Here is a 55529-nt window from a genome sequence, read left to right as displayed (position 1 = left end):
GACCCGGATGCCGAGAGCGCCGATGCGCGTCGGCCAGCTTCACGAAGTCGGGCACGCGCACGGTGTCGTGACCCGTGTTGAGGTCGGTGTTGGAGTAGCGGCCCTCGTAGAAGAGGGTCTGCCACTGCCGCACCATACCGAGCGAGGAGTTGTTGATCACCGCGGACCTTGATCGGGATGTCGTTGATCGTGCAGGTGGCGAGTTCCTGATTGGTCATCTGGAAGCAGCCGTCGCCGTCGATCGCCCACACGACGCGGTCGGGCTCGCCGACCTTCGCGCCCATGGCGGCCGGGACGGAGTAGCCCATCGTGCCGGCGCCGCCCGAGTTCAGCCACGAGTTCGGGCGCTCGTACTTGATGAACTGCGCGGCCCACATCTGGTGCTGGCCGACTCCGGAGGCGAAGACGCCCTCGGGACCGGTGAGCTCGCCGATCCGCTTGATGACGTACTGCGGCGAGAGCTGGCCGTCGGTCGGCTCCAGTGTAGCCGAGCGGGAACTCCTCCTGGAGGCCCTTGAGGTAGGACCACCACTCGGAGGTGTCGGGCGCGCCGCCGTCGATCGCCTTCGCGAACGCGTCGGTGAGGTCGGGCAGCACGTCCTTGAGGTCGCCCACGATCGGCACGTCGGCGGTGCGGATCTTGGAGATCTCGGCGGGGTCGATGTCGACGTGCACGACCTTGGCGTGCGGGGCGAAGAGCGCCGCCTTGCCGGTCACGCGGTCGTCGAAGCGCGAGCCGAGCGCGAGGATCAGGTCGGCCTCCTGCAACGCCAGCACTGCGGGGACGGTGCCGTGCATGCTCGGCATGCCGAGGTGTTGCTCGTGCGAATCCGGGAAGGCTCCGCGCGGCCATCAGCGTGGTGACCACCGGGGCGCCGGACGCCTCGGCGAACGCGAGGAGCTCGGCGGAGGCGCGGGCGCGATGATGCCGCCGCCGACGTAGAAGCACCGGCTTCTTCGACTCGGCGAGCAGCTGGGCCGCGGCCTGGATCTGCTTGCCGTGCGCCTTGGTGACGGGCCGGTAGCCGGGCAGGTCGATCTTCGGCGGCCAGAGGAACGGAGCCTCGTTCTGCTGCAGCGGCTCTTGGTGATGTCGACCGAGCACGGGGCCGGGGCGCCCGGTCGTCGCGATGAGGGCGGCGGAGGCGAGCGCCTGCGGGATGTCCTCGGGGCGCGTGACCAGGATCGAGTGCTTCGTGATCGGCATGGTGATGCCGACGATGTCCGCCTCCTGGATGGCGTCGGTGCCCATCAGCGTCGAGAAGACCTGGCCGGTGATGGCGAGCATCGGGACGGAGTCCATGTAGGCGTCCGCGATCGCGCGACGAGGTCTTCGTCGCTCCGGGGCCGGACGTCGGCAGATGCAGCACGCCGAGCGAAGCCGGTCACCGCCGAGGCGTAGCCCTCGGCGGCGTGGCCGGCGCCCTGCTCGTGGCGGACCAGGATGTGGCGGATCTTCGACGAGTCCACCAGCGGGTCGTAGACCGGGAGTGACCGCTCCTCCGGGCAGACCGAAGACGTCCTCGATGCCGAGCATCTCGAGCGAGCGGACGACCGCCTGCGCTCCGGTGAGGGTCTCGGCCTCGGGGCCGGGGCCGCAGCGGCGCGGCGGGACGGGGTGGCTTGGGGCGTCGGTGCGGGATGCACGGCGGACGGGTCCGGGGTCATGCGGGTGTCGATTCCTTCGAGAGGGAGGCGGGTGGCGGGAAGTTCCGGACCGACGAGGTCCGGAACCCGGGAGGCGCGCGAGTGCGCGGCCGGCCGGAGCGGGCCGGGGTCACCCGGTGGTGGCGCCCACGGCCGCCGAGCGCACGAGCTTGGCGTACTTGGCGAGGACACCGCGGGTGTAGCGCGGAGGAAGGGGGGCCCAGCCTTCTCGGCGGGCGGCGAGCTCGGAGTCGTCGACAAGCAGGTCGATCGAGCGAGCGGCGATGCCGACCTGAATCGGGTCCATCGACGGACGAACGCGATGGGACCTGCGTCCACCGATTCGGTGCGATGTGGTCCTCGATGCACAACAGCAGGCCGGTTGTGCCGCCCGAGGAATCGTCCGTCGGTCAAGAGTAGTACATCTTTTCCGAGCCCAGCGCCCTTGATGGCGGCGGTGATCGCGAGCATCTCGCGCATCCCCGGGCCGCCCTTGGGGCTCCTCGTAGCGGATGACCACCACGTCGCCCTTCTCGATCTCGCCGTTCGTCATGCGCGTCCATCGCGGCGCGCTCGCGCTCGAACACGCGCGCGGGGCCCTCGAACACGGAGGCGTCGAAGCCGGCGGTCTTGACGACCGCGCCCTCGGGGGCGAGGGAGCCCTTGAGGATCAGTGAGGCCGCCCGTCGCGTGGATCGGGTTGTCGAGCGTGCGGATGACCTCGCCGTCCAGCGGAGCGATGTCCATGGCGGCGAGGTTCTCGGAGGCGACCGTCTTCCCGGGCATGGTACCGACCGTCAGGCAGTCGCCGTGCAGCAGGCCGGCGTCCAGCAGCGCCTTCATGACGGCCGGCACGCCGCCGTGGCGGTCGACGTCGTTCATGACGTACTTGCCGAACGGCTTGAGGTCGCCGATGCGCGGGATCGTGTCGCCGATGCGGTTGAAGTCGTCGATCGCGAGGTCGACCTCGGCTCCTCGTTGGCGATCGCGAGCAGGTGCGTGGATGACGTTGGTCGAGCCGCCGAAGGCCATCGCGACGGCGATCGCGTTCTCGAACGCCTCCGTCGTCGGGATGTCGCGGGCGGTGGTGCCGTTGCGCAGCATCTCGACCACGGCCTCCCCCGAGGACTTCCGGGCGAAGTAGTCGCGGCGGCGGATCGGCAGCAGCGGGCGAGGCGGAGCCGGGCAGGCTCATCCCGAGCGCCTCGGCGACGCTGGCCATGGTGTTCGCGGTGTACGGCTGCCGCCGCACGAGCCCTCGCCCGGGGCGAAGCGCGCACTCGATGCGCTTGGCGTCCTCCTCGGACATGATGCCGGCTTTCACTCTCGCCGACCGCCTCGAAGGAGTCGATGATCGTGATGTCCTTCTCGGTGCCGTCCGAGAGCTTGACCCAGCCCGGGGCGATGGAGCCCGCGTAGACGAAGACGGCGGCGAGGTCCAGGCGCGCCGCGGCCATCAGCATGCCGGGCAGCGACTTGTCGCAGCCGGCGAGCATGACGGTGCCGTCGAGGCGCTCGGCCGCCACGGTCTCGACGAAGCCGGCGATGACCTCGCGCGAGACGAGCGCCGAGAAGGCGCATGCCCTCGTGGCCCATCGAGATGCCGTCGGACACCGAGATGGTGCCGAACTGCAGCCGGGTACCCGCCGCCCGAGTGGACGCCCTCTCCTTGGCGGAGCGCGCCGAGGCGCTCGAGGGAGTAGGTTGCAGGGGGCATCCTCGTTCCAGGAGGACGCGATCCTCCTTGACCTGGGGCTTCTCCCAGCTCGTCGCCGCCCATTCCGACGGCGCGGAGCATCCCGCGCGACGTCGTGGGCCTCGATGCCGTCCGTGACGGTGCGCGAACGAGGCTTCCGATCGATTTCGCGGCATGCGACGAGGCTACCGCCCCGGCGACCCCTGCTCCGGCGCTCACCGGACCCGCGGATCGCCCCGGGCGCTCGTGGCCGGTGCGCCGCGGAACTCAGCCAGCAGCGACAGCACGTGCGCGACTCTGCTCGGGGCCCCGGACGCGGTACGCGGCCGAGGTGGTGCCCGGTCCGCTCTTCACCCCGACGTCACCGGAGCGCATCGCGGCGAAGGCGTCCTCGTCGGTCACGTCGTCGCCGGCGTAGAGCACCGCGGTGGTCGCCCCGGTGTGGACGGCGGAGGTGCTCGACCGCCTCGCCCTTGGTCGTGGACCGCAACGCTTCGAGGACCCGAGCACGCCCTTGCCCTCGCGCACGCGCACGCCCGCGACCTCGGCGCGCGCCTCCGACGGTGGGCGACGACGCGGGCGACCCGGCTGTGCTTGTCGGTGGCGAGACGGGTGTGCAGGGCGAAGCCGGCCGGCTTGTCCTCGATCCACACGTTGTCGATCCCGCGGGCGATGCCCTCGAGCACGCCCTCGAGGCGGTCGACCTTGGCGAGCTCGGACGGGGTCCAGGCGCACGGCGTCCTCGGGGTGTCGGGGTCGAGGCGGACCTCGACGCCGTGCGAGCCGACCAGCAGCGCCTCGTCGGGCAGCTGGGACACCTCCTCCAGGCTCTTCGAGCGCGCGGCCGGACACGAGGGCGACGCGGGTGCCGGGCAGGGCCAGCAGGCGCAGGACCGCCTCGCGGGCCTCGGGCAGGGCACGGGCGCGGGCCGGGTCGTCGACCTCGGGCGCGAGCGTGCCGTCGAAGTCGAGGGCCACCAGCAGCCGTCCCGTCGCCGCCAGCTCGCGCAGGGCGAGGACGAGGCGGTCGGGGACTCCGGGCAGGTGCGGGTCGACGGTGACGGGCAGTCACGGTGCTCATCGCGCCTCCGCCTCCTTGCCGCGCTCGGAGTCCTCGCGGTGCTCGGCCTCCTGGCCGACGGGCGCCTCCTTGGCCGCGCGCCGCGGGGTGCACGTCGAGCTGCTGGCCCTTCGCGTGCTCGGCGAGCGCCGCGAGGAAGCTCTCGGACCAGCGGGAGACGTCGTCTCTCGAGCACGCGGCGCCGCAGCGCCCGCATCCGCCGCGTCTTCTCGGAGCGCGGCATGCGGGCCAGGGCGGCCTCCATCGCGTCCTTCAGCCCCGAGATCGTCGTGGGGATTGATCTGCACGGCCTGCTTGAGCTCGTCGGCGGCGCCGGTGAATCTCGCTCAGCACCAGCACTCCGTCGTTGTCGAAGCGCGAGGCCACGTACTCCTTCGCGACCAGGTTCATCCCGTCGCGCAGCGCCGTGACGAGCATCACGTCGGCGGCGAGGTAGAGCGCCACCATCTCCTCGCGGGGGTAGCCGTGGTGCAGGTAGCTGATCGCCGGGTGCCCGATCTTGCCGTAGTCGCTGCCGTTGATGCGGCCGACCTGCAGCTCGATGTCGTCGCGCAGCTGACGGTAGGTGTCGACGCGCTCACGGCTCGGGCTCGCGACCTGCACGAGCACGGCGTCCTCGGTGCTCAGCCGACCGTCGGCCAGGAGCTCGCCGAAGGCCTTCAGGCGGTGGCCGATGCCCTGCGGTGTAGTCGAGTCGGTCGACGCCGAGCGCGACGACCGCCGGGTCTCCCCAGCTCGTCGCGGACCTCGCGGGCGCGGGCCTGGATCTCCGGGGGTGCGGGCCACGTCGCTCTCGCTCGCTCGCGCGCGCGCTCGATGCGGAGACCGGGAAGTGGCGCGCGACGACGGGGCGGGACGCTCGCCCCGCGGCGCGAGCGGCCGACGCGCCGCGTCCCCTCGACCGCCTCCTCCTCGACCGGCACCTCGACGACGGTGCTGCGGGTGTCGTAGCCGAGCAGCCGGCGGACCGCGCGGAGGAAGCCGCCCGCGTCGCCCTGGCGCTGGAAGCCGATCACGTCGGCGCCCAGCAGGCCCTCGACGATCTGCTTGCGCCACGGCAGCTGGGCGAAGATGCCGTGTACGGCGGGAACGGGATGTGGTTGAAGAAGCCGATGGTGACGTCGGGGCGGAGCTCGCGGAGCATCTTGGGCACGAGCTGCAGCTGGTAGTCCTGCACCCAGACCACGCCGTCCTGCTCGGTCGCGCGGCGGCGGCCTCGGCGAAGCGGCGGTTGACCCGCACGTAGGCGTCCCACCAGTCGCGGTGGTACGCGGGCGGCGCGATGACGTCGTGGTAGAGCGGCCAGAGCGTGTCGTTCGAGAAGCCCTCGTAGTAGTCCTCGAGCTCCTGCGCGCTCAGCGCGACGGGGACGATCAGCACGCCGTCGTTCTCGAACGGGGCGACGACCTCGTCGGCGACGCCGGGCCAGCCGACCCAGGCGCCCTCGCCCGCGCGCACGACCGGCTCGAGCGCCGTGACGAGTCCGCCGGGGACGTCTTCCACGACGCGGTGCCGTCCTTCGGCCGTCACGCGGTCGACGGGGAGCCGGTTGGACACCACCACGAACGCGTTGCGCGGTGCCGGAGCACCGTCCTGAGGATCGGGGACTGAGTGCTCGGAGATGGTGTACCCCTCGTCGAATCGGGTCGCCGTGGACCCCAGGAGGCTACCAGCCGCTCTTCGAACGGGTGCCGGACAGGAGGTGTCCTCCCCGTCGCTCAGCCCCAGGGACAGAGCGAGAGCGAGCGTCGCTCCTCCGACGGTCGGCACGACGGCGACGAGACCGAGCAGCCGCGTACTGCGCCCAGGAGGATCCGCACTCCCATCGCGGTCAGGCGCTGGTGCCAGAGGAGGGTGGCGAGCGAGGCCCACGGAGTGATCAGCGGACCGGCGTTCACGCCGATCAGCAGCGCGACCAGATCAGCGCCGGATCCGCGGCGACCGGCTCCAGGGCGAGGTACGCAAGGGCAGGTTGTCGACCAGGTTCTGCGGCGACGGCGCCCGAGCCGGCGAGACGCAGCAGGTCGACGACTTCCTGGAAGCCCCGCCCCGCGACGACGGCGAGCGCCGCCCCGAGCCCGAGCTGGTGCGCCGCCTCCATCGCGACGAAGAGGCCCGCGGCGAAGACGACGAGCTGCCACGGGAGGAGCGACGGCCGCAGCGCCGCGGGCCGCCGCACCGCGAACAGCACGACCAGCGCGATCGCGGCGACGGAGGCGGGGATCCACACCTCGACTCTCCGACACCAGCGCGGGCAGCAGCAGGAGCACCACCAGACCGGACCCCGTGAGCAGCACCCGGTCCTCCACCGGCGTCCGCTCCCCGGCCCGGTAGCGGGCCCGAGAGCTTCGCGCCGGTACCGGACGGCGAGCACGATCACCGGGACCACCGCCGCGACGAGCGCGGGTGCGGCGGTCAGCGCTGCGAACTCCAGCGGCCCGTCTGACTCCGAGGCGCCGCTCGGCGAGCAGGTTCGTCAGGTTCGAGACGGGCAGCAGCGAGCGACGCAGCTTGGCGCCAGCCACACGGTCGCCATCGCGAAGGGCAGGGGCGGCACTCCCACGGTCGTGCGCCGCGAGCAGCACGACGACCGGGGTCAGCAGCACCGCGGTCGTGTCCAGCGACAGGAAGACGGTGCAGAGGATCGCGAGGACGACGACGAGGAGCCAGAGCACCGCCGTGCGTCCGCGGCCCCACGACGCGGCCCGCTCGGCGACCACGGTGAACACGCCCGCCTCGGACGCCAGCTCGGCGACGACGGTAACCGCCACGACGAAGGCGAGGATCGGACCCGTGCGCTCGACGAGCTCGCCGAGCGCCTCCGGCGGCAGGACTCCCGTGAGCACCGCCACCGCCCCGAGGGCGATGCAGGAGTGCTCTCGATGAGTGCCGTGCGCAGACCCTGCTGCTCCCTCTGCTGGTCCCGCTCGCGGGCAGCCCACCGTAGCTGGCGCCCTCCGTGCGCCCTGTCAACCGCTCCGGGGCGCACCGACGACGCCTGGGTAGCGTCGTCTCGAACACCGGGAGGCAATCGATGCGCAAGTTCGGTCCGCAACTTCTCGAGCGCGTCATCAGCGCGCTGGTCGGCGGCTGGTCGATCCTTCAGACGACCCGCAAGGGACCGCGCGACTGGCGGCTCGCCCCGCAGTGGGTCAGCTGGGCGATCGCCGCGGCCGTCGCCTTCGGCTCCGTCTCGTACGACTCGAGGCCGAGCTCGCCAAGGAGGCGAAGGGCAAGAAGCGCGATCGCTGCATCGCTGATCGCGCCCACCGAGGACGCCCTGGACGCGCCGCCCGCCGACCGGCGCGGCGTGGTCAGGGGGCCTCTCGGCCGTTCCGCGGCGAGACTCGGAGCACGTCGTCAGCCGCACGGGATCGGGGTTCGCCGCGAGGTTTCGTCTGAGGCGCCGCCAGCCGGCCCCCGAAGGGGTCGTCGCGGCTCCCGGGCTCTCACCCAGGACGAGCTGTTCGCCGTGGTCCACGAGCGCCTCGCGGCCGTTCGTGGGCTCCGAGGCCGCCGGGCCGTCACCCGGCGCAGCCACGACGACCGTGACCCGATCTTCCACGGCATGCTCGCCCGCTCCCTCGCGCACGAGCTCGCCGCCGCTATCCAGGCCGAGCAGCTGCGCGCCGGCGCCCCCGGAGAGCGCGAACCCCGTCACCTCGGCCATCCCGGTGATGCGCGCCTCGACCCCGCCGGTCTCGACCGAACCCGCCGCCCTCACCTGCGACCCGGCAGCCGATCGCCGTTCTGGGCCGAGCCCGAGGCCCCGGCCGCCGCCCCGGTCGACGCGACCCGCTAGGCCCGAGCCCCCTCTCCCTGATCGAGCAGCCCTCTCCGGCTCATCGAGCAGCCCGCGCAGCGGGTCCCCGTCTGCCGATCGAGCAGCCCGCGCAGCGGGCGTATCGAGATCACCCCACTCCGGGCGAGGCGGGTCTCGATACGCGCCTCCGGCGCTAGCTCGGACCAGCAAGCACCGCACAGCCCGCGCAGCGGGTCCCTGTCTGCTGATCGAGCAGCCCGCGCAGCGGGCGTATCGAGATCACCCCACTCCGGGCGAGACGGGTCTCGATACGCGCCCTCCGGCGCCACTTGACCAGCAAGCACCGGCAACAGCCCGCGCAGCGGGTCCCCGTCTGCCGATCGAGCAGCCCGCGCAGCGGGCGCATCGAGATCACCCCACTCCGGGCGAGGCGGGTCTCGGACACGGCGTCTGCGCCTCCGGCGCTACCTCGACCGTGCAAGCACCGCACAGCCCGCGCAGCGGGTCCCTGTCTGCGCTGATCGAGTAGCCCGCGCAGCGGGCGTACCGAGATCACCGCACTCCGGGGCGAGACGGATCTCGACACCGGCGCCTCCGGGCGCTGCTCGACCAGCGAGGACCGCGTGCGCCTCGTGACCTGCTTCCAGCCCTCCGGGCCGCCGCCGCCGCGCGGGGTACTCGTCCAGCGGCACCGGGCGCCCGAGCCGCCACGCGTCGAGCGCGGGCTGCACGATGCGCCAGCACCTCCTCCGCCGCGTCGCCGCGCACCGAGAGCGAGGGGTCGCCGTCGAGGATCCCCGACAGCACCTCGCCGTACGCCAGGAGCTCCTCGCCGAAGGTCGCCTCGAGCGACGCGCGCTCCAGCGTGTAGGGGTCTCCGGGACCGTTGATGTTCAGCTCGAGCGCCATCTTGTCCGGTGCGAGGAACAGCCGCAGCACCGAGGGCTCCTCCGCGCCGTGGAAGCCGCTGGGCAGGTGCGGCACCGGCTTGAAGCGGATGACCACCTCGCGGCGCCGCTCCCCCAGCGCCTTCCCGAGCGGAGCGTGAAGGGGACCCCGCCCAGCGCCAGGTGTCGATCTCGACGGTCAGCTCGGCGAGCGCCCCGGTGCCGCGCTCCGGGTCGACGCCCGGCTCCGAGGCGTAGGCCGGGAGCTGCGGCCGCCGCACCGAGCCCAGCCCCGTAGCGCGCGCGACGCGAGCCGTCCTCCTCGCGGATCCGCGTGGCGCGAAGGACGATGCCCTCCGCGTCGCGCAGGTCGGCGGCGTCGAGCGTCGAGGGCGCCTCCATGGCGACGACGGCGAGCACCTGGAGCAGATGGCTCGGGATCATGTCGATGAGGGCGCCGGCGCCGTCGTAGTAGCCGGCCTCGTCCCTCCAGCCCGAGCTTGCTCGTCGTAGACGATCGCGACGCTCTCGATGTGCTCGGCCGACCACAGCGCCTCGAGGATCCGGTTCGCGAAGCGCAGTCCGAGGAGGTTCATGACGGTCGCGCGCCCGAGGAAGCGGTCCACGCGGTGCACGCGCTCCTCCGGGACGAGGGCGGCGAGGCGCTCGTTCAGGGCGCGAGCGCTGGTCCTCGTCGACGCCGAACGGCTTCTCGAGGGCGAGGACGGTCCCCTCGGGCAGGCCGCGCACCGCGAGGGCGTCGCAGGCTTTCGCCGCGATGGCGGGCGGCAGGGCGAAGTAGATCGCCACGGGACCCTCGCAGCTCGCGAGCAGCGCGGCGAGCGCCTCCGGATCGGTCACGTCGATCTGCACGTAGCGCGTGCCGGCGACCATCTCGTCGGCACCGGTGCCGCTCGTGGCGACGGTGCCGAGGGAGGAGGAGCAGCACCCCGTGCCAGTGCTCCTGCGTCCAGTCCTCCCGGGCCCGCCCCGACGAGGTGGCGGCGATCGGGCTCCCGGGTCAGCAGCTGGCCGACGGCCGGGAGGAGGAGGCGGGAGGACAGGTCCCCCGTCGCCCCGAGGATGAGCAGAGTCGAGACCGAGTGCGTCATGCGGCTCACCCTACGGCGCGGCTCGGACCGGATGTTTCGCCTTGACGGGGAGTGCTCGGCTCCTGCTGAGAGGATCCAGGCATGGTCTCCCTGATCGAGGACTACGCGGTCCTCTCCGACTGCCGCACCGCCGCTCTCGTCCTCCCGCGACGGCGGCATCGACTGGCTCTGCCTCCCCCGCTTCGACTCCCCTCCGCCCTCGGCGCCCTGCTCGGGGCGACGACCAGGGCCGGTGGTCGCTGCGGCCGATCGACGCCGGCGCCCGGGTCGAGCGCCGCTACCTGGGCGACACCCTCGCCCTGGTGACGCGCTGGACCACGTCGAGCGGAGTCGTCGAGGTCACCGACGTGATGCCGCTGCGCGACGACCGGGCCGAGCTCGTGCGCCGGGTGCGGGGCGTCCGGGCACCGTCCGGATGCGGCAGGAGCTGCGGCTCCGCTTCGACTACGCCCGGGTCGTGCCGTGGGTGCGCCAGGAGGGGACCGACGAGGCACCGCTGCTGGTCGCCGTCGCCGGTCCGGACGCGGTCGTCGCGCGGCATGCGGCTCACGGCCACCGACCACGTGCACTCCGCCGAGTTCGACGTCGCCGAGGGGTCGAGCATCGACCTCTCCATGGCCTGGTTCCCTCGCACCACCGCTGGCCGAAGGCCCTCGACGTCGATCGCGCCCTCGAGAGCACGCTCGCCTGGTGGTCGGAGTGGGCGGGGACGATCCGCTACGACGGCCCGTACCGCGACGCGGTCGTGCGCTCGCTGCTCACCCTCCGGCGCTGACCGACGACGAGACGGGCGGCATCGTCGCCGCCGCGACCACCTCGCTCCCGGAGGAGTTCGGCGGCAGCCGCAACTGGGACTACCGCTACGTCTGGCTGCGCGACGCCTCCCTGACCCTGCAGGCGCTGCTCGCGCACGGCTTCGAGCAGGAGGCAGCAGAAGCGGCGAGCGTGGGCTTCTCCCGCGCCGTCGCGGGCGACCCGGCCGACGTCCGGTGAGATCATGTACGGCATCGCGGGCGAGCGCGACCTGTCCGAGCGCACGATGCCCAGCCTGCCCGGCTACGACGGCGCCTCCCCCGTCCGCATCGGCAACGGGGCGGTCGATCAGTACCAGGCCGACGTGATAGGCGAGGTGATGGTCGCCCGAGGTCGAGGCGCGGACGGCCGGAGTGGACGAGACCCGCTTCTCGTGGCCGCTGCAGCGCGCGCTGCTGGGGTTCGTCGAGCAGAACTGGCGGCGGCCGGACAACGGCATCTGGGAGATCCGCGGCGAGCCGCGCCACTTCACCCACTCGCGCGTCATGATCTGGGCGGCCCTGGACCGCGGGGTCCGCGGCGTGCGCGAGAACGGCCTCCCCGGGCCGGTCGAGACCTGGGAGGCGCTGCGCGACGAGGTCCGCGCCGAGATCGACGCCCAGGGCTACGACGCGGAGCGCGGCCACTTCGTGCAGTCCTACGGGTCGACCGAGGTCGACGCGTCCCTGCTCGTCCTGCCGATGGTCGGCTACCTCGACGCCGACGACCCGCGGATGACCGGCACCGTCGCCGAGATGGAGCGGACGCTCCTGCACGACGGGCTGCTGCACCGCTACCGCACCGAGTCCCTCGGCCGACGGCCCGCCCGGCGGGGAGCACCCTGCTCCGTTCCTCGCCTGCTCGTTCTGGCTCGTGCGCCAGTACGCGTCCTCCGGCCGCCTGGACGACGCCCGCGCGCTGATGGACCGGCTGGTCGGGCTCGCCAACGACGTGGGCCTGCTCGCGGAGGAGTACGACGTCGAGAACCACCGGCACGCGGGCAACACCCCGCAGGCGCTCTCGCACCTCGCCCTCGTGCAGGCCGCCGACGCGATCGCGGACGCGCGATGAGCGCGCGACGGCGCCGGCCGCTCCGCCTCGTGCTCCTCGTCCTCGGCGCTCTCCTGGCGGTCGCCGTGCTCGGATTCCTCGTGTGGTCCTCGATCGTGAGCGGGGCCTGGACGAGGAGGCCCTCGAACGCGTCCGGGCGGACACCGGCGTGAGCGTCGAGCGCACCGACTCCGCGATCGTGATGACGCCGACCGGCGACTCTCCGGCGAGGGCCTCGGTCTTCGTCCCCGGCGCGAAGCGTCGACGCCGCGTCCTACGAGGCGACGCTCGCTCCGCTCGTCGAGGAGGGCGCGACCGTCGTCATCACCCGGCCGATCCTGAACCTGGCCTTCTTCGACCTGCGCTCGCTCGTGGAGAGCTTCACCGATCAGGCGCGAGGGCGTCGACGAGTGTGTTCGTCGGCGGGCACTCGCTGGGCGGGGTGAAGGCGTGCCAGCGGGCAGAGGGCGACGACGTCGCGGGTCTCGTCCTGCTCGGCAGCTACTGCGCGAACGACCTGTCCGGCTCCGGCACGGCGGTCCTGAGCGTCAGCGGCTCCGAGGACGGGCTGAGCACCCCCGAGAAGGTCGCCGCCGCGCGCGACCTGCTGCCCGACTCCGCCCCCGTGGTCGAGATCGAGGGCGCGAACCACGCCGCCTTCGGCTGGTACGGCGCCCAGGCGGGCGACGGCACGGCGACGATCGGGCACGACGAGTCGACGCGCAGCTTCGCGGGCAGCGCCTCACCGCGTTCCTCGAGTCCCAGCGCTGATCGGGAGCGGCCGCGCGGCACGCGCTTGACCTCGAGCGCGGCTCGAAGTCCTAGGGTGGCGCCATGTCCACCACCCGCACCGCCGAGGCGCCCGCCGCCCCGGCCCTGTCCATCTCCGAGGTCGCCTCGGCGACCGGTCTCACCGTGCACACGCTGCGCTACTACGAGCGCGTCGGGCTGATGCTCGAGCCCGTCGAGCGCGCCTGCTCGCGGCAACCGGCGCTACAGCGCCTCGGACGTCGGGTGGGTCGACTTCCTGACCAAGCTCCGCGCGACGGGGATGCCCATCGCGGCGGCATCCGCGAGTACGCGGGGCTGCTCAGGATCGGTCCCGCGCAGCGCGACGAGCGCCTCGCCCTCCTCCAGGCGCACCGCGCCGAGGTGGAGGAGCAGCCTGCGCGCACCCGCAGGAGTCTCGCCGCGATCGACTACAAGATCGCGGCCGGCCAGGAGAGGACCACCCTCGTGAAGCACACCATCCTCGGCTCCGGGAACCCCGGAACCGCCCTCGACGTCTCCCGCCTCGGCCTCGGCGCCATGGGCATGTCCGCCTTCTACTCGGGTGCCGGGAGCGACGACGCGCGAGTCCGTCCGGACGTCGCACCGCGCCGCCGACCTCGGCGTCGTGTTCATCGACACCGCCGAGATCTACGGCCCGCCTCAACGAGGAGCGCCTTCGTCGGGCGCGCGCTCGCCGACCGCCGCGACGAGGTCGTGATCGCCAGCAAGTTCGGCATGATCCAGCACCGCGCGGCTCCGGCGAGCGCGGTCTCGACGGCTCGCCCGAGAACCTCCGCCTCGCCGTCGAGGGCTCAAGCTGCAGCGACTCGGCAACCGACCGCATCGACCTCTACTACCAGCACCGGATGGATCCGGGCGTGCCGGATCGAGGACACCGCCGGCGCGTTCGCCGAGCTGATCCAGGAGGGCAAGATCCTCGCCTACGGTCTCTCTCGAGGCGGCGCCCGCGACGATCCGCCGCGCCCACGCCGTGCACCCGGTCACCGCCGTGCAGTCCGAGTACTCGCTCTGGACGCGCTGACCCGGAGGCGGAGGTTCCGGTCGCCGCTGCGCGAGCTCGGCATCGGCTTCGAGGCCCTACTCGCCGCTCGGGGCGCGGCTTCCTGGACGGGGGCGATCCGCTCGGTCGACGAGCTGGGCGACGACGACCTCCGCCGCTCGAACCCCCGCTTCGCCGACGGGAACCTCGAGGCGAACATCCGCATCGTGGAGGAGGTCGACCGGGTCGCCGCCGAGGTCGGCGCCACCCTCGGCGCAGCAGTCGCCCTGGCCTGGCTGCTCGCGCAGGGCGGTGAGGGCATCGCGCCGATCCCGGGCACCAAGCGCGTCCCTGCGCATCGAGGAGAACGTGCGGCGGCGATGCTCGCCGAGCTGACCACGGGGCAGCTCGCGGCGCTCTCGGCCATCGAGCCGCCCGTGGGCGACCGCTACGCCGACATGTCGTCGATCGGCCGCTAGGCGCGAAGGCACCGGCCACCGCGAGATGCCACTCCGGTACGTCCGACACCTGCGTGTCGCGTACCCGAGTGGCATCCGGCGGACGGGGCCGGAGCGCTCAGTCCCGCGTCCGCGTCTCGCGCAGGTCGATCAGACCGGTGAACAGCGGCGCCGCGCTCGTTCGACGCCGCGTCTCCCGAGAACAGGTTGTCCGGAGTCGCGTGCTGGCGCGGCACCGGGCGGGCAGCGCCGTTGGCTCCCGGCTCCTGCCGCTCCATCTCGACGCGCTGACGGGGCAGGGCCGACGGGATCGTTCTCGTGCAGCCACTGCACGAGCCGCTCCCGCACGTAGCAGCGGAGATCGAAGAGCGTGGGCGCGTCCCTTCGCGGTGACGAGCACGCGGATCCGCACGAAGCCGCCGACCGCGTCGGTCACCCGCAGCACGCTGACGCGGTGGTCCCAGAGCTCGGTCTCCTCGAGGAATCCGGTGCAGCTCCTTCGCGCGTCTCGCCCGGCCGCACGCGCCAGTCGAGATCGAGCTCGACCGCTCTCGAGCAGCTCCTCGACCCCGTGCGGGTCCGGCCTCCGCAACGGCATCGTGGTGAAGCGGTTCGCGGGCAGCACGAGACGGCGGTCGTCCCAGAGGTGCGGGTCGACGACGTAGGTGAGGGTGATCTCCTCGATGCGGCCCCACTCCCCTCGACGATCACGACGTCGTCCAGTGCGGATCGCGTCGCTGAAGGCGAGCTGCACGCCCGCGAAGATGTACTCGTCAGGCTCGATTGCGCGGCGAGGCCGGCCACGATCGAGAGCACCTCGGCCGACGCGAGGGGGCCGGGCTCCCGCCGTGCGGGCCTGCGCGGCAGGTGAGGAGCGCCGCTCCGATGGCCACGACCACGACCGCCGCGACCGCGACGCGGCGGATGATCGTCACTTGCGTCCGCAGCCGCCGGGCGCGCCGGTTGTCGACGGTGTCGGTGCAGGTAGCGCTCGGCACCCAGGTCTCTCGAGGAACACGATGAGGGCGCCGACCAGCCAGGCCGATGCGCCGATCGTCGCGATCTGGAAGATCTCCGGGTCGACGAGGTCGGGGAGCGAGATCGCCCGGCACGGTGGCGGCGAGGGCCACCCAGACCGCGATCGTGAGCAGGAGCACGCGGAACGGGATGCGGACGCGGCGGATGAGCAGCCGCGCCCAGGTCTTGCGCTTGCCGATGGTGCGGATCACGAGGGCGACCACGGCGGTCACGACCACGGCGATCACCACGGCGATGGCGACGGCGAGGGCGATGCCGCCGATCTCGGGGAGGATCGTTCCTCGGGCACGTCGGTCCTTTCGTCTGGAGGGGGAGGATCGCGCGAGCGGACAGCCTCGCCACGGACGAGCCGGGAGCCGGTGTGCGCCGGAACGACGTCAGGGATGCCCAGCAACGGTGCGGGCCCGCGCACAGCGGACCCGATCGGGTGCGGGCCCACGAGCAACGGAGAGGGCCGGCGGCCGCTCGCGCGTGGGGCGACCGCGCCCCGGAACGGACGAAACGCCCGCCGGAGGGGCGGGCGTCTCGGGTGGTGCACCCCCTCGGACTTGAACCGAGAACCCACTGATTGATTGGGAGGGTACGCCCCTGTCCATAATCGTCCGCCGCTTCGGCGAGATATGCAAACCGAGCACCGATCCGCGACCGCGCGCGAAGGCCCCGTTGCCGTCAGCGTTGCCGTCACCGAGACGTGTTCAAGAGTCATCCGTCCGAATACCGGGCGAGCGCCCGAGCCCCTGGCCCTCTCCACTTCTGTCCCCCTCGATTCGACGGCGTCCGCAGCCGTCCACAGACAGAAGAAGGCACTCCCGTGGACCCTCTCCTCCTCAGCCCCGCCGACGCGGCCCGCATCCTCGGCCTCGGCCGCTCCACGCTATACGAGCTCCTCGCGAGCGGCACGATCCCCTCCGTCAAGATCGGGCCGCCCGCCGCGTCCGCTCCGCCGACCTCCGCGCTTACGTCGCCGGGCTGGCCCACAGTGGCTAGGCGCGCGAACGGCGAAGGGACGGTCTACCGGCGCACCGACGGCCGCTGGGAGGCCTCGTTCAGCTACACGGACGCCGAGACGGGCAAGTCACGTCGAGCGAGCTCATACGGCAAGACGCGCGCCGGAGCCCTCGAGGCTCGCGCGGCGAAGCAAGCACGCCTCGCCGCGGGGCAGCCGATGCGCGACGCTCCGTCACTCCTCGGCACGTACACCGAAGACTGGATCGGCTCCACTCTCCGAGCGTCGAACCGAAAGCTGTCCACGCGCGAGACCTACGCCGCCGTCGCCCGTACCTGGATCGTCCGAGGGCCTCTGGCCCCGATCTCGCTCGCCCGTCTCACCGCGCGGGACGTCGAGCGCTGGCTCGCCCACATGGAGGACAGCGGCTGCTCGGCGTCCTCGATGCGCCAGACCTACTCGATCCTCCGAGCCGTCCTCGAGACCGCCGTCCGAGACGGGCTCTCGCTGTGAACGTCGCCGCGCTCGTGAAGCGCCCAGCCGCGAAGCGCTACGAGGCTCGCGCGCTGACCCCCGAGAGGCCACAGTCCTACTCGACGCCGGCGACTCCGGCCGCTACGGCGATCTCTTCCGCCTCATCGCCTACACGGGGATGCGCCGGGCGAGGCGCTGGCCCTCCGCTGGGAGGACGTCGACGCCCTCGAGGACGTCCTCTTCGTGCGCGGCACGCTCACCCGAGCCGCCGGACAGCTGATTCGGACCGAGCCGAAGACCGCGCGGTCCCGACGCCGCATCCCGCTATCCGCTCCCGCTCGCCGCCCTCCGGTCGCAGCGAGTCCGACAGGCGGGCGACCGCGCCGCCTTCGGTGACGCCTGGCGGGACCACGGCTCGTGTTCGCCGCAGAGCTCGGCGGGCCGGCAGAACCCGGAACGTCTCGCGCGCCTTCCGAACGGCCGCCGCGAAGGCTGGGATCGACGGCTCAGTCGGCCTGCACGCGCTCCGGCACTCCGCCGCGACGCTGATGCTCATCGCGGGGTCCCGCTGACGGAGGTTTCGCGTGCTCGGGCACTCGTCGATCGCGATTACGGCCGATGTGTACGGGCACCCGACCGCCGAGAGCCAGCGCGTGGCGGTCGACGCGCTGGCGGGGCATATGGCGTCGTGAGCAGCACGCCGCCTCCTGGCCCTCTCCTCTCCTGACACCGGAGCTCTGTTCGGTGCGCCGCGCCGACACCGAATGAGCCCAGTGCCCTCTCCCCTCCCGCTGCCCCCGTTCCTCCGCGCGTTCGCCGAGGACGTCCTCGCGCTCTCCTCGCAACTCGGCGCCGCGCAAGACGTCCAGTGGGTCGGCTCGCCGCGTCTGGTCGTCGACAGCGACGGCCGGCGCGCGACCGGCACCTACCGGATCCGGTGCCGGCGACGGTGGCCGACCGGGCCGGCTCCGCGTCCGCGCCGCGGTGGTCGGCGCCGAGACGACGCTCCGCCAGGCGCGGGCAGCGGTCGACGATGCGTCGGCCGCGCTCGAGCTCGCCCTCGCCGAGTGGAGCGCCGGTGTGCGCTAGTGCAAGAACCGCCGACGTGACGGATCCACGTCACTACTAGATACCCCCCTACTGGTTCTCTCTCTCAAGAGGGAGTTGTGAGCTACAAGAACTCCGTCACTCGTCGGCCGTTCTTGCACTCCTCGTCAAGGAGCCCTCCGTGCCCGGCACCTACCTCGGCGCCCTCGCGCGTCTCTCCGACTCCCCGCGCAACCTCCGCCGTGACGGCGCCAACCTGCCGCACCGTCGCCGAGTCCTACGGACCCGTCGTCCCTGACGTTGCCGTCGCCCTCGGCGCCTGGCGCGCGCCCTAGTCCTGCCGACGATCCGCGAGGTCCGCGAGGTCTACAACCGCAGCGGAGTCCTCGTCGGCCGGCGCGACCCCGCTCAGCCGCTCGAGCCCCTCAGCCTCGGCGAGCCCGTCGTCGCCGAGCTCGTACGCCGCCTCGCCGAGCTACCCGACCGGCGCGACGCCCGCGACATGTACCCGGCTCCGCCGCTTCGCCACTCTCGACGCCACGGCCGCGGCCGACCTCGTCCGGCAGGCCATCGCCAGAGCGCACCTCGAAGCGGACGCCGAGCCAGTGGCGAAGGCACCCGCAGCCCCACGTCCACCGGCGGCGACACCCTCGTGCGTGACCGCGCCTACCGCCAGCGTCAGGGACACCACGAGCGCACGTCGAGCGCACATTTCATGCGCCAATACCTCACGGGCTGGGGAGGTGCCGGTGAGCAACCTGTGGTCGGTTCGAAGGTGCCCGCTCCGGATCTCCACGCCTCCGCCCGAGAAGCCATCGCCGAGGCCGTCGAGACGCGCGACGGGCTGCTTCCCGGCGAGGTCTGGGAGGAAGTCGCCACGGAGGAGCACCTCCTGCCAAACCCCCGCCTACCCGGCGTGCGCGTCTTCTACGAGGTCGCCGACGCCGTCCTCGGCGAGCGCCGGCGCACCTCCGCCGGCTACGTCTTCCAGATCCCACCCTCGCGCCCGCCATCGCTCGCGCCGACCGCATCCTCGAAGGAGGCCCCGAAATGGACATCGCCACCGCCGTTCTCGACCGTGTCGTCGCTCGACTCGCTGACGAAGTGCTCGAGGAGCACGGCGGCGACTTCCGCGCGGCGATCTCAACGCTCATGGAGCGCGGCGAGCGCGCAGCGGCGCTGACGCTCCAGGCCACGTCGGTTCGCGCTCCCGTGATCGACCTCGCCTCGCGCCGGAAGGCCTCGTGACAGCCTTCTAGCTGGCAGTGTGCCGAGCGCCACCGCACCCGCCTCGCCAAGATCCGCAGAACGACGCGGGTCTCGGCGGGGCGGCTCTCAGGTTCGCGAGCAGCGTGGCCCTCTCCTCATGTGTAGGGGGAGTCCGACTGGACACGGGCTCCCCGCCCCCTTTTTACCGATCGCCGTTCCGCAACAGGAAGGGAGCAGCCATTGCTCTGCCCCGAATGCTCCGGCCCTCTCCGCGGCCGGCAGAAGCTCTGCTCCCAGCGGTGCCGCTCCGAGCGTCACCGCACCGTCGAACGCCAGCGCCGCGCTGCCGCCCTCGGCTACCTCGACGCTGCCGCCGCCGACCTCCCGTCCGCCGCCGCTCTCGCCCGCCGCGCCGAGCGGCCCTCGCCGCGTGACCGGCGCGAACGACGGTCCCGTCGTGATCAACGGCACTGTCTACCTCCCCAGCATCCGCCAGGACGGCTCCCCGTCCGGCGACTGGGTCCCCATGTTCGACGCCCGCGACCTCCTCGGCGACGACTAACTCTGCCCTCGGGCGACGAAAGGCACCATGCAGATGATCATCATGACCCCCGCGCTCGCGCAGGAGCGCTTCGCCGACTGGGTCGTCGACCTCGTCGACGGCGCTCGCGAGCTCCACGACGCCTACCTCGTGACGCTCCCCGCCGTGGACGACGCGACCGCCGCGCACCGCGAAAGGATCCGCGAGAGCGGAGCGATCCGAGCGACTGCACCTCACTCCCACGAGCCCGAGGACGCGGACCGCCGGACGGCCGAGGCGGCACGCACCCTTGACGCAGCGAAGAAGGTCGCGAGCGCGCGCGCGTCGCCTTCGAGCGCGCCGTCGAGCGAGGTCGCGGCACCGAGGCCGTCCGAGTCGAGGCCGCTCGTCGCGCCCTCGCGTACCACTCCCGCGCGGATGCCGCGCTGACGGAGCTCGAGGACACGGTCGACCGTGTCGACGCCGCCTGGGTCATGGCCGGACAGCCCGGCCGCTCCTGGCGCGCGAACGCCTTCGGCGACACCGGCGATGCGCAGCGAGTGGCACTCCAGGCACTCCGTCAGCGTATTGACGGCTTCGACGTCCAGCGCGTGACCGAGGCCGCCGCCGGCGCCGAAGTGGAGCCCGAGCTTCACGGGAACGCGCTCGTCCGCAAGCTCGCCGCTCAGGTCAAGGGCTCAGGCCCGATCCTCCTCGCCTCCTAGGAGCACCGTGTCCACTACCTCGACGACATCGTCCGCAGCGTCACCGCCGCCGCCCAGCCCCGCTACTCCATCGCCGACCTCTCCCCCACGGAGCAAACCGTCTACACCCGCGCCGCCGAGCGCGCCGGCCTGACGGTCGAGCAGGCCCTGGCCCGCGATCGCGAGCAGCTGGCCGGCGCCCAGGCCGAGATCGAGCGGTCCGAGCAGGCCCGCCAGACCGCCCTCGACGTCATTCGACGGCGCTAGGCCCCATGCACCGCGGGCCGGACGGCGCGCTCTCGCCGGCGATGCCTCGCGCTTCCATCGAGGCGCGGGAGCTCGCCGCGCTTCAAGCCCACGCCGCCAGAATCAACTCCGCCGCCCGTCAGCGCGCTCGTGAGCAGGTTGCCCAACACGCCTAGACCGACGGAGCCGACCGCGGATCCCACGATGGCTATCAATGCCTTCACCCTAGATCGACTTCCCGTTGCGACTATCTCGAAAGCGGGAAGCCATTTCCTTGTGAATCGGACAAGCCAAAATGCGCCGGTCAATGACCACACAAGCACTACAGCGGTCGCCAGGTAACCGATAGGCTCGTCGTACTCCCCACTGGCAGTCGTCAACTTCGCGACGATATCGGCAATGTTGTAGAAGAGCACGCAGCGCTATGTAGTAAAGCACGCCGAGAAAGCCTCTACTTCGCACCCAGCCCAGCTTAGCCTCTCCGCCGCGCGCCTCTTCTAGTAGAGAGGTGAAGGTGGCCGTCGCCCACTGACGATCCGCCGAAGCGACGCTGACCATCAGACCGTCGTCATCGCCAGTCAGCGTAACAGCGTGGCCCGAGATCCGAGCCGCTCGGCGCTGCAGCCACAATTTCAGTGAACTTTGACCTTGAAGCCACTTACCGAGTTCATCGGCAGATGCCGGTCACTGAGCGAGTGTCCCCTACAGCCCTTTTAATTGTGACGTTGATGCGGCCCGCCTGACGAGCATCGTCTTCAGCTTCTTGAAGGTCCTGCTCAGCGCCATCTACTCTCTTCTGCACCTGCGCACGCAAGTCCTCGTAGCGCCCATCCGCGTAGGACTTGATGTCTTCCCGCGCTGACTCCACTCGGCGCCGCTGGATCTCTGTGCTGCTCTGAACAAACGGCTGCACCAAGGGTTCGAATGGGGTTTCCATCAACTGAAGTAGTCGCAGAAACGCAAGCGGTGAGCCCGACCATGTCGGCAATTGCTTCCAGCGGCGGACATGTTCGGGTAGCTGTGGCATGGGACCACGTTAGCGGCACCAATAGCGACCCAGCTTGCTCATTCCCCGCGGGGTGACATGCTCTTTCGCCTCTGACCCTGGCCACCCCCTCCCCCCGGCCCCCTCCCCCGTCCCCGAAGCGGCATAGCGCCTTCGCCACGATGCGGGCATGACCCCTGTTTTTAGAACGCCGCACCTCGCGCACCCCTTTTCTGGAGCCTTCATGACCGACCTCACCGCCTACCCCGAGCACTGGCCCGCCGTCGTCCGGGACGCCTACGACGCCGTGCTCGAGCAGCGGCCCGATCTCGCCGGCGCCGAGTTCGCCGCTCCGAGACGGCCTGCGAGCTCCTGGCCGCGGGCGAGGCACACGCCATCGTCGCGCGCGAGGCGGGCGGCGTCGCTACCGGCTCGACGGGGCAGATCGTCGTCCATCCCTCGAGCGTCGAGTCCCGCCTCACCCGCACCGCGGCCGCCGGGATCCTGGCGCGCCTCGTGCCGCCGCCGACGAGCGGGAAGCTCACCGCCAGCGAGCGAGGCCGACAAGGCGCCGCCGGCCGGTGGCAGGGCAAGACTTGAGGCCGCCCTCCAGTCAGCGCAGCGCCCTCGGTCGCTGACCCTCACCGTCCGGGTCAACGACGACGACGAGCGCTGGAGCCCAGACGCTCCCTCCGACAGCTGGACGCCCGCCGCCGCCTTCGCCCGCGCATGCAGCTTCGCCGCTCGCTCGCCTGGCTCTGACCGTCGCCGTACCGGTGCCGCCTACCAGGCGCTCCTCGGCGCGGTGCCCGCCTCAAGCGCGCCGAGATCCGCGAGCGCCTGACCGGCGAGGACCACTTCCGCGACCACTTCGAGCTTCACGACCACCACGACGGCCGCCCCGCCGTGCTCGAGGATTCTGCCGCCCTTCTGAGTCGCGGACCGCTCCTGGCCCCCTCCTCATTCGTAGCAACTCGCTGCACACCACCGATGACCGAGACCGTTCACTTCCAGGGCGAGACCTTCACCTTCGACGCCGAGCCCGGCTGGCAGGAGCGACTCCGCGAGGCGCTCCTCGGCAACGGCCCAGCCGCCGTCCTGACCGAGCTCCTCGGCGAGGAGCCGTTCAGCCGCTTCGTCGACGTCGCCACGAAGGCGGGCCCGCTCGCCCTCACGCTGCTCATGCTCAAGCTCGTCCCGTCCCCTTCACTCGCAAGTAGCGCCACCGCCCCCACCCAGCCAGCCCCGTTGCCACTCCAGGCAGCGGGCTTTGTCGCCATCGCCGCACCCCAGAGGAAACACCTTGACCAATATCGGATTCGCCACATTGTCCGTGATCCCGAGTGCTGCTGGCTTCGCCAAGCTCCTCGGCGGTGAGATCGACGGCCCACTCGCCAGCGGCGGGCAGGCGGCCGGTGCCAAGTTCGGCGCCACCTGGAAGGGCGCAGCGCTGCCGCTTCTCGCGGCGGGCGCCGTGGCTGCCGGCGTGGGCTTCGGCGTCAATTTCGCGGCGGGTGCGGTCCAGGCGGCCGGGCAACTCGAGCAGTCCGTCGGGGCCATCGACGCGGTCTTCAAGGAGTCGGCCGGGCAGATGCACGACTGGGCGTCGGACGCAGCGACGGCCGTCGGTCTCACCGGCAACGAGTTCAACGAGCTCGGAACCCCTGATCGGCAGTCAGCTTCGCAGCGGCGGCACGGCGATGGACGAGCTCGCCCCGAAGACCAACGAGCTCATCGGCCTAGGCGCTGACCTCCGAGCATGTTCGGCGGCACGACGAAGGACGCGGTCGCCGCGCTCTCGTCCGCCCTCAAGGGCGAGCGCGATCCGATCGAGGCCTACGGCGTCTCGCTGAACGAAGCGAAGGTGCAGGCCAAGGCTGCCGAGCTCGGCTTCGCGGCCGTCGGGGGCACCCTCTCCGACGAGGCCGAAGCAGGCCGCGACGCTCGCGCTCATCATGGAGCAGACGGCCGACGCGCACGGCAACTTCGGCCGCGAGTCCGACACCCTCGCGCATAAGCAGCAGGTCCTCGCGGCGACGATGTCCGACGCGAGCGCCCGCATCGGAGCAGAGCTACTCCCCGCGGTCTCCGCCGGCGCGAGCGTGCTCCTCAGCGTCCTCGGTCCCGCGATCGACAAGACCGTCGCCGGAGTCCACCTCGCCGTCGGCGTCGTCGGCACTCTCTGGGAGGCCTTCAACGGCCGCCCACCCACGATGGACCTCGGCCCGCTGACCGAGCCCGTGACCACCTTCGGCGCCACGCTCCGCCGGGTCTTCGACGCCGTGTCCGGCTTCCTCGCCTCGTCCGGCGCCAGCATCGCCGCGGTCGTCGGCGGCATGGGCGGCACCTCGCTGCGCTGGCGCCCTACCTCGCGCCCATCGGCGCCCTCGTCGCCGGCCTGGCCCTGAACTTCGCGCCGCTCGCGAGCATCGTCCCGACCATCACCGGTGCGCTCGGCGGCCTCGCCGGGATCCTCCCGAAGCTCGGCGGCGGCTTCCTGACCGCCCTCGGCCCGGTCGGGCTCGTGATCGGCCTCTTCGCAGCCGTCGTCGCCGCCTCGCCCGCGCTCCAGGGCGCCCTCATCGGGCTCGTCCGACGATCGGCGCCGCGCTCATGCCGATCTTCCAGGCGCTCGGCCCGATCATCGGCCTCCTCGCGACCACCCTCGGCACGATCCTGACGACCGCCGTCACCGCCCTGACCCCGATCCTCGTCCTCGTTGGCGACGCCCTCGCTCAGGTCGTGACCGCCATCGCCCTGCTCCTCGCAGCCGTGGTCGGTCTGATCGCGCCGCTCCTCGGTCTGATCGCGCCCCTCCTCGACTTGGTCAACGCCGTGATCCCGATCGTCGTCGTCGCGATCGGTCTCTTCGTCGCCGCCCTCGGTCCACTCATCGAGACGATCCTCGGCGTCCTGATCCCCGTGATCCAAGCGCTGATGCCGGTCGTCGAGACCGTCTTCGGCGTCATCGTCGAAGTCGTGTCCGCGGCGATGCAGATCGTCCAGGGCATCATTGACGTCGTCACCGGCATCATCACCGGCAATTGGTCGATGGTCTGGGCCGGCATCCTCTCGATCCTCGCGGGCGTCTGGAATGTGATCGTCTCGCTCGTCACGGGCGCGATCAACATCGTGATGTCGATCATCGCCGCAGTCCTCGCAGCGATCTCCGATCTGGACGAACGCCTGGAACGCGATCGGCTCCTTCGTCTCCTCGGCGTGGAACAACATCACGTCGTCGATCACCGCCGGCATCGGAAACGCCCTGTCCGTCATCGGCAGCCTTCCCGGCCGGGCAACTGTCCGCCCTCGGCGACCTCGGGAGCCTCTTCCTGTCCTCGGGTAAGGCGCTGATCCAAGGCTTCATCGACGGTATCTCGAGCATGATCGGCGCCGTTGGCGACGCGGTCGGCGGCGTGATCGACTTCGCGGCGGGATTCTTCCCCAACTCCCCCGCGAAGCGCGGACCGCTCTCCGGCTCCGGCTGGACGAAGATCCTCCACTCCGGAGGCGCGATCGGCGACGCCTTCGTCGGCGGGCTGACCGGCTCGCTCGGCGGAGTCGAAGACGCCGTCGGCGCACTCACGAACGCTGCCTCGCCCACCGTGCGGCCCTCGTCGAGCCGGCCGTCGGCTTCGCCTCTCAGCCGTCGCCGACGGTGGACTGGCCGGCCGCCCGACAGGCCCCGTCTACGTTCAGAACCCCTGGACCGGCGACTACCTGCTCTCGCAGACCGCCGAGGTCGCGGATGTGCAGGCACATCGCGTCGTCGGCGACTACGACTCGAACGAGAAGCTCGCGGTGAGCAACGGGACGTGGCCGCTCGGGTTCTAGCCGGTCGGGAGCGGCCCCGCTCGCCATGCAACGAGGGGGCCGCTGAGCGCTAGCTCGCCAGCGTGAAATCGAACGCCGGCGTGAACGTGACACCGAGGCGATCGAACCACTCGCCTGCGATTCCGAGGACGCCGACGATCTGCACGAAACCCGACGCGATTCGCGAAAGGATCCTCGGCCGCGACTTCGCCTCTACGGATCCGCGGATCCTACGAATCTCGGCGCCGTCAGCGTTTCGAGTTGCGACTGGCGCCGCACGGTGCCAACCTTGCACTCGTTCGGTGATGGGGGACATTACGAACTCCTGATCTCCACTCCTCAACGGAGTGGTCGTGTACGAGCGAGGTCCTAAGCTCGCTCGTACTCTGTGATTGCTAGTCACACGGTCCGGCCCGTCGCTCGCGCGGCGGGCTGCTCCGTCCGGTCGACGTTGGGACGACCAGAGGTCCGGACGTTCGTCCGTGGCTCCTGTGGACAACGGTAGAGCACCCGACTGTGTTGCGGCGAGCCCACTAGGGCTAGTAGTTACATCCGTGTAGTTATCCACCGGTTACTCACCGATCCGTCCACAGGCCAGCGCCCGCGGATCCGCGGAGGGACGCGGTTAGCCCCAAGTTATCCACCGCTGTGGAGGAGCTTCCGGCGTTCCCTGTGTACAACGCTCGTCGGCGTGTCGTTATACCTCACTCGCCGTCTCGATCGCCAACCCAGCGTCGACGAGCCCGCTCAGATCGACAGTGCCGCCACCGCCGGCGACTCTCGGCGATGCCCGCCCGCGCCCTCCTGGCGTGGTTGACGGCGATCGACACCCCTGACAAACCGCACGCGGTTTGCTGACGCGCCTAGGGCCCGTCCTGGACTCACCGTCCGGGGCGGGCCCTTTCGTCGTTCTCAGGGCCCCCGGGCACCGACGCCCCCGACGCTGCGACGGCGCTTCGCGGATCCACTGCGCAGGTTTCATCCCTGCCTCGTCGCCGCCTCTGAGACGAGCTCGTACTCCCGCTCTGGAACCGCACGCCTCGCACGCGGCTCAACGGATCGTCGGCCTTCGGGCGCCCTCTGGCTGCATGCTCGCTCATGCCGCCACATTAACGGGTTGCGGCCTCGTATTTCTTGGGTAACAATAAATCAGCTGCACCGCCGCAGCATCGCTCGCCCAGGAGGCCTCATGCCGAAAAACCCCGTCGCCCGCGCGACCGCCACCCTCGTCCTCGAGATCGCCGACCACCTGTCCACCGCCGACCTGATCCGCATCGAGCCGTGGCCGGGACGTGACGGCGAGCTCCCGCGCGACGAGCCTCGCCGACGGCTCCTTCTCGGCGTGGATTCCCGCAGGCGCACGAGGCCTTGGATGCGGCCTCGCTCGCGTTGAGCCCGACGGGACCGTCGTCGACTGGCTGCCCGCCGCGGCCTGGCCCACGAGCGAGAGCCTCGGCCGCACGAACTCGATCAGCTGGCCGACCCGCAGCCCCGTCCTGGACGTGAACCGCACACGCTCGACGCGCACCTCGGCTGCGAGCTCGTCACCGCCGACCGCCATCACGGCCTCGGCGTCGTCGGCGAAGTCGCGGTCGAGCGACAGCCAGCGCCGGGGGCCGCTCTCGGTGAGCAGCGGGACGCTCACCCGCCGCCATAGCCGCGGGTACCCGCGAAGCGGCGGAGCCGGAGCACCGGTAGTGCAGGTCGTACTGCAGATCGCTGTCCGCGACCTCGTACGGGACGAAGTCGCCGTCGAGACGCCGGGCTAGCTCGACAGTGGCGATTGCCTCAGGGGACACACGTCCGCGGACCCTGGCGATCGTCTCGACCTCGTCCCTCACAGCGCCGAGGCTACCGTCAAGAATTCGGGCCGCGATCCGATGTCCAGCGCGCCGGATGCGCCCGTTGCCGTCACCGCTGCCGTCAGCCCCGAAACGACGAAGGCCCGACACCCGCGTTTCCGCGTAGTATCGGGCCTGTCCGTGCACCCCCTCGGACTTGAACCGAGAACCCACTGATTAAGAGTCAGTTGCTCTGCCGATTGAGCTAGAGGTGCGTGGCGATGCTGCCTGGCCGGAGAAAAATGCTTTCCGAACCGAGGAATCACATTAGCAGTGGCTCCCCTCCTCGTCAAATCGAGACGCGGCGGATCTCGGCGCACCCCCTCGGCACCGCCGCGCGAGGAAAGCCGCCTGTGGCATCGTGGAGCCGTGACTCCGAGCCTCGACGACGACCTCCGCCTCGCCCTCCGACTCGCCGACGCGGCCGACGCCGTCTCGAGCGAGCGCTTCCTCGCGCGGACCTCGAGGTGACGACCAAGCCCGACCGCACCCCGGTCACCGACGCCGACCGCGCCGTCGAGCGCGCTGCGCGCTCCTCGCCCAGGAGCGTCCCGAGGACTCGATCCTCGGGGAGGAGTTCGGCGACCTCGGGCGACGCGGCGCGGCAGTGGATCCTCGATCCGATCGACGGCACCGCCCACTTCCTGCGCGGAGTCCCGATCTGGGCCACGCTCATCTCGCCTCGCCGTCGACGGCGTCCCGGTCGTGGAGTCGTCTCGGCGCCGGCCCTGGGCAAGCGCTGGTGGGCGGCGAAGGGCTCCGGCGCGCGGACCGACGAGAGCGCCGGCGCCGTCGGGCGCATCGAGCTCCCCGACGAGCTGCGCGGTGCTGGCCGCCCCTGCCGTGCAGCAGCGCGCGGCGCATCCGGGTGTCGGGCATCGCCGACCTCGCCGAGGCGACGTTCAGCTACAACAGCATCCAGCAGTGGGACGCCGAGGCTCGACCAGCTGCTGGAGCTCGCCCGCGGGGTCTGGCGCGACCGCGCCTACGGCGACGCGTGGGGCTACATGCTCGTCGCCGAGGGCCTGCTCGACGGCGCGGGCGAGTTCGACGTCAAGCCGTACGATCTCGCCGCTCGTCCCCATCGTCGAGGAGGCGGGGCTTTCACCTCCGCAGACGGGGAGCCCGGCCCTGGCACGGCAGCTCGCTCGCCACCAACGGACTGTTGCACGACGAGATCCTCGCGATCGCGGCGGAGCGATGAGGCGGGTCCTCCCTCCCTCGCCGTCGCGGCCCTGGCGCTCGCCCTGGCGTCCTGCTCCTCGGTCGTCGGCTCCGAGGCGCCCGATGCCGTCCGCGACGAGGCCGGAGCGATCGTGAGCGCGGGTGTCGTCGACCCGTTCTCCCTCCGCAAGGGGCGACTGCCTCCTCTCCCCCGACGGGGACCGGATCGCCGATGTCGAGCTCGTCCCGTGCGGCGAGGTCCACGACCTCGAGGTCTTCCACGTCTTCGACCAGCCCGGCGAGGAGTACACGAGCCGCAACACGCTCCTCGCGCAGGCGAAGGCGGCGTGCGACATCGAGTTCCCGAACACGATCGGCATCTCGCACGGCGCGTCCGCGCTCGAGTACCGCAGCATCGTGCCCTCCGAGGTGAGCTGAGGCACGGCGACCCGCGCCATCGCCTGCGCGGTCTTCGACCCACGACCGGCCCCGGCACGGGCACCCTCTTCGGCGCAGCCCGCTGAGGCGGACACCGCGGTCGACGACCGTCAATCCCCGACCGGGACCTGCTGGACAGCCGCCACCCGGCGGCGCACTGTGTGAGGACCCGAGATCGGCCCGGGGGTGCCGGACGTAGCGACGAGGAGTCGTCCATGCACCAGGAGCACGCCGCCATCAGCCGGAGCGGCCCGGCACCGCGGAGCGGGAGTTCGCCCCGGCGGACACGCTCTTCGACCGCATCCGGCACGAAGCGGCACTCGTCGCCGCGGCCGAGGCTCTCGAGCCCCTCGGCCACCCGGTCTGGGCCGGCCTGCTGCGCGACTACACGATCGCCTCCGACCGGGTGCTGTCCGTCCACGGGGACGCCGAGGCCGCGACCCTGGGCTGGCTCAAGCCCCGGGGCATCGTCTCGCTGCTCGTCACGGAGGAGTGCAGCGACCGCCACACCGTCGAGCACCTGGCCGCCGCTCTCGCCGCGATGAACGCGGTGACCCTGACCGTCGACGACGAGCGCGCGGAGCGCCTGCGGCCGGTGACCGACGCCGTCGTGGCGGTCCTCCCGGATGCAGTGGCCGAACTGCCCGTCCGAGCGCAGTCCGACTACCCCGCCGGAGTGCCGCCGCCCCGCGGTGCTCACTCCGACCGCTCTGTACCGCTCCTGGGCGCCGCCGACGCGCTTCTGAACGGGCCGGCGCGCGACGAGGCGGACCGGGTCGCGGCGCTCACCCTCTACGGGCGCGTGCGGCAGCTCGACGTCCGACCGGGCTGAGCGCGGCCGAAAGGCGGGGACGAGGGCGGCGCAGACGGCACGAGAGGCCCCGTCTCCCTCTCGGGAGCGGGGCCTCTGCCTCGACGTGTGCGACGACGACCGGTGGCGGAGATGGGGGAATTGAACCCCCGTCCATCGCTGTGATTCTGCGCCTTCTACGGGTGTAGCCAGTGAAAGCGTTCTACTCGGCCCCGACCGTGCACCACTGACGCATCGGTCGACGGGCCCAGCCCGAGTTCGAGTCCCGCGTCGCCCCCAGGCGTAACGACGCCAGCAAGTCCCCCAGATGACGCCAGGACCCGGGGCGAGGACGCACCCTCGGGCTGACGGACTATCGACTCACGCAGGCAGCGAGAGCGAAGTCGGTGCGCTTCTGCCCGGCACCTGTGTTTTTCAAGAGATCGTTAACGAGATAACCCTGAATCCTCGACCCGCTTCTCGCAGTTTCGCAGGCGATGTCGAAACCGATCATCCCCGCGAGCACTCGGCGCGGATGCCGCGAGGCACCGCACAGGGAGTGGGTCGTCGTCGCACACTGTCGAGTTAGGATCCGCTGCTCCCCGAGAGGAGCGGCGGCTGCCGCGAGCGGTGGACCGCAGTGGCAGATGACCATTCTAGCCGCTCCGGCGAGCCCGTGGGGCTCGCAGCCGACGTCCGTCAGGCTCCGTGCGCGCCGTCACCTCGGGCGGCGGCGCAGATCGAGGAGACCGAGCAGGAGCGCCACGGCGATCAGCCCCAGAGTCACGAAGGCGCCGTTGCGGAAGGCGTCGTGATACGCCACGAGCCCCACCGTCATGCCCGCTTCCTGCCGGCGAGCGTCGCGAAGAAGACGGCCGAGGCGCAGGCCGTGCCGACCGCGGTGCCGAGGCGCTGGCCGAGCTGCCCCACGGAGCCCGCCACTCCGCCCTGCTCCGGCGATATCTCGGCCAGCGTCAGCGTCTGATTCGGCGAGACGACGAAACCGCCGCCCGCTCCGGCGACCAGCATGGCCGCGGCCACGTACGCCGCGGTTCCGGCGGGCATCAGCTCGGCCGCCAGAAGCACCAGCGCGAAGCCGACGATCACCAGGACGATGCCCAGCACGACGAGCGAGCGGCCGTACGTCTGCACCAGCTTGCCGCCGTACCACGCGGTCAGTGCCGAGGTGAGGGCGAAGCGGAGCAGCCACCATGCCGCCGGCGAACACCGGCGCGAGCCCGAGGCCCTGCCGCAGGAACAGCGTCGTCAGGAGGAACGGGTTGACCGCGGCGAAGTAGGCGGTCGCCAGGAGGATCCCGCCGCGGTACGAGTCGTGCGATCCGGAAATCGATCACCGGGGTGCGTCCGAGCGACGAGTAGTGCGCCTCCCAGCGCACGAAGACGGCTGCGGCCGCCACCGCGAGCACCAGCCAGAACCAGCGGTACGGCGAACTGGAGGACGCCCCCGGTGGTCAGCAGGAACGGGAGCATGAAGGCGAAGATCGCCACGCCCAGGAGCAGCAGCCCGACGGGATCGAGCGAGGTGTCCCCCGCCGGCTTCCGCTGCACCCGCGGCAGGAGCCGCCAGGCGAGGACCAGCGCGGCCACGCCCAGCGGGATGTTCATCCAGAACAGCAGGCGCCAGCCGTCCTGCTCTCCTCGATCGCGATGGTGAGCAGGCTGCCCAGCGCCCGACCGAACGCCGTCGACAGCCCGATCACCGCACCGAACACCCCGAACGCCTCGGCCTGCTCGCGCCGGTGAAGAGCTGCTGCACGAGACCGAGCACCTGCGGCATCTGGATGCCCGCCGCGATCCCCTGCAGGAAGCGGGCGACGACGAGCAGCTCGACCGACCGGCGCGACGGCGCAGAGCAGGCTCGTCAGCGTGAAGACGGTCAGGCCGATCAGGAAGAGCAGCCGGCGCGAGCGGATGTCGCCCAGGCGTCCGGCCGGCACGAGCGCCAGCCCGAAGGCGAGCGCGTGCCCCGCGGCGATCAGCTGCGGCTGGCTCGCATCCGCCGAGAGCGACTTCTCGATCGAGGGCAGGCCGACGCCGACCTTCGACAGGTCCAGGATCGCGGAAGGCCGCGACCGACACCGCCACGGCGAACGCCCGCCAGCGGGTCTCCTCCTCGGCGGCGGTGCGCGGTGCGTCGGGGAGCTCTCGGAGGCGGTCACGCCCTCCAGGTCTTTCAGCACCCGCGGCCCCTTCGAGCGGCTTGCGCCCGACGGTCCGCAGCGGGGAAGTCGAACGCTTCACCCGCACCTTCGCTACCCAAATGCCCGCCGCGGCGCCCTTCACCAGCAACCAGGACACGAAGGCCGCCCGAGTGCTTTTCTCAGGGTCACTCCGGTGGTGCGCTGTGCGAGTCCCCCCTCTCTCTCACCTCTCTCTCTCGATGCACGGCGGAGTCCCGATAGGGGATCGGCCACGCCACCACTTCGGCGAGCGGGATGCGCCGCGCTGTGACTTTCGGCGTCATGCGGCGGCGTTCTGTTGCTCGCTATCTGGCCGTTCACCTGCCGTTGTCGGCGCTGGCGCAGAACGGTAGTTGGCGTCGTGCGAGCGCGTTGGTCACAGTGCGGCCGGCAGGGCGGTCATGTGAAAACGCCCGGCCGAGGTCCACTCAACCGGGTCGCTCCAGGACCTTGCCGCTTTTCGGCTGGCCCTCCCTCATGGTGTGACAAGTCCTGAGAGCCGCCACAGTGCGGGGGTATCGCTTCATCCACCTCGAACGCGCAACTCAGGATGGAACTCTCTACCGAGGAATCAAGCCTCAAGCTTTTCGATCTTCTCGACGATCTTGTTTCTGCTTCCGACTCACTTTCCACCAACTGACCGGAATGGCGCACGGTGAGCAGACCCACCTCAGCCAAGTCGGGAAGATCCTCCTCGGCCAGCTTCTTGTTCACCAGCTCTTTGTCATCGCTGTCGGTGGACTGGACGATGGCATGGGCACGAGTAACCCGATCCGACGCAAGCGCGCTGGGCGCCACGGCAGCGTTCGCCGAGGCGAGCTTCGCTTGCGGCTTCTTCGAGAGGTCCACGATTGAACATACGTCGGCTTCTTGCTTTCCTCGATGCAGGCGAGAGCGGCTTTCGCCAGAGCCCCGCCGAGGGGACCCCGGTGAGCCGATGCAATGATGTTGGCGATCTGCGGTCCATTCAGCCCGATGCCAACAAAGCAACCTGATCACTGCCGGTGCAAACCACAGCGGGTCGGCAACGACCGGATGCGCGACTTTCTCTGCCGCGGCGTGGTCGACACTCTGCGTCAATGTCGATCCCCTCTACGGCGTAGCTCGTGGGACCGTTGACGCCGTTGGCATCCACGGCCCATGCGTCGCCCACAACCACTGCGGTGCTGCCGTCAGAGTTGAGGATTGCGGCTCCGTCATCCACCAGCGCGAGCGTTTGACCTTCGTCGAGCGTAACCTCGTAGGAGTAATCGATGGGTGCTCCCGCATCGACAATGGTGGTAAGCATCTGCAACACCGGGAGGTCCACCGACCACAATCCGAATTCGCACTCGACTCCCCGGGATACGTCACAGTGCCGACCGTCTGGAAGTATGGCCGGTGCCCCTGCCGCGGACGCATTGGGTAGCTGGATCGTGACCAGATCGCCGTCCACATCGGTCATCGTAACACCATCGGAAAGGGCGGACGGCACAGATACCCCGCCGCCGCCCAGCTTGGCGGTGCCAGTGCCAGTTGCTACGGAATCGTGAAGTAGGGAGGGGCTGGTGTTTCCGACGTTCGCTAGTGATTCGGCAATCACCGTGGACGATGCGTCCAGGCTGGTCGGTGGTGCTTGCTGAAAGCACTCGCGGGTGTCTTTCAGCGTGGCGAAAGCCACTCTGGGCCTGCACGCCAAGTGCTGTCGATCGGAGCGACGTTGAACGACCATAAACCTTCATCTCGTACTCCTACTGTGCGTCCGCAATAAATAATGCGCGTCTGAGAAAGCGTGCATGTTGAACAAGGCGACACTCGGCTGATTCTGTGGGGCGCTTCGCTCTACGACAAGATACGGAGTGGATCGCGTCTCAAACCACCCATGGCGCGTTCTCGACTGAGGCTCAGCACGCTGGCGTCGGTCCACACCTCACGAGACAGCTCTCCGGATCGGCGGCCTCTGCACCTTTCGGGCCCTTGCAACGCAGTGCGTACATCCGAGGAACGCCCCAGCTTGACGTCGAACAGCGCCGCGAACACGTCACGTTGAAGTCTGATACGCCTTGGTCGACACCGCTCTCGTCCGACTCGTCGAGCCCGGGAAGACCAGCCCGAAACGAGCGGCGGTCGTGTTGAGGCTCGGACGCGACTGTGATCAGGTCCCGCGAGACTTGCTCCGAGACCGGTGTTCCTGCGCGCACGATCTCCCGGATCCTGAATCGCCACCACGTGCCACCGCTGGCCTGGCTGGACCCGGATCACCGGCGCGATCATCCGAGCGGCTCGCGCCACGGCGAACCGCTGAGCACGAGCAGCCCGGCGACCTGATCCACATCGACGTGAAGAAACTCGGCCGGATTTCCGACGGCGGCGGCTGGCGCGCCCACGGACGCAGCGAGCAGGTCCGCGGACGAGGCATCGGATTCGACTACGTTCACGCGGCCGTCGACGACCACCCGCGCCTCGCCTACGCCGAGATCCATCCCGACGAGAAGCGCGTCACCGCAGCCCGATTCCTGACCCGCGCGGCCGCCTACTTCGCCGAGCACGGCATCACCCGCATCCGCCGCGTCCTCTCGGACAACGCCTTCGCCTACCGCAACTCGACGGCATTCCACTTCAACTGTCGCGGACTCGACGCCCGCCAGACGTTCATCAAGCCGGCAATCAAGCCCGCACGAACGCTGTTGCACCCCTGGATCCACCACTACAACACTGAACAAAGCCACTCGAGCCACGACCACACACCCGCAGCACGAGCGACACCAACGTGCTGACCCAGTACACCTGGTCGCCTCCCGCCCTACGCTTCGAGCGTGCTGATCTGGCTGAACGGGACCTTCGGGGTGGGCAAGACGCAGACCGCCCACGAGCTGCGACGCCGGATCGCGGGCAGCGTCATCGCCGATCCGGAGCCGCTGGGCTTCGGCATCCAGCGGATGTACCCCGGCGCTGGAGGAGCGACTTCCAGGAGTCGCCGTGGCGGGCGCCGACGACAGCCGCGATCCTGCGCGACCTGACGCGCCGTCACACGGGCGTCGTGATCGTCCCGATGACCCTCGCCGACCCGGAGCGCAGGCGATCTTCGGTGTGCTCCGCGAGGACGGAGTCGACCTCCGTCACGTCGCCCTCTCGGCGGGCGATCGACCGCAGCGGCGTCTGCGGCGGCGGCTCGAGGGTCCGGACGGCTGGGCGATGCGGTCCTTCTCCTCCGTGGACACGGCCCTGCGCGATCTACCCGCGGAGGAGACGTTCGCGACCGACGCCCTCCGACTCCCCGAGGTGGTCATCGGAGTCGGCGCACGGCTTGGACCTGACCTGCGGTACAGCGCGGTCGACCGCTCCTCGCCCTGCCGTGGCGGCAGATGTCCGTGATGCTGCGTCACGTGCGCTGAACGCCCCGGACCTCCGCCGAGGAGGTCGCCCAGGCGGCGGCGCGTCGCCATGGCGCGGTCCGCCTCGCGCAAGGTCCCGGCGCTCGCGGAGCACCTGGCGCTTGTCGTAGTCCTTCTTGCCCTTGGCGACCGCGAGCTCGACCTTCGCCTTGCCGTCGCTGAAGTAGAGCGAGAGCGGGATCAGCGTGTACCCGCCCTCCTTCACCTTGTTGTGGATCTTGAGGATCTGCGCCTTGTGCAGCAGCAGCTTGCGCTTGCGGCGGGGCGGGTGGTTCGTCCAGGTGCCCTGCGCCCACTCGTTGATGTGCACGGCGTCGGCCAGGCCTTCGCCGCCGTCGAAGGCGTAGCCGTCGACGAGCGAGGCGCGTCCGGCGCGCAGCGACTTGACCTCGGTGCCCGTGAGCACGAGGCCGGCCTCGTAGGTGTCCTCGATGAGGTAGTCGTGGCGCGCCTTGCGATTGGTCGCGACGACCTTCTGTCCCTGTTCCCTGGGCACGGCGGCTCCTTGAGTCCGAGAGTGATGATGGGCCGCCCCGTTCGGAGCAGCCCATCAGTATACGCGTCAGGACCCGCAGGTACCGCGCGATCGCGACGTTGGAGGCGATGGCCGCGAGGATCGCTCCGACCGGGACGACCAGGATCGGCACGACGATCAGCGCGTCATCCAGGCCGACGAACGACGTCAGCGGGATCCGGTACGCGAGGAACCCCTGCACGAAGAACTGCACGATCGCCACGACCGCGACGCCCGCGAGGAGCGAGCCGAGCAGGGCCGCGAAGACCCCTTCGAGGATGAACGGGGTCTGGATGAAGCGGTTGGACGCGCTCCACCAGGCGCATGATCCCGAGCCTCCGCCGTGAGAAGGCCGACAGCCGGATCGTCGTGGCGATCAGCAGCACCGCCGCCACCAGCATGAGCACCGCGATGCCGATGGCCGCAGTTCGCCGCGTTCAGGATCGAGAAGATCTGGTCGAGGTACTGCCGTTGGTCGGTGACGCTCTCGACGCCCGAGACGCTCGAGAGGCTCTCGACGAGCACGTCCGACTGCGTCGGGTCCTGCAGGTTGATCCAGAAGGTCTGGTTCAGCAGGTCCGGAGTGACGTACTCGGCGACTGGGTTGCCCGCGAACTGCTGCTGGAAGTTCGCGTACGCCTGGTCGTGGTCCTCGAAGTAGAACTGGTCGATGTAGGGGTCGAGGGTCGCGCCCGTGAGCTGAGCCTCGACCGAGTCGATCTGCTCCTGCGCCGCGTCGGATCCGCGCAGTTCGAGCCGCCGGACGTGGCGGTGCACATGTACACCGCGACCTGGGCCTTGTCGTACCAGAAGTTCTTCATCTGGCCGATCTGCATCTGCAGCAGGATCGCCGTGCCGACGAAGGTGAGGGAGATGAAGGTGACCAGGATCACCGAGACGACCATGGAGACGTTGCTCGGAGGGCCGCTCGAGACCTCCGACCAGATCAGTGCGAATCTCACTTGACGGGTCCTACGTTCTGCTGGCGTCGCCGGTCTCGTCGCCCGCCCGCGTGGGCGCGCAGGCCCAGGCGGGCCGCGAGGACTCCTCGGGCAGCGCGCCGGTGTCGGCGGGCAGGTAGATCGGACCGGTCTGGCTCTGGAGCGGACGATGCAAGCGGGGGCGGCGGGCGCCTCCGGCTCGACGGGCGCGGGGGCGGGGCACCGGGGTCTCACTGGTGCGGGTGAGCTGCCGTGACGTGCGTCTCGGCCGCGGCGGAGCGGCGGCCGTCCGGGATGCGGGGCTGGGACGCGGTCTGCGAGAAGCGCGGGCGCAGGAACGCGCCGGTCCGCGATGCGGCCCGAGGGCCGTCCCGGCCGTGCGGCCGCTCCCCGGGGAGCCGCGGCCGGGTGGCGGCCGTGACGGGCCTGTGCGCGCGGTGCGCTGCGGCGCAGGTCCTGCTCGGGCACCTCGGCCGGAGCCAGCTCGCCCTCGATGAGCACCGGGGCGACGATCGGCTCCGAGACCGGGTGGTCGTCGGCGGCCACCACGACGACGCCGTCGTGCACGACCGTGATGCTCTCGGTCTGGCTGCCGCCGCTGCTCGTCGCGCACGATGCTGCCCGCCGAGAGCTCGATGACGCGGCGCTTCATCTGGTCGACGATGCCGGCCTCGTGGGTCGCCATGATGACGGTCGTGCCGCCGGCGTTGATCCGCTCGAGGAGGGCCATGATGCCGGCACTGGTCGTGGGGTCGAGGTTGCCCGTGGGCTCGTCGGCGAGGAGGACAGCCGGCTTGTTGACGACGGCGCGCGCGATCGCGACGCGCTGCTGCTCGCCGCCGGAGAGCTCGGGGGGCAGTCGCGAGGCCTTGCCCGCGAGCCCGACCATCTTGAGCGTGTCCGGGACGGCCTCCTGGATGAAGCCCGGACTTGCCGATGACCTGCAGGCTGAAGGCGACGTTGTCGAAGACCGACTTGTTCGGCAGGAGCCGGAAGTCCTGGAACACCACGCCCATGTTGCGGCGGAAGCAGGACCTACGGCTCGAGATCTTGCCGAGGTTCTGGCCCAGGACGTGGATCGACCCGGACGAGGGCCGCTCCTCCTTCAGGATCAGCCGGAGGCAGCTCGACTTGCCGGACCCGGAGGCGCCGACGAGGAAGACGAACTCGCCCCGCAGGATCTCGAGGTCGATGGTGTTCAGGGCGGGTCTCGTGCCGCCGCGATACTGCTTGGAGACGTTGTCGAAGCGAATCATGTCGATACGAGGGTAAGCGACGATGCCCTTGGCGCCGCTGCCGTGCTCCCCGGCGCGCCGGGTGGAGTCCGGGAGGGCGCTGTGGAGGGGCTCAGGCGGACTTGCGCCAGCGGATCCCCGCGGCGATGAAGCCGTCGAGATCGCCGTCGAAGACGTGCGCCGGGGTGCCGACCTCGTAGTCCGTCCGGGAGGTCCTTGACCATCTGGTACGGAGCGAGCACGTAGCTGCGCATCTGGTCGCCCCAGCTCGCCGTGATGTTCCCGGCGAGCTCCTTCTTGGTCGCCGCCTCCCGCTCCTTCTGCAGCAGCAGCAGGCGGGACTGCAGCACGCGCATGGCGGCCGCGCGGTTCTGGATCTGGCTCTTCTCGTTCTGCATCGAGACGACCGTGCCGGTGGGGATGTGGGTCAGCCGGACGGCGGAGTCGGTGGTGCTGGACCGACTGGCCGCCGGGGCCGGAGGAGCGGAAGACGTCCACGCGGATGTCGTTGTCCGGGATCTCGATCGCCCCGGCCTCCTCCATCAGCGGGATGACCTCGACCGCCGCGAAGGAGGTCTGGCGCTTGCCCGCCGCACCGAAGGGGCTCATCCGGATACGGTGCGTGCCGGCCTCGACCGAGAGCGTGCCGAACGCGTAGGGGGCGTCGATCTGGAAGGTGGCCGACTTGATGCCGGCCTCCTCGGCGTAGCTGCGTCCATGACGGTCGCGGAGTACTTGTGCTTCTCGGCCCAGCGCAGGTACATGTGCATGAGCATCTCGGCGAAGTCGGAGGCGTCGACGCCGCCCGCACCCGCGCGGATCGTGACGACCGCGGGCGGTCAGTCGTACTCGCCGTCGAGCAGGGTCTGGACCTCGAGCTCGCCCATCACCTTCTGCAGCGACGCGAGCTGGCGATCGCCTCCCGCTCGGAGTCGGCGTCCTCGGCCTCGTTCGCCATCTCGACGAGCACCTCGAGGTCGTCGAGGCGCGCCGATCGAGGTGATGCGGGCGAGCTCCGACTGGCGGTGGTTGAGCGCGCTCGTCACCTTCTGCGCGTTGACGGTGTCGTCCCAGAGGTCGGGGGCGCCGGCCTGCTCGTTCAGCTCGATGCGGGTGTGGAGGCGATCGACGTCGATCACGGCGCGGATGTCGTCGAAGGTGGAGCGAGAGCAGTGATCTGCTCGGTGAAGTCGTTGTCCAGCATGTGCACCCAGACTACCGGGGCGCCTCCGCGGAGCCCTTACGCTCGGGGCGCGAGCGTAGGCTGGGGACGGTGACCGGGACACCGCTGAGCGCCCGTTCAGCGTCTGCCCGTCGACGTTCCTCCCCACCTCCTCTTCTCGATCGGCGAGGGCGCGATCATCCCGCTGCTGCCCGTGCTGCCGGCGGATTCGGCGCGACGCTCGCGATCGCCGGCTCGGTCTCGGGATGATCATGATCGGCGAGCTCGCCGGCGACGCCCAGCGGATGGTGGTCTCGCGCACGGCGAGCGCGGCGGCGACGCTCGCCGCGTCGGCCGGCACGGATTCCGGGGCTCGTGACCGCCTTGCCGTCGACGTCGTGGGTGGGGCTGACGGCGGGCGTCTTCGTGATCGGAGTCGCGACTGCGGTGTTCGCGCTGGCGCGGCACGCCTTCATGACGTCGTTCGTCCCCGTCGGCTACCGGGCGCGCGCGCTGTCGGCGCTCGCGGGAGCGTTCCGCGCCGGCTGGCTCATCGGGCCGTTCGTCTCGGCGGGGGTCGTGCACCTGACCGGCACCGTCGAGTCCGTCTTCTGGATCCACATCGTCTGCTGCGTGCTGGCGGTCGCCGTGCTGCTCCTGGTGCCGGATCCAGCCACGATCCTCCGCCGGTCCGCGCCGCCGTCGAGGAGACGGCGCTGCCCGAGCCGCGCCGGGGCTCGCCCGGACCTCCGCGAGCACCGCGGAGCCTCGCCCGGATGGGCACCGGCGCCGCGCTCATCGGCGTGGCTCCGGGCGAGCCGCACCGTGGTCCTGCCGCTCTGGGCCGTGAGCATCGGGATGGGCGGGACGGACACCGCGATCGTCACCGGCATCGCCGGCGGACTCGACTTCGCCCTCTTCTACCTGGGCGGCCAGCTGATGGACCGCTTCGGCCGGGGCGCCACGGCGATCCCGTCGATGATCGGACTCGGCGCGGGCCACCCGGTGCTGGCCGTCACCCTGCTCGCGGTCGATCCCGTGCCGTGGTTCGTGGCGGTCGCGTGCCTGCTCGCGGTGGCGAACGGAGTCGGCTCGGGCATCCTCATGACGATCGGAGCGGATCTCGCGCCGCAGGACGATCCCGCGCCCTTCCTCGGCGCGTTCCGCTTCACGGGCGACGTCGGCAGCGTCGCTCCACTGGCCGTCGCCGGGATCGCTGCGGTGTCCCTGCCCTTCGCCGCCGGAGCCGTGGGAGTGCTGGGCCTGGTGGGCGCCGGCAAGGCCGCCCGGTGGATCCCGCGCTACCTCCCGCACGGACGGCCGAGCGGCTGAGGCTCCCTCCTACACTGGAGCGGCACCCGCGGGAGTGGTGGAATGGCAGACACGCAGGAGCTCAGGTTCCTGTGCCGCAAGGCGTGAGGGTTCGAGTCCCTCCTTCCGCACCTGTCGCAGACGGCCGCGACCGGGCCGCTGACCGCCCCCGGCACGGCTCGCACGGCGGCGGCCGCACGGTCGCGGAGCCCCGGGAGCGGGTCGCGGATCCACGGCCTGCGCGAGGTCGAGCGCTACGCTGAGCGCTGTCACGCCTTCGCCCCACCGCCCACCGGCCGAACGGCACCGCCGACGACTGAGACCTGTTGAACCACGCCGCCCTCATCCCCTGGCTCGATCCGGAGACGATCCTCACCTCGTTCGGACTCCTGGGCGTCGTCGTGGTCTGCCTGATCGTCTTCGCCGAGACCGGCCTGCTGATCGGCTTCCTCTTCCCGGGCGACACGCTCATCATCACCGGGCGCCCTCGCGCACGAGAACGTCCAACGGCGGACTGGGCGTCCCCATCTGGCTCATCTGCCTGGCGGTCGGGTTCTCGGCCTTCGTCGGCGGCGAGGTCGGCTACCCGATCGGGCACAAGGCGGGTCCGCGCATCTTCGAGCGCAAGGAGTCGGGGTTCTTCAGCGTCGAGAACGTGCGGCGCACCAACGCCTTCTTCGAGCGCTTCGGCGGCCTCGCCGTGATCCTGGCGCGCTTCGTCCCGATCGTGCGCACCTTCGCACCGATCGCCGCGGGCGTCGCCCACATGAACTACAAGAAGTACAGCCTCTACAACCTCATCGGCGCGCTGGTCTGGGGGCAGCGGAGTGACCCTCCTGGGCTGGCTGCTCGCCTCCTTCATCCCGCCGGTGGCCGACTTCGTGTCGCACTGCATCGACGTGATCCTGCTTCGAGCGGTCGCCCTCGCCATCATCCCGACGCCCTTCCACTTCTTCCAGCAGCAGCGCCGGGCGAAGCATGCGGCCGACCCCGAGACCGACGCGGCCGAGGCGAGCGCGCTCGTCCTCGACCCGTCCGTCGTCGACGACGAGCGCCGCGACACCGACCGCTGGCGGGCTCAGGGCAGGCGCGCCGCCAGCCCGGTCAGCTCGGCGCGCAGGGCCGTGAAGGCGCGGGCCCGGTGGCTCGCCGCGTTCTTCTCCTCGGGCGAGAGCTCGGCCGCGGTGCGGTCGGAGCCCTCCGGGACGAAGACCGGGTCGTAGCCGTGGCCGTTCGCGCCCCGGGTGCGGTCGCGATCGCCCGGGCCAGCGGCCCTCGACGATGATCTCCTGCCCGCCGGGCAGCACCGACTCGGGCACCACGAGCGCGATCGCGCAGACGAAGTGCGCACCGCGGTGCCCTCGTGCACGTCGGCGATCTGGGCCAGCAGCAGCTCGAGGTTCGCCACCGCGTCGTGCGGCTTCCCGGACCACCGGGCCGAGAAGATCCCGGGCGATCCGCCCAGGACGTCGACGCGGATCCCGGAGTCGTCCGCGAGCGAGACGAGGCCGGTGTGCGCCGTCGCGGCGCGCGCCTTGATCAGCGCGTTCTCGGCGAAGGTGACCCCGTCCTCGACCGGCTCGGGGCCGTCGTAGGAGCGCAGCACGCCGACACCCGGCAGCGCCTGGGCGAGCATGGCGCGGAACTCCTCGACCTTGCCCGCGTTGTGCGTGGCGAGGACGAGATCCAGGCTCACGCGCTTGCCCGCCTCCGCGGCGAGCGCCTCCGCCTGGATCCGGGCGAGGTCCGACGCGCCGGAGACGGCGAGGTCCAGCAGGGCGTCGAGCTCGCGGCGGTCGGAGCCCTCGGCGGTGCCCTGCACCTCGACGAAGAGGCCCCGGCCGGTGACGACCACGTTCATGTCGGTCTCGGCGCGGACGTCCTCGACGTAGGCGAGGTCGAGCATGGGCACGCCGTCGATGATGCCCACCGAGACGGCCGAGAGGCTGTCGATGAGGGGCACCGCCTTCTGCCCGATGTACTTGCCGCGCGCCCACTCGATCGCGTCGACCATGGCCACGTAGGCGCCGGTGATCGCCGCGGTGCGGGTGCCTCCGTCGGCCTGCAGCACGTCGCGGTCGATGGCCACGGTCTTCGCCACGCCTTCGATGGTCCACGACGAAGCGCGCCGCGTCGGTCAGCGCGAGATCCAGGTGCGTCGCCGATCTTGCCTTGACCGACTCGCGTCCGCGGGAAGCAGGATAGGCGCAGCATCCGCGCATCACCGGCCGTCACCCGCCCTTGCCTTGCCCTGGAGCCAGCGCGGGACGCCGTTGGTGAACGACGCGGTGCAGAGCACCTTCGTGTTCCCGAACGAGACGAGCGCGGACCCCTCGGCCTGCGTGCTCCAGCCGCGCTCGATGGTCACGGTGCGCAGCTCGGGCGCGCGGCCGTCCTTGCGGACGACGGTCTTCTCGAAGTCGGTCACTGGGTCTCCCTCGATGGGGCGCGGCCGCATCCAGCTCGCGCAGATTGATGGTGCCGGTCTCGACGAGGTCGACGCTGGAGACCCGCCGAGGAAGCGGCGGGCGAGGCGGACGAAGTCGCTCGAGCCCGTCTCCTCCCAGCGGTAGGTCGGCGGCGCGGCCTCCGTGCGCTGCAGCCCGTGGGCGACGAGCGTCCGGTACACGTCGAGCGGGTCTCCTCGGCGCTCGAGACGGCGGACGTCCGGGCCCATCACGTACGCGATCGCGCCGCGCAGCAGCGGATAGTGGGTGCAGCCGAGCACGAGGGTGTCGACGCCCGCGGCCTTCATCGGCGCCAGGTACTCCTCGGCGACGGCGAGGAGCTCGTCGCTCCAGGTCACTCCCGCCTCGACGAACTCGACGAAGCGCGGGCAGGCGGCGGTCACGAGCTCGAGGTCGGGAGCCGCGACGAAGGCGTCGTCGTACGCCCGCGAGCGGATCGTGCCGACGGTGCCGATCACCCGGACGCGGCGGTTGCGCGTGTCGCGCACGGCGCTGCGGACAGCGGGCTGGATCACCTCGACGACCGGGATGCCGCGGCCGATGGTGTAGCGCTCGCGCGCATCCCGCATCATCGCCGCCGAGGCCGTGTTGCAGGCGATGACGAGCAGCTTGGCGCCCTGGTCGACGAGCGTGTCGAGCGCGTCGAGCGCGTACGCGCGGACATCGGCGAGCGGCTTGGGCCCGTACGGCGAGTGCGCGGTACCCAAGTAGACGATGGACTCGTTCTGCAGCTGGTCGATGATCGAGCGGGCCACCGTGAGTCCACCGACGCCCGAGTCGAAGATTCCCAGGGGTGCGTCGGTCACGATCGACCAGCCTACCCGCGCCCCTCCCCGGGACGCGAGCCCCCCGGCTGCCGACCCGCGAGCCCTCCGCGAGCCCCGGGCCGTGCGTGGAAGACTGCGGGGATGGACGCGACCGCCTTCCTCACCGACCGGTACGAGCTCACGATGGTGGAGGGCGCCCTGGGCAGCGGCAACCGCCGATCGGCGCTGCATGTTCGAGGCGTGCTCCGCCCGGAGCCTGCCCTCCGGACGCCGGCTACGGCGTCCTCGCCGGGACCGGGCGCCTGCTCGAGCTCGTCTCGTGCTTCCGCTTCGGCGAGCCCGAGCTCGACTGGCTCCGCGAGAACCGCGTGGTCGACTCGCGCACCCTCGACTGGCTCGCCGACTACCGCTTCAGCGGCGACGTGTGGGGCTACCGCGAGGGCGAGGTCTACCCGCCTCGGCTCCCCCGGAGCTGATCGTCGAGGCGCCCTTCGCCGAGGGCGTGCTGCTCGAGACCCTCGTGCTGTCGGTGCTGAACCACGACAGCGCCGTCAGCGAGCGCCGCGGCCCGCATGGTCTCGGCCGCCGGCGACCGCCCGCTCGCCGAGATGGGCTCCCGCCGGGCCGGCGAGCGCTCTGGCCGTCGCCGCGGCACGGGCCGCCTACATCGCGGGATTCGGCTCCACCTCGAACCTCGAGGCGGGACGCAAGCTGGGGCGTGCCGACGATGGGCACGTCGGCGCACGCGTTCACGCTGCTTCACGACTCCGAGGAGGACGCCAGTGCCCTGCGCGCAGGTCGCCGCGCTCGGCCCCGGCACGACGCTCCTCGTGGACACCTACGACGTCACCGCCGCGGTCGACCTGGCCGTGCGCGCCGCCGGCACGGGCCTGGGCGCCGTGCGGGGATCGACTCCGGCGACCTCCCGCAGCAGGTCGCCGCCGTCCGGCGCAGTCAGCTCGACGCCCTCGGGGCGACAGGCACCAGTGATCACCGTGACCAACGACCTCGACGAGTACGGCATCGCGGCCCTCGCCGCCTTCCCCCGTCGACTTCGCTGGACGAGGGCACCTCGGTCGCCACCGGCTCTCGGCCACCCGACCGCCGGCATGGTCTACAAGCTTCGTGGCGCACGAGGACGACGCGGGCGAGCGGGTCGCCGTCAGCGAAGAAGTCGGCCTCGAAGGCGTCGATCGGCGGTCGCAAGGCGGCCGGGCGGCTGCTCGCGGCTCGACGGAGTGGCTCAGGAGGAGGTCGTGCACGTGGGCGCCGGCCCCGAGGGCGGCGTCGGAGAGGGCGAGCGCGCACTGCTCGTCCCGCTCGTGGACGGCGGCGAGATCCTCGGCGACGCCCTGGGCGCGTGCGCCGCGCACGGCCGCGGCGCGCGAGCACCGGGCGTCGGCCGTGGCGGAGTAGCCGCAGGACGCCCTGCGCCTGGGCCGGGGACCCGTCACCCCGACGCGCTACGCCCGACCTCCGAGGACGGCATGACACGCGAGAAGGGAGGGGCGGCCCGGTCGCCGGGCCGCCCCACTCACTTCATCCGGGCGTAGATCTCCTTGCAGGAGGGGCAAGACGGAACTTCTCCGGGTCGCGCCCCGGGAGCCACGTGCCGCAGAGCGCTTTGACGGGCTTGCCCGTCAGTGCGCGCTCTCGAGGATCTTGTCCTTCATGCATGCAGTGGAGAATCTGTCTGCGGATCCCCCGGTTCGATGGTCTCCTGGTTCAGAGCTCCTCGAGCTCGCGGTCGAGGGTGGCGGTTCCGCCGCCTCCCCCGAGAGGGTCGGTGCTGCTGTTCTCGGGGCGGGTCGTCATGCCCCCGATCCTACGCGCGGCCGACCGAGAGGTCAGCGGGAGCGGAGGCAGGTCAGCAGCGGCTCGTGAACGAGACGAGCTCGGCCGCACGCGCGATCGAAGAGCCACTCCTCCGAGCAGCACCCCGAGCGCGAAGACGACCACCGCGCCGCCGAAGCCCGTCAGTGATCGCGGCCTGCGCCGCCTCCGCCGCGACGAACAGCGCCCGGATCGCGAGCACGACGACGGTGGGAGCCGCCAGCAGCAGCCCGAGCCCGAAGGCCAGCGCCTCGCGGGCCGGCTCCACTGGGCCTGGAACCGCGGCGCCTGCGGCTGCACGAACGGGGCTGCCGCCGGGCCGGGGAGGCCGGGTGTACGCCAGCTTTTCTGCGCCGAGACCGCAACTGGCGACCCCGGCGGGCACCAGCAGGAGGCAGGTGCCAGCGGCGAGCAGGACGGGGTAGGGCCCCAATCGAGAACCCGAGGTGTGGCGCTCGAGGCGAGCGGAGCCCAGGAGCACGCGGATCGGCAGTCCGAGCAGGAGCGTCGGGAACGCCCGGCCGAGGCGGTCGGCCCGACTCACCACCGGCGGCGACGTGGAGCCAGGAACGCGGACCCGTCGTAGGCCGTAGCCGCTGTGGCAGGAACCAGCCCAGGAACAGCACCACGAGCGGCACCGGCGGCAGCGACAGGAGCGGGAACGGCACCTCGACCAGAGCCAGCAGGACGAGGACGACGACGGGGAGCAGCGGACGGCCACGAGCGACGCCTGGTACCGCGGATCGCGGATCCAGTAGGTGATGCTGCGGGCGGCCACCGCGCCGGTCGGGATCCGCCGAGCACGTCGAGCCAGCCGAGCCGGAGCCCGCGCGGCGGACGGCGCGTGCGCTCGGGCCGGTCGACGAGCAGGCGCACGAGCAGCCACCAGAGGACCGCGAGGGCGGCCAGCGTCACGAGCGCCACCAGCAGCGGCCCGACGGGATCGCCGGCCACGGCCGCCGGAGCGATCGCCCAGGCCGCGCCGAACGGCGTGACGCCGAGGGTCGCGGCGACGGAGCCGAGCGCGCGCGCCTGCTCCGCCCCAGTCGAGGCCGGTTACGGCGATCATCACCGCGGGCACGGTGAGCAGGAGCACGAGTCCGAGGATCGCGAGGAGCCTCCGGGCGGTGCGCGACGGGACGAGGGCGGAGGAGGCGGCGAGGCCGATCCTCGCGCACAGGAGCGCGGTGGCGACGCCGAGCAGCGGTCCGAGGACGGCGAGCACGCCGGCGTCGGCGAAGAGCGGGACGAGCGCGAGGGCGAGCACGAGAAGCGCGAGGACCGGCACCGAGAGCAGCCCCGCGAGAGCGAGCATCGCCGCGAGGCGCGCACCGGGGATCCCGAAGAGCCGGAAGGCGCGGGTCCATCGGATCCAGCGGCCCCAGGAGGAAGGGCAGCACCAGGAAGCCGGCGGTCACCAGGGCGCCTCTCCACGGTCGTCGGCCGCGAGCCCGGGGGCGCCGCGCAGCGCGCCGAGCGCGGCGAGCAGCCCGCCGTCGCGGCGACGGCGACCAGGACCCCGAGGACGACCCGCTGCGGAGCGGGCGGGACCGGAGCGGAAGGACCCGAGGAGGACGTCGAGCCTAGCCGGAGAAGTCGTGCAGCCACTGCAGCCCCTCGGCGATCTGCTTGCCGCCCGCCAACTCGAGGAAGCGCTCCTCGAGGGTGGCGGTGCCGGCGACGTCCTCGACCGCCCCGAGGCGAGGACCCTGCCGCCCACGATGACGGCCACGTCGTCGCAGAGCGCTCGATGAAGTCCAGGCCGTGGCCCGAGAGCACGACCGTGCCGCCCCCCGCGACGAAGCGGCGGAGCACGGTGATCACGGCCGCGGAGACGGGGTCGACCGACTCGAAGGGCTCGTCGAGCACGAGGACGCGCGGAGCGTGGATCATCGCGCCGGCGAGCGCCACCTTCTTCGCCATGCCGGCGGAGTAGTCCGAGATCAAGCGCTCGAGCGCGTCGGTGAGCCCGAGCGCCTCGGCGAGCTCCTGGGCCCGCTTCTTCGCGGTCGCCCTGTCGATCCGCGCAGCGCCGCGGCGTAGAAGAGGAACTGCGCGCCGGTCAGGCGGTCGAACAGGCGCAGGCGGTCCGGCAGGACGCCGATGAGCCTCTTGGCGGCGGCCGGGTCCTTCCAGACGTCGACGCCGTGGACGAGGACGCGACCGGTGTCCGGGCGGAGCAGGCCGGTCATCGCCGAGAGTGTCGTGGTCTTGCCCGCTCCGTTGGGGCCGATGATGCCGTAGAAGGTGCCCGCGCGGACCGCCAGGTCGAGCCGGTCGACGGCGACGGTGCGTCCGAACGTGCGGGTGACGGCGTGCAGCTCGTAGACGACGGGGCGCGGGTCGGCCGCCGCGTCGGGAGTCTCCCCGGTCGCAGCGGGCCCGGCCGGGACCGCGGGATCGACGGCGTCCTCCGGATCGGCGGGGAGCGGGGTGCGCTCGGACCCCTCGGCGTTCGTCGACGTCATCCGGCAACGGTACCAACTCCGCCCGCCCCGCCCCCTGGGCCCCGCGCCGGACCCCGCGACACGGCCGAGGTCAACCACCCTGGCCCTCGAGAGCGGGGACTGTACACTATCTCTCGACCCGAGGAGCAATCAGATCGATACGCAGCGGTTAATTCGAGGAGACGAGCAGACGATGACGAACAACGGAACGACCCGGGGCGGCTCGAGCAGGCACGCCCGCCACCGTCGTGATCCTCGCCGCCGGCATGGGCAGCCGACTCGGCCGCTCGCCTCCCGAAGCCCCTGACGCCCCTCAGCGACGGGCGCACGATCATGCAGCAGCAGTTCGACAACATCCACCACGCGTTCGGCACCTCCGTGCCCGTGAGCATCGTGGTCGGCTACAAGCTCGAGCACATCATCGAGGCGTTCCCGTCGGCGTCGTTCGTCTACAACGAGCAGTACGACCAGACCAACACCTCCAAGAGCCTGCTCCGCGCCCTCCAGGCCTCGGGCCAGGGCGGGGTCCTCTGGATGAACGGCGACGTCGTCTTCGACCCCCGCATCCTCGACCGCGCCGCGGCCCTCATCGCGAAGGACGCCTCCTTCGTCACCGTCAACACCGCCAAGGTGTCCGACGAGGAGGTCAAGTACACGACGACGCCGAGGGCTACATCCGGGAGCTGTCCAAAACCGTCCGCGGCGGACTCGGCGAGGCGGTGGGCATCAACTACGTATCCGCCGCCGACAAGCCGGCGCTCATCCGCCAGCTGGCCCGGGTCGACGCCCAGGACTACTTCGAGCGTGGCATAGAGTTGGCGATCGAGCAGGACCGACTGCTCGTCGAGCCGATGGACATCTCCGACCTCTACGCCGTCGAGGTGGACTTCGCCGAGGACCTCGAGCGCGCGAACCTCTTCGTCTCGACGCCCGACCCTCGTCCGGCTCGATCGGAGCCGGGTGAGGAAGTCGCGCGCAGTGAGCCGGATCGACGTCGTGCCCGGGGACGACCTCTCCCGCGATGCGGCCGTCGCCGAGCGCACCGCCGCCGAAGGCCTGGCGGTACCGCCACTCCCTCTGGCTGCTGACGCGGCGCGACCTGACGGTCCGCTACGCCACCAGCGCGCTCGGCTACTTCTGGTCGATCCTCGACCCGCTCGTGATGTCCGGGATCTACTACTTCGTCTTCACGGTGGTCTTCGACCGCTCCGTCGGCGAGGACCCGTACATCGTCTTCCTCCTCGCGGGCCTGCTGCCCTGGATGTGGTTCAACCAGGCGACCTCCGACGCCACGCGCGCCTTCCTCAGGAGGCGAAGCTCGTGCGCTCGACGTCGATCCCCGCACCATCTGGGTCGGGCGGATCGTGCTGTCCAAGGGCATCGAGTTCGTCGCCAGCATCCCGGTCCTCGTGCTGTTCGCGGTGCTCGCGGGCGCCGAGGTCACACCCGCCGTCCTGCTCTTCCCGGTCGCGATCGTGCTGCAGGGCGTGCTGACGCTCGGCGTCGGACTGCTCGTCGCGCCGCTGGTGGTCTTCTTCCGCGATCTGGAGCGGGTGATCAAGCTCGTGCTGCGCTTCCTCTTCTACGCGTCGCCGATCATCTACTCGACCGCGAACCTGCCGGAGGCGGTGCAGCCGTGGGCGGCGCTCAACCCGCTGAGCGGCATCTTCGCGCCTACCGCTCCACCTTCTTCGCGAGCGAGCTCGACCTGCCGCTGATCCTCACCTCGGCGCTGATCTCGGTGCTCCTGCTGGTCGTGGAGCCTGATCGTCTTCCGGCGCCCGAGCGCTCCGTGCTGAAGGAGCTGTGATGAGCGCGTCCCCCTCCGCCCCCGCCGAGCAGCCGATCGTCATCGCGTGCCGCGGTCTGGGCATCAGGTTCCACGCAACCGCCGCGGGCGCCGCTCCTTCAAGGACCTCCTCGCCGGGCGCTCGCGCCGCTCGCGTCCCGGAGAATTCTGGGCTCTGCGCGGGCTGGACGTCGAGGTGCGCCGGGGCGAGGCCATCGGAGTCGTCGGCCGCAACGGCCAGGGCAAGTCGACCCTCCTGAAGCTCGTCGCCGGAGTGGTGCTGCCGGACGAGGGCACGGTCGAGGTCCGCGGCGGGGTCGCCCTGATCGAGATCACCGGCGGATTCGTCGCCGACCTCAGCGTCCGCGAGAACGTCTACCTGACCGCGGGCCTGCACGGCATGTCCAAGCGCGAGGTCGACGAGCGCTTCGACGCGATCATCGCCTTCGCCGAAATCGGCGACTTCCTCGACACCCCGTACAAGCACCCGAGCGGCATGAAGGTGCGCATCGCCTTCTCCGTCGTATCGCGGCTGGAGGAGCCGATCATCCTCGTCGACGAGGTGCTGGCCGTCGGCGACAAGGCGTTCCGCGAGAAGTGCTACGCGCGCATCGAGGAGCTCCTGGCCGCCGGTCGGACGCTGTTCTTCGTCTCGCACAACGAGCGCGATCTGCGCCGCTTCTGCACCAGGGGGCTCTACCTGGACAAGGGCTCTGCTCGTGCTGGATGCACCGATCGATCAGGTGCTCGCGCGTTACGCTGAGGACTACGCGCCGAAACCGCCGACGCCCGCCGACTGACGGCGGTGCCGCGCGGGCGGCATCCGGACGACGCAGGAGTGCACTACATGGCGCCGAAGGACCGCGGCTCGAAGGCGCAGGCCGGACATCGAGCAGTCGGACCCCGGGCCCGTCGACACGGCCCAGCTCGCGAGGATCCTCGATCGGGTGCTCGCCGTGCAGCGGCCGGCCGTGCTGGCCAACATCCGCGCTCTGCGCCGACGTCGGCCGAACGCGTCCCCCGAGCAGCTCATCACCCCGCTCGAGCGGCAGTACCTCCCGAGCGTCGCCGCCGGCGGAGCGGCCATCGGGAGCGACCGCCGTCGTCCCCGGGCTCGGCACCGCGGCGTCCGTCGCCCTCGGGCGCCGGCGCCGTCGGGTTCCTCGGGCGACGCCCTCGGCGCAGTCGGTGACCGAGGTGCACGGCATCCGCCTCGAGGACCCGGAGCGCGCCCGCGCGCTCGTGCTGCGCTGATGATGGGCTCCTCCGGCAGCGAGCTCGTGCGCCAGGTCGCCGGGCAGGTCACCGGCGGCGCCGGACTCAACCAGTACTGGGGGTCCGTCGTCACCAAGGGCCTCCCCTCGTTCCTCGTCGGCGAGCTCGCCGATCGCGCGAAGCGCTCCTTCACGCGGCACTTCCTGGCCCAGCAGGGCGCCGGACTGGTGGGACGCGCGATGCCCTTCGGCGTCGGCGCGGCACTCGGCGGCGTCGGCAACGCGATGCTCGGCCGCAAGGTCGTGCAGAACGCCCGCGACGCCTTCGGTCCGGCACCGCAGGTGTTCGGCAACGCCCTCGTGATCGAGCCGACCCGCTCGGAGCGCAAGCGCGCCCTGACCGCGGGGGCCCTGGAGCCCCTCGAGCTGCACGTGCGCGACTACGGCGGAGCGGGCGAGCGCGTCGCCCTGCTCCTGCACGGCCTCGCCTCCGACTCCCGCACCTGGTACGCCCTCGTGCCGACGCCTGCAGGAGCACGGCTACCGGGTGATCGCCCCGGATCTCGCCGGTCACGGCGGCTCGCCGAAGTCCCTCGCCTACTCGCCCGAGCGCTGGGCCGCGGACGTGCGCGCCTGGTCCTGCAGACGCCCGACCTGATCCTCGGCCACGGACTGGGAGCGGTCGTCGCGGCCCGCCTCGCGGACGAGTACCGGCCGGAGCGGCTGATCATCCTGGACCCCGCGTTCTCGGACTCCCGAGGGCTCGTCGGCGCTCTGCGCGGCTCCCGCTCGCTGAGCCGGGTCGAGAAGGGTGACGCCGACGACCTGCGGCGGCGCCATCCGATCTGGACCGACGAGCAGATCGAGCTCGACGTCTCGGCGCACCGGATGGGACCCGGCGTCGGCGGGCGGACTCACCGCGCGCGGTGCGACGGACGCGCCGGACGCGTTCGTCGTGCCGACCCTCGCCGTGCTGCCGGAGGATCCGATCGGGCACCCGTCGCTCGCGGGTCTGCTCGCCGACCGCGGCGTCGAGGTGCGCAGCGTGCTCGGCGCGGGCGCGTCGATCCTGCGCGAGGACCGCCCGGCGCTGATCGCGGCGATCGAGGACCGGCTCTAGCCGCTCGCCTTCGCCGTCTTCGCGGCGGCCTTCGCGGCCTGCTTCGTCGCGCGGACCTTCGTCAGCGACTCCGGGGGAGACGATGTCGGCGACGGAGCGGAACGAGCCGTCCTCGCCGTAGGCGCCGGCGGCCTCGCGCCAACCCGCTCCTCGAAGCCGCGCTGCTTGCCCAGCAGGGCGAGGAAGATCCGCGCCTTCTGGTCGCCGAAGCCGGGGAGCGCCTTCAGGCGCGCGAGCACGGTCCTGCCGTCCGGCTCGTCGCGGGTCCAGATCGCGGAGGCGTCGCCGCCCCAGTCGTCGACGATCGCGCGGCACAGGGTCTGCACGCGGCCGGCCATGTTCGCGGGGTAGCGGTGCACGGCGGAGGAGTGCGGCAGAGCTCCGAGAACGCGTCCTCCTCGATTGCCGCGATCGACTCCGCGTCGAACGACGAGCCGATCGCCTCGAGGCGCTGCTCGATCTTCAGGGGGCCGGCGAACGCCGTCTCCATCGCGACCTGCTGATCCAGGAGCATGCCGATCAGCAGCGCGAGCGGGTCGCGCGTCAGGAGCGCATCGGCGTCCGGGTCGTCGGTGATGTGGAGCGCGTCGGAGGTCATCCCTCAGGGATACCACGCCGACCGGCGCCGCGCGCGAGGCGCCGCACGGTGCGGTCGATCGTCTCGAGCGAGGAGGAGAGCTCGAGGTCGCTCAGGTGCCCGTAGCCCAGCACCAGCGCCGGCTCGCCCGCGCGTCCCGACACCGCGTACGCGTCGAGCGTCGCCACCTCGAGCCCCTCGGCGGCCAGCGCGGCGGCGACGTCGGCCGCCCCGAGCGGGACCGGCAGGGTGAGCACCACGTGCAGGCCGCCGTCCAGGCCCTCGCCTCGCCCCAGTCGATCCGCGCGGAGAAGGCGCGCACGAGCTCCCGGCGGTGCGCGTAGCGCCGCCTCGAGCGGGCGAGGTGGCGGCGGAACGCCCCCGTCGCCATGAAGGCGGCGAGCGCCTCCTGCGTCGGACCCGAGACCGAGGCGTCGCGCTCCGAGTCCAGGCCCGCGAGCGCCGGACGCAGCCACGAGACGGCGGGCAGGGCGAGGAAGGCGACGCGGAGCCACGGCGACACGGTCTTCGAGAACGAGCCCACGTGCGCCACTCCCCGCTCGCATCCAGCGACGCGAGGGCGGGCAGGGGCGCGCCGACGTAGCGGAACTCGCTGTCGTAGTCGTCCTCGATGACGAGGAGCCCTTCGGTCGCTGCGAGGCGGACGAGCTCGAGCCGCGCCGCGAGCGCCAGACGCCCGCCGGTCGGGTACTGGTGCGACGGAGTGACGACCACCACGTCGGGCCGGGCGGACGCGAGCGCGACCAGGTCGATGCCGTCGGAGTCGAGGGGGATGCCGACGATCTCGTGCCCTTCCGCGTGCAGGCGCCTGCGGACGGCGGGGTAGCCCGGATCCTCGACCCCGACGCGCACCGGTCGGCCGAGGGCGGTGGCCGCGGCGCGGGCGAGCAGCGCGACGGCGTCGGCCGTGCCGCTCGTGACGACCACGTCGGCGGCGGCGATGTCGACTCCGCGGGAGCGCCGCAGCTGCAGGGCGATCTGCTCGCGCAGACCCGGGTCGCCGGTGGCGGCGGGGAGCGCGGAGGGCGGCGCGGCGAGCGCGGGACGCCAGGCCGCCCGCCACTCCGGGGTGTCGAGCCCCCGGGTGTCGGGTCGGCCCGGCCGGAGGTCGAGGACCTGCGCGGCGCGCTCCGGAGGGAGCGGGTCGGCGGCGGGACGCAGCGATCGCGGCGGCACGACGACGCCGTCGGCCGCCACGGTGACGGACGCCCGCGGCTCGGCCACGAGATAGCCCTCGCCCACGAGTTGATCGACGGCCGCCACGACCGAGCCGCGCGAGACGCCGAGGCGCTCGGCGAGCACGCGGCTCGACGGGATGGGGTCGCCCGCCCGGTAGCGGCCGTCGAGCACCGCGGCGCGCAGCGCCTCCGCGAGGTGCGCTCGGACCGATCCGCGCGGGGACGGAGCGAGCAGCAGCGGGATCTCGAGATCTCCCGGACGCCATGGACTCCCCCGATCTGGACCACTCGGATCGTGCCCCGCTGGCATTCTGACAGATCCAGCGGTCGGCCCAGGATCGGAGCATGAGCACCCTCCCCGTCACCGACCGCACCCGTGTCACCCGCCTCCGCGAGCGGCAGAGCACCGACCGCACGGAGCTGTATGCGCTGCTCGACGAGGCGCTGATCGCCCACGTGGCCGTGGTGCGCGACGGCGCGGCGATCGTGCTGCCGATCCTCTTCGCCCGCGACGGCGACTCCCTCCTGCTGCACGGGTCCAGCGGCGGCGGGCTGCTGCGCGCGGCGGCGCGCGGCGCGCAGCTGACGGTGTCCGCGACCCTGGTCGACGGACTGGTCGTAGCGCGCTCGACCTTCGACAGCTCGATGAACTACCGCTCCGCGATGATCCTCGGTGAGGCCGAGGCGCTGGAGGGGGACGAGAAGAACAGGGCGCTCGACGTGCTCGTGGACCGGCTCCTCCCCGGCCGCGCGGCGGAGGTGCGGCCGACGACGGCCGCGAGATCGCGGCGACCCTCGTGCTGCGGATGCCCCTGGTCGAGGCGAGCGTGAAGATCCGCGCGGCGGAGTCCTCCGACGACGCCGAGCACGAGGACGGCGTCTGGGCCGGAGTGGTGCCGCTGGCGACCCGCACCCTGGCGCTCCTGACCGGCCGCCGGCACCACGGCCGGGACGCCCGCGTCCGTCCGGAGCTTCATCGCGGCCCTCGACGCCGCGGCACCGCCGTACCGCTGAGGACCGACCGCTCTACTTCGCGTCCTGGCGGGGGAAGACGACCTTCTGCACGACGATGATGATCGACGCCGCGACCGGGATCGCGACGAGTGCGCCGAGCACTCCCGCGATCGTGCCGCCCGCGACCGCCGCGATCACGACGACCGCACCCGGCACCGAGACCGCGCGCGCCATGATGCGCGGGCTCAGCAGGTACGCCTCGACCTGCATGTAGACGAGGTAGTAGATCGCCGCGACGAGGGCGGTCAGCGGGGACGCGAGCAGGCAGGCGAGCGAGATGATCGCGGCGCCCGAGATGGTGCCGACGAGTGGGATCAGGGACCTCGAGGAACGCGACGCACGCCAGCAGCGCCGGCACCGGTCCCCCGATCGAGACCAGGAGGATGAAGGTCAGCACGCCGTTCACGCCGGCCAGCGTGACCTGGCCGACGACGTAGCGGCCGACGGCTCCGGTGATCTCCTCGCCGACCTCGCGCGCCTTCGCGCGGTGCGAGGCGGGGCGAAGCGGTACGCGACGGACTTCATCGAGCGCAGCGACGCCGAGGGAAGTACAGGGTCAGGATCGGCACGATGATCGCGCCGGTCACCCCGCTCGCGATGCCCGTGCCGACGGCCAGGAGCCCGCCGCCGAGCGAAAGCAGGTTCTGCGGATTCCCGATGAAGCCCTGCACCGTCGTGATCAGCTGATCGACCTCGATCACGCCGCGCAGCTGATCCTCGAGGTCGAGCACCCACTGCTGCGAGGCGATGTCGGTGACGATGCGCGGAGCGGCGGTGACGAACAGGGTGAGCTGCTCGACCAGGATCGGGATGATGTAGAGCAGCAAGCCGGCGAAGCCGAGCACCACGACCGCGAACACGATCGTGATCGCCAGGGCGCGCGGGATCCGC

Annotated in this window: 49 protein-coding genes, 2 tRNA genes, 1 other RNA gene and 22 pseudogenes (2 of these 74 only partly in view); 35 read left to right on the top strand and 39 right to left on the bottom strand. The window is 71.5% G+C overall.

Annotated elements, in window-relative coordinates; all coding sequences use genetic code 11:
- The 7 genes and pseudogenes from AC0CII_RS24450 to AC0CII_RS24420 all read right to left on the bottom strand — a co-directional run.
- Positions 1 to 1537 (bottom strand): annotated as a pseudogene (locus AC0CII_RS24450) (acetolactate synthase large subunit); its annotated part reaches 177 nt to the left of the window's first position; the annotation flags it as partial.
- Between the two features lie 240 nt (positions 1538 to 1777).
- The gene (locus AC0CII_RS24445) at positions 1778 to 1954 is read right to left on the bottom strand and encodes a hypothetical protein (RefSeq protein WP_465230856.1); all 177 of its coding nucleotides are present in this window, start codon (positions 1952 to 1954) and stop codon (positions 1778 to 1780) included.
- Between the two features lie 62 nt (positions 1955 to 2016).
- Positions 2017 to 2085 (bottom strand): annotated as a pseudogene (locus AC0CII_RS24440) (hypothetical protein); the annotation flags it as partial.
- The gene (locus AC0CII_RS24435; protein ID WP_465231083.1) at positions 2058 to 2318 is read right to left on the bottom strand and encodes a hypothetical protein; all 261 of its coding nucleotides are present in this window, start codon (positions 2316 to 2318) and stop codon (positions 2058 to 2060) included. The pseudogene AC0CII_RS24440 and the gene AC0CII_RS24435, both read right to left, overlap by 28 nt.
- 178 nt (positions 2319 to 2496) lie before the next feature.
- Positions 2497 to 2751, bottom strand: a pseudogene (locus AC0CII_RS24430) (dihydroxy-acid dehydratase domain-containing protein); the annotation flags it as partial.
- Positions 2752 to 2860: 109 nt separating this feature from the next.
- Positions 2861 to 2956, bottom strand: a pseudogene (locus AC0CII_RS24425) (hypothetical protein); the annotation flags it as partial.
- 94 nt (positions 2957 to 3050) lie between these two features.
- Positions 3051 to 3173 (bottom strand): annotated as a pseudogene (locus tag AC0CII_RS24420) (dihydroxy-acid dehydratase domain-containing protein); the annotation flags it as partial.
- 53 nt (positions 3174 to 3226) lie between these two features.
- On the opposite strand from AC0CII_RS24420, the gene AC0CII_RS24415 reads away from it, so the two are divergent.
- Entirely contained in the window at positions 3227 to 3481 is a 255-nt protein-coding gene (locus AC0CII_RS24415) for a hypothetical protein (RefSeq protein WP_465230855.1), read from the top strand.
- Positions 3482 to 3610: 129 nt separating this feature from the next.
- Here AC0CII_RS24415 and AC0CII_RS24410 read toward each other — a convergent pair whose 3' ends face one another.
- From AC0CII_RS24410 to AC0CII_RS24400, 3 genes and pseudogenes are all read right to left on the bottom strand, one after another.
- Positions 3611 to 4321 carry a trehalose-phosphatase gene (locus AC0CII_RS24410; RefSeq protein ID WP_465231153.1) on the bottom strand — a complete coding sequence of 237 codons (711 nt, stop codon included), beginning with the start codon at positions 4319 to 4321 and terminating at the stop codon, positions 3611 to 3613.
- 220 nt (positions 4322 to 4541) lie between these two features.
- Positions 4542 to 6047 (bottom strand): annotated as a pseudogene (locus AC0CII_RS24405) (alpha,alpha-trehalose-phosphate synthase (UDP-forming)); the annotation flags it as partial.
- A 95-nt stretch (positions 6048 to 6142) separates the two neighbouring features.
- Positions 6143 to 7276, bottom strand: coding sequence for an SLC13 family permease (locus AC0CII_RS24400; RefSeq protein ID WP_465230854.1), 1134 nt, complete (start codon positions 7274 to 7276; stop codon positions 6143 to 6145).
- A 182-nt stretch (positions 7277 to 7458) separates the two neighbouring features.
- On the opposite strand from AC0CII_RS24400, the gene AC0CII_RS24395 reads away from it, so the two are divergent.
- Positions 7459 to 8226, top strand: coding sequence for a hypothetical protein (locus AC0CII_RS24395; RefSeq protein ID WP_465230853.1), 768 nt, complete (start codon positions 7459 to 7461; stop codon positions 8224 to 8226).
- 513 nt (positions 8227 to 8739) lie between these two features.
- Here the strand turns inward: AC0CII_RS24395 and AC0CII_RS24390 are convergent.
- Positions 8740 to 9968: pseudogene (locus AC0CII_RS24390) on the bottom strand (glucose-6-phosphate dehydrogenase).
- Complete coding sequence (locus AC0CII_RS24385; RefSeq protein WP_465230852.1) at positions 9932 to 10186, bottom strand: hypothetical protein; 255 nt, start codon at positions 10184 to 10186, stop codon at positions 9932 to 9934. The pseudogene AC0CII_RS24390 and the gene AC0CII_RS24385 overlap by 37 nt, the downstream one beginning before the upstream one ends.
- A gap of 81 nt (positions 10187 to 10267) precedes the next feature.
- On the opposite strand from AC0CII_RS24385, the gene AC0CII_RS24380 reads away from it, so the two are divergent.
- The 6 genes from AC0CII_RS24380 to AC0CII_RS24355 all read left to right on the top strand — a co-directional run bounded on the left by AC0CII_RS24380 (position 10268) and on the right by AC0CII_RS24355 (position 14278).
- A complete protein-coding gene (locus AC0CII_RS24380; RefSeq protein WP_465230851.1) occupies positions 10268 to 10492 on the top strand; it encodes a hypothetical protein in 225 nt (74 codons plus the stop codon).
- A complete protein-coding gene (locus AC0CII_RS24375; protein ID WP_465230850.1) occupies positions 10419 to 10961 on the top strand; it encodes a hypothetical protein in 543 nt (180 codons plus the stop codon). Before AC0CII_RS24380 ends, AC0CII_RS24375 begins: the two co-directional genes overlap by 74 nt.
- Positions 10886 to 11179 (top strand): glycoside hydrolase family 15 protein, encoded by a 294-nt coding sequence (locus AC0CII_RS24370; protein ID WP_465230849.1) that lies wholly within the window; start codon positions 10886 to 10888, stop codon positions 11177 to 11179. The genes AC0CII_RS24375 and AC0CII_RS24370 overlap by 76 nt, the downstream gene beginning before the upstream one ends.
- Before the next feature lie 173 nt (positions 11180 to 11352).
- Positions 11353 to 12201 carry a glycoside hydrolase family 15 protein gene (locus AC0CII_RS24365; protein ID WP_465230848.1) on the top strand — a complete coding sequence of 283 codons (849 nt, stop codon included), beginning with the start codon at positions 11353 to 11355 and terminating at the stop codon, positions 12199 to 12201.
- On the top strand, positions 12198 to 12980 hold the full coding sequence (locus AC0CII_RS24360) for an alpha/beta hydrolase (protein ID WP_465230847.1): 783 nt from the start codon (positions 12198 to 12200) through the stop codon (positions 12978 to 12980). The genes AC0CII_RS24365 and AC0CII_RS24360 overlap by 4 nt, the downstream gene beginning before the upstream one ends.
- Positions 12863 to 14278, top strand: coding sequence for a MerR family DNA-binding transcriptional regulator (locus AC0CII_RS24355; RefSeq protein ID WP_465230846.1), 1416 nt, complete (start codon positions 12863 to 12865; stop codon positions 14276 to 14278). Before AC0CII_RS24360 ends, AC0CII_RS24355 begins: the two co-directional genes overlap by 118 nt.
- 97 nt (positions 14279 to 14375) lie before the next feature.
- Here AC0CII_RS24355 and AC0CII_RS24350 read toward each other — a convergent pair whose 3' ends face one another.
- Together AC0CII_RS24350 and AC0CII_RS24345 are read right to left on the bottom strand one after the other, a co-directional pair.
- The gene (locus AC0CII_RS24350) at positions 14376 to 15011 is read right to left on the bottom strand and encodes a hypothetical protein (protein WP_465230845.1); all 636 of its coding nucleotides are present in this window, start codon (positions 15009 to 15011) and stop codon (positions 14376 to 14378) included.
- 19 nt (positions 15012 to 15030) lie between these two features.
- Positions 15031 to 15525 carry a hypothetical protein gene (locus tag AC0CII_RS24345; protein WP_465230844.1) on the bottom strand — a complete coding sequence of 165 codons (495 nt, stop codon included), beginning with the start codon at positions 15523 to 15525 and terminating at the stop codon, positions 15031 to 15033.
- Positions 15526 to 16106: 581 nt separating this feature from the next.
- Here AC0CII_RS24345 and AC0CII_RS24340 point away from each other — a divergent pair.
- From AC0CII_RS24340 to AC0CII_RS24320, 5 genes and pseudogenes are all read left to right on the top strand, one after another.
- On the top strand, positions 16107 to 16754 hold the full coding sequence (locus AC0CII_RS24340; protein WP_465230843.1) for a helix-turn-helix domain-containing protein: 648 nt from the start codon (positions 16107 to 16109) through the stop codon (positions 16752 to 16754).
- 921 nt (positions 16755 to 17675) lie between these two features.
- Positions 17676 to 17804, top strand: a pseudogene (locus AC0CII_RS24335) (DUF7169 domain-containing protein); the annotation flags it as partial.
- A 733-nt stretch (positions 17805 to 18537) separates the two neighbouring features.
- Positions 18538 to 18945, top strand: coding sequence for a hypothetical protein (locus tag AC0CII_RS24330; protein WP_465230842.1), 408 nt, complete (start codon positions 18538 to 18540; stop codon positions 18943 to 18945).
- A gap of 615 nt (positions 18946 to 19560) precedes the next feature.
- Positions 19561 to 19941 carry a hypothetical protein gene (locus AC0CII_RS24325; protein ID WP_465230841.1) on the top strand — a complete coding sequence of 127 codons (381 nt, stop codon included), beginning with the start codon at positions 19561 to 19563 and terminating at the stop codon, positions 19939 to 19941.
- Between the two features lie 44 nt (positions 19942 to 19985).
- Positions 19986 to 20216, top strand: coding sequence for a hypothetical protein (locus AC0CII_RS24320; protein ID WP_465230840.1), 231 nt, complete (start codon positions 19986 to 19988; stop codon positions 20214 to 20216).
- A 242-nt stretch (positions 20217 to 20458) separates the two neighbouring features.
- Here the strand turns inward: AC0CII_RS24320 and AC0CII_RS24315 are convergent, their stop codons facing one another.
- Positions 20459 to 20857: a hypothetical protein gene (locus AC0CII_RS24315; RefSeq protein ID WP_465230839.1), complete on the bottom strand. Its 399-nt coding sequence runs from the start codon at positions 20855 to 20857 to the stop codon at positions 20459 to 20461.
- Positions 20858 to 21670: 813 nt separating this feature from the next.
- Between AC0CII_RS24315 and AC0CII_RS24310 the strand changes: the two genes are divergently transcribed.
- The 7 genes from AC0CII_RS24310 (at position 21671) to AC0CII_RS24280 (ending at position 25313) form a co-directional block, all read left to right on the top strand.
- A complete protein-coding gene (locus AC0CII_RS24310; protein ID WP_465230838.1) occupies positions 21671 to 22270 on the top strand; it encodes a hypothetical protein in 600 nt (199 codons plus the stop codon).
- 146 nt (positions 22271 to 22416) lie between these two features.
- On the top strand, positions 22417 to 22803 hold the full coding sequence (locus tag AC0CII_RS24305) for a hypothetical protein (RefSeq protein WP_465230837.1): 387 nt from the start codon (positions 22417 to 22419) through the stop codon (positions 22801 to 22803).
- The gene (locus AC0CII_RS24300; protein ID WP_465230836.1) at positions 22760 to 23176 is read left to right on the top strand and encodes a hypothetical protein; all 417 of its coding nucleotides are present in this window, start codon (positions 22760 to 22762) and stop codon (positions 23174 to 23176) included. The genes AC0CII_RS24305 and AC0CII_RS24300 overlap by 44 nt, the downstream gene beginning before the upstream one ends.
- A 9-nt stretch (positions 23177 to 23185) precedes the next feature.
- Positions 23186 to 23443 carry a hypothetical protein gene (locus AC0CII_RS24295; protein ID WP_465230835.1) on the top strand — a complete coding sequence of 86 codons (258 nt, stop codon included), beginning with the start codon at positions 23186 to 23188 and terminating at the stop codon, positions 23441 to 23443.
- Positions 23382 to 23834 (top strand): hypothetical protein, encoded by a 453-nt coding sequence (locus AC0CII_RS24290; RefSeq protein ID WP_465230834.1) that lies wholly within the window; start codon positions 23382 to 23384, stop codon positions 23832 to 23834. Before AC0CII_RS24295 ends, AC0CII_RS24290 begins: the two co-directional genes overlap by 62 nt.
- A 205-nt stretch (positions 23835 to 24039) precedes the next feature.
- A complete protein-coding gene (locus AC0CII_RS24285; protein ID WP_465230833.1) occupies positions 24040 to 24780 on the top strand; it encodes a phage tail protein in 741 nt (246 codons plus the stop codon).
- Between the two features lie 29 nt (positions 24781 to 24809).
- Complete coding sequence (locus AC0CII_RS24280; protein ID WP_465230832.1) at positions 24810 to 25313, top strand: hypothetical protein; 504 nt, start codon at positions 24810 to 24812, stop codon at positions 25311 to 25313.
- Between the two features lie 1022 nt (positions 25314 to 26335).
- On the opposite strand, the gene AC0CII_RS24275 is transcribed toward AC0CII_RS24280, so the two are convergent.
- Together AC0CII_RS24275 and AC0CII_RS24270 are read right to left on the bottom strand one after the other, a co-directional pair.
- Entirely contained in the window at positions 26336 to 26884 is a 549-nt protein-coding gene (locus AC0CII_RS24275) for a hypothetical protein (RefSeq protein WP_465230831.1), read from the bottom strand.
- Positions 26885 to 27222: 338 nt separating this feature from the next.
- Positions 27223 to 27295, bottom strand: a tRNA-Lys gene (locus tag AC0CII_RS24270).
- 252 nt (positions 27296 to 27547) lie between these two features.
- Here AC0CII_RS24270 and AC0CII_RS24265 point away from each other — a divergent pair.
- Positions 27548 to 28768 carry an inositol monophosphatase family protein gene (locus AC0CII_RS24265; RefSeq protein WP_465230830.1) on the top strand — a complete coding sequence of 407 codons (1221 nt, stop codon included), beginning with the start codon at positions 27548 to 27550 and terminating at the stop codon, positions 28766 to 28768.
- Positions 28769 to 29088: 320 nt separating this feature from the next.
- Positions 29089 to 29514 carry a hypothetical protein gene (locus AC0CII_RS24260; RefSeq protein ID WP_465230829.1) on the top strand — a complete coding sequence of 142 codons (426 nt, stop codon included), beginning with the start codon at positions 29089 to 29091 and terminating at the stop codon, positions 29512 to 29514.
- A gap of 103 nt (positions 29515 to 29617) precedes the next feature.
- On the opposite strand, the gene ssrA is transcribed toward AC0CII_RS24260, so the two are convergent.
- The 6 genes from ssrA to AC0CII_RS24230 form a co-directional block, all read right to left on the bottom strand.
- Positions 29618 to 29990, bottom strand: a transfer-messenger RNA (tmRNA) gene (gene ssrA / locus AC0CII_RS24255).
- A 316-nt stretch (positions 29991 to 30306) separates the two neighbouring features.
- Entirely contained in the window at positions 30307 to 30624 is a 318-nt protein-coding gene (locus AC0CII_RS24250; RefSeq protein ID WP_465230828.1) for a hypothetical protein, read from the bottom strand.
- 114 nt (positions 30625 to 30738) lie between these two features.
- On the bottom strand, positions 30739 to 31098 hold the full coding sequence (locus tag AC0CII_RS24245) for a hypothetical protein (RefSeq protein WP_465230827.1): 360 nt from the start codon (positions 31096 to 31098) through the stop codon (positions 30739 to 30741).
- A complete protein-coding gene (locus tag AC0CII_RS24240) occupies positions 31095 to 31673 on the bottom strand; it encodes an MFS transporter (protein WP_465230826.1) in 579 nt (192 codons plus the stop codon). The genes AC0CII_RS24245 and AC0CII_RS24240 overlap by 4 nt, the downstream gene beginning before the upstream one ends.
- 399 nt (positions 31674 to 32072) lie before the next feature.
- Positions 32073 to 32522 carry a hypothetical protein gene (locus AC0CII_RS24235; RefSeq protein WP_465230825.1) on the bottom strand — a complete coding sequence of 150 codons (450 nt, stop codon included), beginning with the start codon at positions 32520 to 32522 and terminating at the stop codon, positions 32073 to 32075.
- 118 nt (positions 32523 to 32640) lie between these two features.
- A complete protein-coding gene (locus tag AC0CII_RS24230; RefSeq protein ID WP_465230824.1) occupies positions 32641 to 33333 on the bottom strand; it encodes a hypothetical protein in 693 nt (230 codons plus the stop codon).
- A 381-nt stretch (positions 33334 to 33714) separates the two neighbouring features.
- Here AC0CII_RS24230 and AC0CII_RS24225 point away from each other — a divergent pair.
- Together AC0CII_RS24225 and AC0CII_RS24220 are read left to right on the top strand one after the other, a co-directional pair.
- Positions 33715 to 34429: pseudogene (locus tag AC0CII_RS24225) on the top strand (transposase family protein); the annotation flags it as partial.
- Positions 34430 to 34468: 39 nt separating this feature from the next.
- The gene (locus tag AC0CII_RS24220) at positions 34469 to 34672 is read left to right on the top strand and encodes a hypothetical protein (protein ID WP_465230823.1); all 204 of its coding nucleotides are present in this window, start codon (positions 34469 to 34471) and stop codon (positions 34670 to 34672) included.
- 399 nt (positions 34673 to 35071) lie between these two features.
- Here AC0CII_RS24220 and smpB read toward each other — a convergent pair.
- The 5 genes and pseudogenes from smpB to prfB all read right to left on the bottom strand — a co-directional run.
- Positions 35072 to 35543: pseudogene (gene smpB, locus AC0CII_RS24215) on the bottom strand (SsrA-binding protein SmpB); the annotation flags it as partial.
- Between the two features lie 70 nt (positions 35544 to 35613).
- Positions 35614 to 36523 (bottom strand): annotated as a pseudogene (gene ftsX / locus AC0CII_RS24210) (permease-like cell division protein FtsX); the annotation flags it as partial.
- A 10-nt stretch (positions 36524 to 36533) separates the two neighbouring features.
- Positions 36534 to 36725: a hypothetical protein gene (locus AC0CII_RS24205; protein WP_465231152.1), complete on the bottom strand. Its 192-nt coding sequence runs from the start codon at positions 36723 to 36725 to the stop codon at positions 36534 to 36536.
- A 600-nt stretch (positions 36726 to 37325) separates the two neighbouring features.
- Positions 37326 to 37644, bottom strand: a pseudogene (locus tag AC0CII_RS24200) (cell division ATP-binding protein FtsE); the annotation flags it as partial.
- 205 nt (positions 37645 to 37849) lie between these two features.
- A pseudogene (prfB, locus tag AC0CII_RS24195) lies at positions 37850 to 38941 on the bottom strand (peptide chain release factor 2).
- A gap of 360 nt (positions 38942 to 39301) precedes the next feature.
- Between prfB and AC0CII_RS24190 the strand changes: the two are divergent.
- The 3 genes and pseudogenes from AC0CII_RS24190 to AC0CII_RS24180 all read left to right on the top strand — a co-directional run.
- The gene (locus AC0CII_RS24190) at positions 39302 to 40231 is read left to right on the top strand and encodes an MFS transporter (protein WP_465230822.1); all 930 of its coding nucleotides are present in this window, start codon (positions 39302 to 39304) and stop codon (positions 40229 to 40231) included.
- 28 nt (positions 40232 to 40259) lie between these two features.
- Positions 40260 to 40341, top strand: a tRNA-Leu gene (locus AC0CII_RS24185).
- 195 nt (positions 40342 to 40536) lie between these two features.
- Positions 40537 to 41268, top strand: a pseudogene (locus AC0CII_RS24180) (DedA family protein); the annotation flags it as partial.
- 20 nt (positions 41269 to 41288) lie between these two features.
- Here the strand turns inward: AC0CII_RS24180 and AC0CII_RS24175 are convergent.
- The 3 pseudogenes from AC0CII_RS24175 to AC0CII_RS24165 form a co-directional block, all read right to left on the bottom strand.
- Positions 41289 to 41882: pseudogene (locus tag AC0CII_RS24175) on the bottom strand (non-canonical purine NTP pyrophosphatase); the annotation flags it as partial.
- Positions 41883 to 41918: 36 nt separating this feature from the next.
- Positions 41919 to 42668: pseudogene (rph, locus tag AC0CII_RS24170) on the bottom strand (ribonuclease PH); the annotation flags it as partial.
- Between the two features lie 249 nt (positions 42669 to 42917).
- Positions 42918 to 43433: pseudogene (locus AC0CII_RS24165) on the bottom strand (aspartate/glutamate racemase family protein); the annotation flags it as partial.
- A 153-nt stretch (positions 43434 to 43586) separates the two neighbouring features.
- On the opposite strand from AC0CII_RS24165, the pseudogene AC0CII_RS24160 reads away from it, so the two are divergent.
- Positions 43587 to 44788: pseudogene (locus AC0CII_RS24160) on the top strand (nicotinate phosphoribosyltransferase); the annotation flags it as partial.
- A 191-nt stretch (positions 44789 to 44979) separates the two neighbouring features.
- Here AC0CII_RS24160 and AC0CII_RS24155 read toward each other — a convergent pair.
- The 4 genes and pseudogenes from AC0CII_RS24155 to AC0CII_RS24140 form a co-directional block, all read right to left on the bottom strand.
- Positions 44980 to 45260, bottom strand: a pseudogene (locus tag AC0CII_RS24155) (DUF3039 domain-containing protein).
- Positions 45261 to 45312: 52 nt separating this feature from the next.
- Positions 45313 to 46593, bottom strand: coding sequence for a hypothetical protein (locus tag AC0CII_RS24150; protein WP_465230821.1), 1281 nt, complete (start codon positions 46591 to 46593; stop codon positions 45313 to 45315).
- Between the two features lie 99 nt (positions 46594 to 46692).
- The gene (locus tag AC0CII_RS24145) at positions 46693 to 47010 is read right to left on the bottom strand and encodes a hypothetical protein (protein WP_465230820.1); all 318 of its coding nucleotides are present in this window, start codon (positions 47008 to 47010) and stop codon (positions 46693 to 46695) included.
- Positions 47011 to 47221: 211 nt separating this feature from the next.
- Entirely contained in the window at positions 47222 to 47746 is a 525-nt protein-coding gene (locus AC0CII_RS24140; protein ID WP_465230819.1) for an ATP-binding cassette domain-containing protein, read from the bottom strand.
- A gap of 245 nt (positions 47747 to 47991) precedes the next feature.
- Between AC0CII_RS24140 and AC0CII_RS24135 the strand changes: the two are divergent.
- The 5 genes and pseudogenes from AC0CII_RS24135 to AC0CII_RS24115 form a co-directional block, all read left to right on the top strand.
- Positions 47992 to 48648 (top strand): annotated as a pseudogene (locus AC0CII_RS24135) (phosphocholine cytidylyltransferase family protein); the annotation flags it as partial.
- A gap of 441 nt (positions 48649 to 49089) precedes the next feature.
- Positions 49090 to 49443, top strand: coding sequence for an ABC transporter permease (locus tag AC0CII_RS24130; RefSeq protein WP_465230818.1), 354 nt, complete (start codon positions 49090 to 49092; stop codon positions 49441 to 49443).
- A 91-nt stretch (positions 49444 to 49534) separates the two neighbouring features.
- Positions 49535 to 50314 (top strand): annotated as a pseudogene (locus AC0CII_RS24125) (ABC transporter ATP-binding protein).
- 38 nt (positions 50315 to 50352) lie between these two features.
- Complete coding sequence (locus tag AC0CII_RS24120; protein WP_465230817.1) at positions 50353 to 50706, top strand: hypothetical protein; 354 nt, start codon at positions 50353 to 50355, stop codon at positions 50704 to 50706.
- 833 nt (positions 50707 to 51539) lie between these two features.
- Positions 51540 to 51848, top strand: a complete 309-nt coding sequence (locus tag AC0CII_RS24115) for a hypothetical protein (RefSeq protein ID WP_465230816.1) — start codon at positions 51540 to 51542, stop codon at positions 51846 to 51848.
- Here AC0CII_RS24115 and AC0CII_RS24110 read toward each other — a convergent pair.
- Positions 51845 to 52446: pseudogene (locus AC0CII_RS24110) on the bottom strand (HhH-GPD-type base excision DNA repair protein). The gene AC0CII_RS24115 and the pseudogene AC0CII_RS24110 sit on opposite strands and share 4 nt — an antisense overlap.
- Before the next feature lie 3 nt (positions 52447 to 52449).
- A complete protein-coding gene (locus AC0CII_RS24105) occupies positions 52450 to 53934 on the bottom strand; it encodes an aminotransferase-like domain-containing protein (protein WP_465230815.1) in 1485 nt (494 codons plus the stop codon).
- A gap of 35 nt (positions 53935 to 53969) precedes the next feature.
- Between AC0CII_RS24105 and AC0CII_RS24100 the strand changes: the two genes are divergently transcribed.
- Together AC0CII_RS24100 and AC0CII_RS24095 are read left to right on the top strand one after the other, a co-directional pair.
- A complete protein-coding gene (locus AC0CII_RS24100; RefSeq protein ID WP_465230814.1) occupies positions 53970 to 54455 on the top strand; it encodes a pyridoxamine 5'-phosphate oxidase family protein in 486 nt (161 codons plus the stop codon).
- Positions 54452 to 54697 (top strand): hypothetical protein, encoded by a 246-nt coding sequence (locus AC0CII_RS24095; protein ID WP_465230813.1) that lies wholly within the window; start codon positions 54452 to 54454, stop codon positions 54695 to 54697. The genes AC0CII_RS24100 and AC0CII_RS24095 overlap by 4 nt, the downstream gene beginning before the upstream one ends.
- Here the strand turns inward: AC0CII_RS24095 and AC0CII_RS24090 are convergent.
- Positions 54651 to 54902 (bottom strand): AI-2E family transporter, encoded by a 252-nt coding sequence (locus tag AC0CII_RS24090; RefSeq protein ID WP_465231082.1) that lies wholly within the window; start codon positions 54900 to 54902, stop codon positions 54651 to 54653. The genes AC0CII_RS24095 and AC0CII_RS24090 overlap by 47 nt on opposite strands.
- A 257-nt stretch (positions 54903 to 55159) precedes the next feature.
- Positions 55160 to 55529: the 3' portion of an AI-2E family transporter gene (locus AC0CII_RS24085; protein ID WP_465230812.1), read on the bottom strand. It continues 260 nt past the right edge of the window; the window shows 370 of its 630 coding nt (coding positions 261-630); the start codon falls outside the window, past its right edge; the stop codon is at positions 55160 to 55162.

This window comes from Rathayibacter sp. AC182, assembly GCF_979253875.1.
Note: the sequence above shows the minus strand (reverse complement) of the source record. Positions and strands in the feature narration are given on the sequence as shown.

Bases quoted from the DNA above. Each gene is read 5' to 3' on its own strand.
- AC0CII_RS24140 (WP_465230819.1), bottom strand. From the start codon at position 47,746: ATGACGTCGACGAACGCCGAGGGGTCCGAGCGCACCCCGCTCCCCGCC.
- AC0CII_RS24100 (WP_465230814.1), top strand. From the start codon at position 53,970: ATGAGCACCCTCCCCGTCACCGACCGCACCCGTGTCACCCGCCTCCGC.
- AC0CII_RS24415 (WP_465230855.1), top strand. From the start codon at position 3,227: ATGCCCTCGTGGCCCATCGAGATGCCGTCGGACACCGAGATGGTGCCG.
- AC0CII_RS24290 (WP_465230834.1), top strand. From the start codon at position 23,382: ATGGAGCAGACGGCCGACGCGCACGGCAACTTCGGCCGCGAGTCCGAC.
- AC0CII_RS24380 (WP_465230851.1), top strand. From the start codon at position 10,268: ATGGTCTCCCTGATCGAGGACTACGCGGTCCTCTCCGACTGCCGCACC.
- AC0CII_RS24445 (WP_465230856.1), bottom strand. From the start codon at position 1,954: ATGGACCCGATTCAGGTCGGCATCGCCGCTCGCTCGATCGACCTGCTT.
- AC0CII_RS24310 (WP_465230838.1), top strand. From the start codon at position 21,671: ATGACCGACCTCACCGCCTACCCCGAGCACTGGCCCGCCGTCGTCCGG.
- AC0CII_RS24280 (WP_465230832.1), top strand. From the start codon at position 24,810: ATGATCGGCGCCGTTGGCGACGCGGTCGGCGGCGTGATCGACTTCGCG.
- AC0CII_RS24245 (WP_465230827.1), bottom strand. From the start codon at position 31,098: ATGAACATCCCGCTGGGCGTGGCCGCGCTGGTCCTCGCCTGGCGGCTC.
- AC0CII_RS24395 (WP_465230853.1), top strand. From the start codon at position 7,459: ATGCGCAAGTTCGGTCCGCAACTTCTCGAGCGCGTCATCAGCGCGCTG.
- AC0CII_RS24320 (WP_465230840.1), top strand. From the start codon at position 19,986: ATGGCCGGACAGCCCGGCCGCTCCTGGCGCGCGAACGCCTTCGGCGAC.
- AC0CII_RS24150 (WP_465230821.1), bottom strand. From the start codon at position 46,593: ATGCTCGCTCTCGCGGGGCTGCTCTCGGTGCCGGTCCTCGCGCTTCTC.
- AC0CII_RS24385 (WP_465230852.1), bottom strand. From the start codon at position 10,186: ATGACGCACTCGGTCTCGACTCTGCTCATCCTCGGGGCGACGGGGGAC.
- AC0CII_RS24305 (WP_465230837.1), top strand. From the start codon at position 22,417: ATGACCGAGACCGTTCACTTCCAGGGCGAGACCTTCACCTTCGACGCC.
- AC0CII_RS24105 (WP_465230815.1), bottom strand. From the start codon at position 53,934: ATGCCAGCGGGGCACGATCCGAGTGGTCCAGATCGGGGGAGTCCATGG.
- AC0CII_RS24295 (WP_465230835.1), top strand. From the start codon at position 23,186: ATGTTCGGCGGCACGACGAAGGACGCGGTCGCCGCGCTCTCGTCCGCC.
- AC0CII_RS24325 (WP_465230841.1), top strand. From the start codon at position 19,561: ATGCAGATGATCATCATGACCCCCGCGCTCGCGCAGGAGCGCTTCGCC.
- AC0CII_RS24355 (WP_465230846.1), top strand. From the start codon at position 12,863: ATGTCCACCACCCGCACCGCCGAGGCGCCCGCCGCCCCGGCCCTGTCC.
- AC0CII_RS24285 (WP_465230833.1), top strand. From the start codon at position 24,040: ATGCCGATCTTCCAGGCGCTCGGCCCGATCATCGGCCTCCTCGCGACC.